The sequence below is a fragment of the Sporosarcina sp. AD_1 genome, from assembly GCF_057373025.1.
The window spans coordinates 173,015-230,685 of the sequence record NZ_JBPVIR010000002.1; the positions used below are offsets into that span (position 1 = coordinate 173,015).

Consider the following 57,671-nt stretch of genomic DNA (forward strand, 5'->3'; position numbering starts at 1 on the left):
AGGTATTTTGGATGAATGTCTTCTGAATCAGTACAATGATGCTTGGCCTGCCCACTGTCGAGTATAAATCTTCTACCAATGGATAGATGAACGAAAAGTCTACGGCCGCATCTAGTTTACTGATCAGTTGGTTCTGCGGCACCAATTGTTAAATGGTTAGCATTTCTAGCTGTCCACGCTCGTTAATTTGATTTTTTGTCATCATATCCATCACCTCATCTATTTTACCGGAGAATCTGTTGATTGGAGCGGAGCTGGCGACTCCAGCGGGAACAGCACGAGCTGAAGACCCTGGACGGAGCGCAGCGAAGGAAGCGGCTGAAGCCGAGCCCGCGGAAAGCGTCCAGCGCAGCGGAAATCAACATTTTCTTATAGTCTTTTTATAGTAAATGTAAAAAGACTGTAAGCAAACTCCTAAATTTCTCGAAGTTTGTCTACAGTCTGAGATGTTAAATGACATCATTTACCGTGCTCAACTAGTTGAAAGTTGCATATATGATGCCGCCGTGATATGATGAATCAGTGCCTAGTAGCACAAACCGTTCCTTGGCAAATCGAATCACCAACGATTGCTCGGGATTTGGGGATATTCTTTATTAATTAGGAGGTGAAAAGGATGGCAATTACACAAGAACGTAAACATGAATTGATCAACGAATACAAAGTTCATGAAAACGATACAGGATCTGCTGAAGTACAGATCGCTATCCTTACAGAAGAGATCAACAACTTGAACAGCCATTTGCGTACGCATAAAAAGGATCACCACTCTCGTCGTGGCCTTTACAAAATGGTCGGTACACGCCGTAGACTTCTTAAGTATCTGCGCGAAACTGATGTTCAACGGTACCGTGATCTTATTGCAAAACTCGGCCTTCGCCGTTAATAAGACAAATACGAAAAGCGGGCCTTGCCCGCTTTTTTCTATGAAAAATAAACTTCCATGGAGGCGGACAGATTGTGATACCCGTTATCCAGTCTGCATCCCCCTGCTTTTACAATATTATTTTAAATACTTCGCATAACGTTTCCTTTTTTGATACACTACTACTTAATACATACTACGTATGAACTTTTATTGTTACATTAGAAAGGGGTTCCATTCATGACAGAACAGAAAAAGGTATACACCCTCGATTGGGCGGGAAGACCGCTCACAATCGAAACCGGCCAGCTTGCAAAGCAGGCGAATGGTGCAGTGCTCGTCAGATACGGTGAAACAACTGTACTTTCGACAGCAACAGCATCGAAAAATCCAAAAGCACTTGATTTCTTCCCATTGACTGTCAATTATGAAGAACGTTTATATGCGGTCGGTAAAATTCCAGGAGGCTTTATCAAGCGGGAAGGACGCCCGTCCGAAAAAGCGGTTTTGACAAGCCGTCTGATTGACCGTCCGATTCGTCCATTATTTGCGGATGGATTCCGTAACGATGTACAAGTCATCTCCCTTGTCATGTCAGTCGATCAAAATTGCTCCTCTGAAATGGCAGCGATGCTAGGCTCCTCGCTCGCATTGTCCATTTCGGACATTCCGTTTGAAGGTCCGATCGCCGGTGTCCATATTGGACGCCTCAATGGGGAATTCATTATCAACCCGACGCCTGAACAACTGGAAGCGAGTGAGCTCGATCTAGTTGTTGCCGGGACAAAAGATGCCATTAACATGGTAGAAGCCGGAGCGAAAGAAGTCTCGGAAGATATTATCTTAGAAGCAATCATGTTCGGCCACGAAGAAATCAAGAAATTGATCGAATTCCAAGAAAAAATTGTCGCTGAAGTCGGCAAGCAAAAGATGGAGATCGAACTTTTTGAGCTAGACGAGCAATTGATGGCTGTCGTTAAGGAAAAATGCGAAAAAGATCTGATCAGCGCGATCCAAACGGAAGAGAAACACGCTAGAGAAGATGCCATTAACGAAGTGAAAGCTCGTGTCATTGACGAGTATACGGAAAATGAAGCGGACGATGAGACACTAAAACAAGTGAAAAATATTTTGGAAAAGCTCATCAAGGACGAAGTACGCCGTCTCATTACAGACGAAAAAATCCGTCCGGACGGCCGGAAACTGGATGAAATCCGTCCATTGTCTTCAGAAGTCGGCATTCTTCAAAGAACGCATGGCTCTGGGCTATTCACACGCGGACAGACACAGGCATTGAGTGTTTGTACACTTGGCGCACTTGGCGAAGTTCAGATTATAGACGGGCTTGGCCTGGAAGAATCCAAGCGTTTCATGCACCATTACAACTTCCCTAATTTCAGCGTAGGGGAAACGGGACCAATCCGCGGACCGGGCCGCCGGGAAATCGGACACGGAGCGCTGGGTGAACGGGCATTAGAAGCAGTTATTCCAGACGAAAAAGAATTCCCTTATACCATCCGTTTGGTTGCGGAAGTCCTTGAATCGAATGGTTCCTCTTCTCAGGCATCCATTTGTGCATCGACAATGGCCATGATGGATGCAGGCATTCCAATTAAAGCGCCAGTTGCGGGTATTGCCATGGGATTGGTTAAGAAGGATGACAACTACTCGATACTATCCGACATCCAAGGGATGGAAGACCATCTTGGAGATATGGACTTTAAAGTGGCAGGAACCGAAAAAGGAATTACTGCATTGCAGATGGACATTAAAATTGAAGGCCTTTCCAAACAGATTTTGGAGGAAGCATTGGCACAAGCCAAAATTGGCCGTAATGCGATTTTAAATCATATGCTATCGACGATTTCTGTACCGCGTGGCGAGCTTTCCAAATATGCGCCGAAAATCATTATGATCCGCATTAATCCGGATAAAATCCGTGATGTTATCGGACCTGGCGGTAAAGTCATCAACAAAATCATTGAAGAGACTCACGTCAAGATTGATACGGAACAGGATGGAACTATCTATATTTCTTCGCCTGATTCAGAAATGAATGAGAAAGCGAAGAAAATGATCGAGGATATCGTCAGAGAAGCGAAAGTCGGAGAATATTACATGGGTAAAGTGAAACGGATTGAAAAGTTCGGTGCTTTCCTAGAAATCTTCCCTGGCAAAGACGGCTTGCTGCACATCTCAGAGATTCAGGAAGAGAGAACAAAAGCAGTTGAGGACGTTCTGAAGCTTGGCGATGAATTGCTCGTGAAAGTAATTGAAATTGACAACCAAGGCAGGGTCAATCTGTCCCGCAAAGTCGTTTTGAAAGAAGAGAAAGAGCGGGAAGCTGCACAAAACCCTACAACTGAATCATAATAATACAATACGGAAAGCCCCATCCTGCATAGTGTGAGATGGCGGCTTTTTGTTCTGTCACAGGAGGAACTTATGCTTGAAAAATATACTTGCCCGAACGGGGTTCGCATCGTTTACGAAAAGCTTCCGCATGTCCGTTCTGCTGCAATTGGTATCTGGGTGAAGGCTGGATCCATGCATGAAGATGAATCAGAAGCGGGATTGGCGCATTTTATTGAACATATGCTGTTTAAAGGAACTGCGCAGCGCAGTGCTCGGGACATCGCGGAACAATTTGATTTGATGGGTGGGGACATTAATGCCTTCACATCGAAAGAGATGACTTGCTATTTTACAACTGTTTTAGGACATCACGCCGAAAAGGCAGTTACAGTCCTTGCAGATATGTTTTTCAATTCCTCCTTTGATCCGGAAGAAATCGAGAAGGAGAAAATGGTCATTTACGAGGAAATCGCTTCAGTCGAAGACACGCCTGAAGAGGATGTCGACGAACTATTATGGTCCGATATGTTTGCCGGGCATCCTATCGGCCGGACTGTCGGCGGGAAGGAAGAGACGATCCGGAAGTTTACGAGGGAGAAAATCCAAAAGTTCTTGAATGCTCATTACGTACCCGAGAATATTGTCATCTCAATAGCAGGAAATTATGATGATGGCTTGCTGCAGACGGTTATTGAACTTTTCGGGTCCTATACAAGTAAGCAGAGCACATTTGTGCCTGCCATGACGGAAACACCGCTCTTTCAATCCGCTGCCAGAAAGAAAGTGAAAGATATTGAACAAGCGCATTTTTGCATCGGTTTTCCCGGTTTGACGATCCGGGACCCACAGCTTCATGATCTCATTTTGCTGGACAGTATCATTGGTGGGACGATGTCATCTAGGCTATTTCAAGAAATCAGGGAAGAGAGAGGGTTGGCGTACTCGGTTTATTCCTATTATTCCGCTTACGAATCAACAGGCGCTTTTGTCGTATACGGTGGAACCTCGCCAGAACGCCTGGAAGAAGCGATGGAGACAGTCGAAGATATCCTCTGCGACATCGCTGACAATGGAATCTCCGAGCGGGAGCTGCTGAATGCGAAAGAGCAGTTGAAGGGGAGCTTTTTGCTTGGCCTGGAGAGTACCGAGGCAATTATGCATCGGAATGGGAAGCAGGAACTGATTCTGGAGGACCATAAATCGATTGATGAAGTCGTCAGGTTAATTGACGAGGTGACAGTGGGAAAGGTGAATGCTATGGCACAGAAGCTGCTTAAGGGTGAAAGAGCCGTATCCATTCTGGGACCGCAAATGATTTTAGAAAGTCGATAATTTTATAGAAAATCCCTTTTCCCGGCAGTTTTTTCTGGGTGGACTCATATGATAGAGGGAATATGCGGAAAGGGGAGAGAAAATGTTACTGTCAGAGCTCGCCCAGAAAGAATTGATCCAGGTGGAAGAAGGAATTCGTTACGGCTTTTTAGCTGAGACTGATATGATTTTCAATAAAAAGACAGGAGAAATCCTTGGTTTTGAAATTAGGAAGAAATTTGGCCGGAATCCCTTCAAGAATCGGGATCAACAACCGGCTGAATTCATTCCTTGGAGTGAAATCGTGTTAATTGGCGAAAATCGTATTCTTTTTGGAAAAACGCATCATCTGGGGGATTTCGATATTGAAGACTATGCATAAAGAGAAGTGGCTGTTTATTGGCAGTGACCGCAGATTGGAAATTTGCAGCAAGCTTTTCGAAGGGATGGGCATTCCATCCGCCTATTTCAATTCGAATGCATATAGCGAAGAATTAGGCCAGCTGATCGCGTCGTTTCAGCCGGGACATATCGTTTTTCCAATATTAGAGATGCAAGGGAACATACCGCCGGAATTGTTGGAGACCGGGACAAAGCTATATGTTGGCGTGGCTTCGGACCGATGGGTCGACAATTATCAATCGAGTGGTTACCAGGTCGTCAGATATTTGCAGGAAGAGCTGTTCATTTGGGAAAATGCGATTCTCACTGCTGAAGGGTTTCTTCGTGAGTATTACAACGACTCAAATCGTTGCATCAATGGAAAGCGCTTTTATGTCACAGGGTTTGGCAAAGTCGGAAAGATGACAGCCAAAGCGATCCAAGCCTTAGGAGGAAAAGTGACTGTCGTTGCAAGGTCCGAAGCGCAATTGAGCGAAGCCGTCTCGTTAGGGTATTCCATTCAATCCATCCAGAAAGACTTTAGTGAAGAGGATACAGTTCTTGTGAACACCATTCCCGCACAATGGCTATTCCTGCAAAACCATTCACCGCTCCGTGTCTATGACTTAGCGTCCGCACCGGGGTGCCTAAAGCCCGGTTCTTTTGCTGAATACTATACAATACACCTTGGGTTGCCCGGGAAACATTTCCCGGATGATGCCGCGCAAGTATTGGCAGAAGCACTCCTAAGGATGGAATAGCGGACGAAAGGGGAATTGGATGCTGGAAGGTAAAAGGATCGGTTTAGGGATTACCGCTTCGCACTGCACCTATGATCAAATCCTGCCGGTCATAAAGGAACTGCAAGATGCTGGAGCGACAGTCGTTCCGGTGATCACTCACTCGGTATTGACTGCCGCCACCCGGTTTGGAACGGGTGAGGAATGGATTCAGCGAATTGAAGAGGCAACCGGTGAGAAAGTGATTTCGACAATAGTGGGAGCTGAACCATTCGGTCCCTCGTCACCGGTCGACTGCATGATTATTGCTCCGATGACTGGAAACTCAATTAGCAAGCTTGCGAATGCTGCGACAGACTCACCAGTTTTAATGGCAGCCAAAGCTACATTGCGCAATGGATCTCCCGTATTGCTAGGAATTTCAACGAATGATGCGCTCGGATTGAATGGAATGAATATCATGAAGCTGCTGAATACAAAAAATATCTATTTTATCCCGTTCGGACAGGATGACCCGCATAAGAAACCGAACTCGTTAATCTCCGATTTCACTCTCATGGTTCCCGCCACAGCCGCAGCACTTGAAAAAAGACAGCTGCAGCCATTATTAATTATTCACGAGAAAAAATAAAAATTCACTACCGAAATATTTTAAATATGATATAATTCCTCCAATGAATTGATAAGGATGAATGGATGAAAGCGGGTGCGTGCCTTCCTATTGGTTATTTCTGTATATAGGATGCATGCAACTCTGATCCCAATCCTTTTTTCGAAAGGGAGATAGAGATGACAAAGAAGAATATTGCAATAGTCGGAGCAACGGGAGCAGTTGGAACAAAAATTCTTGAAAAGCTGGTGGAACGGAATTTTCCTATGCAATCCGTTAAGCTATTGGCTTCAGCAAGATCAGCAGGTACTGAGATCAAAGTGGGAGACCAAATATATATCGTAAAGGAAACTGTACCGGAGTCCTTCGAGTCAGTGGACATCGCGTTTTTCAGTGCAGGTGGATCTGTTTCGCAAAAATTCGCCAAAGAAGCGGTTGCCCGCGGGGCGGTCGTTATCGATAATACGAGTGCGTTCCGTATGGATCCTGAAACGCCACTTGTCGTTCCAGAAGTAAACCCGCAGACATTGCATCATCATCAAGGTATCATTGCTAATCCGAACTGCTCAACGATCCAAATGGTCGCTGCACTTCAGCCGATTCGGGAAAAGTTCGGATTAAAGCGGATTATTGTCTCGACATACCAGGCGGTTTCCGGTGCAGGTGCGGAAGCGATCGATGAGTTACAGGAACAAAGTCTTCAATTTAACGATAGAAAAAACATTGAAGCGGCCATATTGCCATCTGCATCAGCAGAGAAGCATTATCCGATCGCGTTTAATGCCATTCCACAAATCGATATGTTCGGCGATGCTGGGTATACGCTGGAAGAATGGAAAATGATGAACGAAACGAAAAAGATCTTCGGTGACGATTCCATTGCAGTGTCTGCCACTTGCGTCCGGCTTCCGGTAGTCTCTGGCCACTCCGAATCAGTTTATATCGAAGTTGATAAAGAAGGGGTCACTGTAGAAGATCTTCACCAGGCAATGGCTGGCGCTCCTGGAGTTACCTTGCAGGATGACCCGTCCACTCAGCTTTATCCGATGCCTCTCTTTGCGGAGGATGCGGATGATGTATTCGTCGGGCGAGTTAGAAAAGATCCGAACGAGGCAAAAGGTTTTCATATGTGGATTGTCTCTGATAACTTGCTGAAGGGCGCGGCATTAAATTCTGTGCAAATCGCCGAAAAGTTATTGGAGCGCTAAGCAATCAGTTTTCCATTATCTGCAGCCTATTCGTAACAAGATGGATAACCAGGGTATTACGAATAAAGGGATGGTCAGAATGGAACTTGGACAAATTGGAACAGCGATGGTCACTCCTTTTTCACAAGCAGGGGACATCGATTACGAAAGAACTGAAAAATTGATCGAGCATTTGATCCAGAGCGGCACAGATTCCCTCGTCGTTTGTGGGACAACGGGTGAATCGCCTACATTAACACATGGAGAAAAGGCAGATCTGCTGAAATTTTCGATTGATATTGTGAAAAAGCGGATTCCTGTCATAGCAGGAACGGGAACGTTTAATACCGCGGAAACTGTGTATCTGACGAAACAAGCGGAACGATTGGGGGCGGATGGCATCATGCTCGTCGCCCCTTACTATAATAAACCTGATCAAAAAGGAATGTTCGCACACTTTTCCTATATTGCAACCGAAACATCCCTACCGATCATGCTGTATAATATTCCGGGACGGTCTGCTGTCAATATGCATGCCGCCACGGTTATTGAGTTATCAAAAATAAAAAATATCCGTGCTGTCAAAGAGGCAAGCGGGAGTCTTGATCAAATGGCCGAGATCATTTCCGGGACAGATGCAGGCTTCTCCGTTTATAGCGGTGATGATGCTCTGACGCTGCCGGTTCTTGCGATTGGCGGGAAAGGGATCATATCAGTCGCCTCCCATGTAGTGGGTCCTGAGATGCAAATGATGATCAACTCATTCAAGCAAGGAAATCAGGACCAGGCGGGGGCGATGCATCGTGCGCTCGTTCCGCTTTTCTCAGCCTTGTTTTCTGCCCCAAATCCGGTGCCTGTGAAGTATGCATTGCAAAAAATAGGCATTGAAACTGGAGGCGTCCGGCTGCCGCTTATGGAGTTTGGTGAAGATGCCAGACAATTCGACATTATCTGGGATGAGTTTAAGCAAAGTCAGAAACTATTCGTTTAACGAAGTGGCTTAGCTGTTTTAATAAGCCATGTGGTGAAATCTCATAAGAGCCGAATCAGAGCCGGTCTTTGCAACCGGCTTTTTTTGTTTGTGCTTAAGGGGTTTCGTCACGTATAATGAAACATAGTCGTAATGGACGGGAATTTATAATAGGAGGAAACATTGTGACAAAGACAAAAAATGAATTGATTAGAATCATCCCGCTCGGTGGAGTCGGTGAGATAGGGAAAGCGATGTATGTTGTAGAAATAGATGACGAGTTATTCATCGTCGATGCAGGACTGATGTTTCCGGAAGGTGAGATGCTCGGCATTGATATCGTCATTCCTGATATGTCATACATTGAGGAAAACAAAGAACGGGTCAAAGGTATTTTCCTGACACACGGGCATGAAGATGCAATCGGTTCTATTGCCTATCTCCTTCAAAAAGTACAAGCGCCAGTCTACGGCTCGAAGCTCACGTTAGCGCTTGCCAAAGAACATCTAAAAGAAATGCCGGCTCCTGCGCCTGTCAAATTTTTCGAAGTGACAAATAAAAGCCGGATGAATTTTAAACGGACACATGTGACATTCTTCCATACAACACACAGCATACCTGATTCGCTAGGAATCGTCTTTCATACAAGTGAAGGCGCAATCGTGCATACAGGAGAGTTCAAATTCGACCAGTCTGCCAAAGGTAAATATCGCCCAGACCTTTCACGCATGGCGAACCTTGGCGAGGACGGCGTTTTCATTTTGATGTCTGATTCCAATGAAGCGGAGCGTCCTGGCTACACGACTTCCGAATCGGTCATTGAAGAACAGCTCTCTAGCACTTTCTACGCCGCAGAAGGAAGATTGCTTGTTGCACTTTATGCATCAAACTTCATCCGGATTCAGCAAGTCTTCGACAAAGCAGCGGAAACCGGAAAAAAAGTAGCGGTTGTTGGCAAGAGTTTGGAAAGCTATTTCGAAGTAGGTATGCGCTTAGGTTACTTGCAGGTGGACGAAGAGATGGTCATTCCGATTAAAGAAATCGGCAAGTATGAAGATAAGGATATCGTCATTATCGTGACCGGCAATAAAGGAGAGCCGCTCGACGCGCTTGAAAAAATCGTACGCAATCATCACCGTGAAATTAAAATGAAGAGTTCTGATACAGTACTTATCACATTCACGCCATCACCTGGCATGGAAATTTCAATGTTCCAAATGATGAACGAAATTTCGAAAGCCGGAGCTAATGTTCTTACATCAACAAAAAAAGTCCATGTTTCTGGACATGGAAGCCAAGAAGACTTAAAGATGATGATCAACTTGATGAGACCGAAGTATTTCATTCCAATCCAAGGCGAATATAAAATGCTGATCGCCCATTCCAAGCTGGCGCAGCAGGTCGGTCTTGCAAAATCCCAAATATTCATAGCGGATAAAGGGGATATTGTAGAATATAAAAATAATAAGATGCGAATGAGCGGCCGTGTACAAGCAGGCAACGTACTCATTGACGGAATCGGTGTGGGAGATGTAGGCAATATCGTATTGCGTGACCGCAAGTTGCTGTCCCAAGATGGTATTTTCACTGTTGTCATTACATTGAGCCGGAAGCAGAAAAGGATTGCGGCAGGACCTGAAATCGTTTCGAGAGGTTTCGTCTATGTCCGCGAATCAGAGGAATTACTGGAAGAGTCCAAGAAGCTCGTCAGAGGCATTGTCGAGAAATATGTGAATAAAGATACGTTTGAATGGACAAACATAAAACAAGAGATTCGCGATACGCTAAGTTCCTATTTGTTCCAACAAACGAAGAGACGCCCGATGATTATCCCAATTATTATGGAATATTAATTTTTGCCGGCGAAAACCGAACAGAACAGTCATAGCGACTGATGATATGCTGAAAAGGATTTCCGTGCCGACCCGAGCGGCGGGAAATCCTTTTTTGAAAGGAGGAGGAACATGTCCAAGAAAACGAAGAAGAAAAAGAAAGGCGCGTCTTCTAAAAAGAAAAAAGAGGACGGACTGCACCCGCTGATATATGAAGTTTCGGGCTTGACGATGATTGGACTGGCTATCATTATCATTTTCGAATTCGGCATTGTGGGCAGAGGGCTGGCATCATTTGCAAGATTCCTCTTCGGAAATTGGCATAGTGCTGTTCCTTTCTTATTAATTGTCCAAGCGCTGCTATTCATGATCAAAAGAAAGGCAGGCGGCTGGAAAAACCGGATCGTTGCAGGCAGCCTATTCGTTCTGGCTAGTTTGCTGCTGTTCAGTCATATTCACTTATTTAAGGAACTGCACAATAGCCATAAACTGCTGTCAAACTCAGCCTTAAAAGAAACTTGGAAGGTATTAATCACTAATGAAGGGATTCAATCAAGAACAGGGGCATTAGGCGGCGGCATGGCGGGGGCCATCCTTTTCGCTATGTTCCACTCATTGTTCGATTCGGCAGGTGCTACGGTTGCAGGTATCCTCTTACTATTGATCGGTATCGTGCTGCTCACAGGCAAAGCGCTCGTTCCGATATTAGTGGAGGCCTATCCGAAAGCATGGGCCTCCGTGCGCGAGCGATTAGCTAAGAAACCAAAGCCTGTCCCTACCGGTAAGAAGAATGCGGATACTCGAATGTCAAGGTCCAAAAAACAAATCAGCGAGAGTATTGAAAAGCAGCCGGAGGAAACACTGGCCACGTTTGAAGCAGAAGAGGTTGTTTCGCAGCCGATTATCTCCGCATTCAACGAACGCAGGACGGAAATGCCTGAAGAAGAAAGCCGGCCGGTTTCGCAGCAGGAACCGCAAGAAAAACCTGCTGCTGAGGAACGAAAAGACGAGCCTGCGAACCCTTACGACGGAGTTGCCGGAGAAGAGGAGAATACTTCATATATATTGCCGTCCTCTGGGCTCCTAAAGGAAACTCCCGAGAACGACCAATCAGGGGAATTGAATTCCATTCAAGCCAATGCCCAGAAACTGGAGCGGACGTTTTTAAGTTTTGGCGTCAAGGCGAGAGTGACACAAGTCCATCTTGGGCCGGCCGTAACAAAATACGAAGTGCTTCCGGATACAGGCGTAAAAGTTAGCCGGATCGTCAGCCTGTCGGATGATATTGCGCTAGCGCTGGCAGCTAGGGATATTCGGATTGAAGCGCCGATCCCAGGTAAATCCGCTGTAGGCATTGAAGTTCCGAATAATGCAGTGGCTGTCGTCAGTCTCCGGGAAGTAATTGAGGCAAAGGAAAACAACCGGCCTGATTCCAAGCTAATGATTGCGCTCGGAAGAGATGTCACCGGCCAAGCGATGCTGGCAGAGCTGAATAAAATGCCGCATGTTCTCGTTGCCGGATCAACAGGCAGCGGGAAGAGTGTTTGCATCAATGGAATCATCATCAGTATTTTATTGCGCGCTAAACCGCATGAAGTAAAAATGATGATGATTGATCCGAAAATGGTTGAATTAAATGTCTATAATGGAATTCCACATTTATTGGCACCTGTAGTAACTGATCCGAGAAAGGCTTCCCAGGCATTGAAAAAAGTCGTATCGGAAATGGAGCGCCGTTACGAACTGTTCTCCCATACTGGCACTCGTAATATTGAAGGCTATAATGAGCATATTGAGCAATGGAATGAAGAGAACGAGGAGAAACATCCGAAGATGCCTTATATCGTCGTCATTGTCGATGAATTGGCAGATTTGATGATGGTCGCCTCCAATGATGTGGAGGATTCCATTACGAGGCTCGCCCAAATGGCCAGAGCCGCAGGCATCCATCTGATCATTGCGACCCAGCGGCCAAGCGTGGACGTCATTACAGGAATTATTAAAGCAAATATCCCATCCAGAATTGCGTTTGCCGTTTCTTCGGCAGTCGATTCAAGAACCATCTTGGATGGAGTCGGCGCAGAAAAGCTTTTGGGACGCGGAGATATGCTATTCCTTCCGGCGGGTGCCTCGAAGCCTGTAAGGATCCAAGGTGCTTTCGTTTCCGATCAAGAGGTCGAGGCGGTCGTTGATTTTGTCATCGAACAGCAGAAGGCGCAGTATCAGGAGGATATGATTCCGACGGAGATTGAAGAAATCTCCCCGCACGAAGAGACGGATGAACTTTATGACGAAGCCGTGAACTTGATTTTGGAAATGCAGACAGCTTCTGTTTCCATGCTTCAACGAAGATTCCGAATCGGCTATTCAAGAGCCGCGAGAATCATTGATCAGATGGAAATGCGTGGTGTTGTTGGGCCTTCCGAAGGCAGTAAACCCCGTCAAGTCCTAATAGATAGAAGCGAAGCCGATATTCATTCATAAATGGAAATGGTTATCAGTCTTTTCTTTTTCTTCTGCTTTCAAAATCGGGTGTTTATTTTGTATGGTGAAAATGATATAGTATGGATGATTAGTCACGATGTCACACATCAGAGGTCTAACCTCTTCTGGAGGGAGGAATGCAGTGATGATAAAAGCGGATCCAAGACATTTATATGTTCAAGTGATTGAGCGGCTAAAACAGGATATCGAGGATGGAATCTTCAAAGAGAATGAAAAATTCCCTTCTGAATTTGAACTCTCCCGATCCCTTGGCGTTAGTAGAGCTACGCTTCGAGAAGCGCTGCGTGTCCTGGAAGAAGAGAAAATCATTGTCAGGAAGCACGGGGTTGGTACATTCGTCAACTCCAAGCCGTTATTCACATCAGGCATCGAACAATTATCCAGCGTATCTTCTATGATATCAGATGCTGGCATGGAGCCTGGGACGATATTCAAAGAAGTGGATACCGTGCTGCCAAATGACGAAATGATGAACAAGTTTGACTGTGGCGCAGGAGACAATCTCGTCACAATCAAACGGGTACGCACCGCTGATGGAGATCCAGTCGTATATTGCATCGATCATGTCTTGGCCAAACATCTGCCGAATGGACAAGATGTACTTGCCAATGAATCCATTTTTGATGCGATCGAGCAATCAGGTGACATACGGATTGTCCAAGCAATAGCGAATATTGAACCAGTCGGCTATGATGACGAAGCTTCTAGCATCTTACGCTGCGGTGTCGATGTGCCATTGCTCGTTCTGCTGCAACATCATTACAGCGAGGAAGGTGAAATGGTCCTGTTCTCGAAAAACTATTTCAGGGCGGATAAATTCAGCTTTCATGTTGTAAGGAAACGGGTATAAGGTGGGATCCGGATATTAGCCGGATACACTTTGCAAGACGTTTAGCACGTCGCATAAATACCAAATTATAAAAAACAGGGAGGTCCACACAGTGAGCAAACGTAAATACGGTCTTGCGTTATCATTGGTTCTTGCTGCCGGTACGATCTTAGGGGCTTGCGGAACGGACAAAGACAAAGAGAAAGAGAAAAACACATCTTCAAGCGGTGAAAATCAATCCGAATTCTCCGTAGCCATGGTTACTGACGTAGGCGGAATTGACGACAAATCGTTCAACCAATCCGCTTGGGAAGGAATCAAAAAGTTTGGTGAAGATAACAAAATGAGCGAAGGTGACGGCGGTTACGCTTATCTTCAATCGAAAGACGAGTCTGACTATACGTCCAATTTGAACGCGCTTACTCGCCGTGATTTTAATCTAGTTTTCGGTGTAGGTTTCTTAATGGAAGATGCTATTGATACAATTGCTTCTCAACAAACTGAAACAAACTTCGCCATCATTGACGGTGTAGTTGATCAACCAAACGTGGCAAGCGTTCTGTTCAAAGAGCAAGAAGGCGCTTTCTTGGCTGGGGTTGCTGCTGCATTGATGACTAAGTCTGATAAAATCGGATTTGTCGGCGGAATGGAAATTCCGGTTATCGAGCGTTTCCAAGCTGGCTTTGAAGCTGGTGTCGCTGCTGTAAAACCTGACATCAAGGTTGATGTTCAATACACAGGTGCATTTGACAAAGCGGAACTTGGTAAAGCAGCTGCAGGCCGTATGTATTCTTCTGGCGTAGATATCATTTTCCACGCTGCAGGCGGTTCTGGTAACGGTGTATTCACGGAAGCAAAAGAACGTAAAAAAGCAGACAAAGATGCTTATGTTTGGGTAATCGGTGTTGACTCCGACCAGTATGAAGAAGGTAAAGTCGGTGACGACAACGTTACATTGACTTCTATGTTGAAGCGTGTTGACGTAGCAGTTCAAGACATTTCTAACTTGGCTAAAGAAGGAAAATTCCCAGGCGGAGAAACAAAAGTTTACGGTTTGCATGATGATGGTGTAACCCTTGCGGACTCCCGTGGCGCAATTCCTGAAGATGTCTTGAAGCAAGTTGACGAGTATGCAAAGAAAATTGCTGATGGTGAAATCGAAGTTCCTGAATTCACAAAGTAATTTGATGTACGAATGGTATGGGCCGGTTAAGTCCGGCCTTTATCATTTGGGTATAGAACGGAATTGATAGAGTAAAAGATTTTTGCTTAAAAATCTTTTATTGTGTCAATTAACTGAAACAACCTTAAATAAATCACATGAGGAAGTGAAACGATTGGAATACGTCATTGAAATGCTGAATATTTCAAAGCAGTTCGGTAATTTCTTCGCGAATGACAACATCACTCTTCAATTGAGGCAAGGAGAAATTCATGCACTCTTAGGAGAGAACGGTGCGGGCAAGTCAACGTTAATGAACGTGCTCTTTGGCTTGTATCAGCCTGAGGAAGGTGAGATCCGGGTCAAGGGCAAGAAGGTGAATATTTCGAATCCTAATATTGCGAATGACCTTGGGATTGGGATGGTTCACCAACACTTTATGCTCGTTGAAAATCTAACGGTTACTGAAAACATTATTCTAGGCAGTGAGCCAACGAAAATGGGAACCGTCAATATTAAAGATGCGGCTAAAAAGGTTGCCGAGATTTCGAAATTATACGGTTTGAATGTGGATCCAAATGCGAAGATTGAGGATATTTCCGTTGGTATGCAGCAACGTGTGGAAATTCTGAAAACGCTTTACCGAGGTGCGGAAATCCTTATTTTTGATGAACCGACCGCTTCCTTGACACCACAGGAAATCGAAGAACTGATCGCCATCATGAAGAAACTGATTGCTGAAGGCAAATCCATTATCCTGATTACACATAAGCTGCAGGAAATCATGGATGTTTCCGATCGCGTCACAGTTATCCGAAAAGGGAAAGGGATTGGCACCGTCATTACCGCTGAGACGAATCCTGAAGAGCTTGCCACATTGATGGTCGGCCGTCAAGTGACTTTCAAAACCGAAAAAGGGCCTTCCCATCCAAAAGAAGAAGTGTTGCATGTGGAAAACCTTGTTGTAACGGATAACCGGGGCATTGAAAAGGTTAAAGGCTTAAACTTGTCGATCCGAGCTGGCGAAATTGTCGGGCTTGCCGGGATTGACGGGAACGGACAGTCGGAGCTTATAGAAGCGATTACCGGTCTGCGCAAGGTGAAGAGCGGTAAGATTAGCATTAATGGAAAGAATATCACTGGGAAAAAGCCTCGTGAAATTACCGAATCAGGTGTAGGGCATATTCCGCAGGACCGTCATAAGCACGGCTTGGTTCTTGACTTTTCAGTCGGATACAACGCCGCTTTGCAAGAGTACTACCATGAGCCATATTCCAAAAATGGCATTATGAACTATAAAGTGATCTCTTCGCATGCGAAACAAATTATTGAAGAATTTGACGTCCGGACACAGGGCGAGCACGAGCTGGCACGCGCCTTGTCAGGAGGGAACCAGCAGAAGCTGATCATTGGCAGGGAAGTGAAGCGGAATCCGGATCTTCTCATTGCAGCATTGCCGACGCGCGGCTTGGATGTTGGGGCAATTGAATTCATTCATAAACGGTTAATCGAGCAAAGAGATAATGGGAAAGCAGTCTTCCTTATCTCGTTTGAATTGGATGAAGTCATGAATGTTTCAGACCGGATTGCAGTAATCTACGATGGTCAAATAATTGATACGGTCACACCGGCCGAAACGTCTGAGCAGGAGCTTGGTTTGCTCATGGCGGGCCATTCAAGGGACAATATCGTGACAGACGGGGAAAATGCCGTTGTGAAAGAAGGTGACGACGATGTCAAATAGGGTTGTCAATATACTCGTTCCTGTCATTTCCATCATCTTAGGCCTCATTGTTGGGGCCATCGTCATGCTTGTGAGCGGCTATGACCCAGTAGCTGGTTATATTGCTTTATGGAACGGTATCTTCGGTGATGCATATGCAATCGGTGAAACGATTCGTCAAATCAGTCCATATATATTAGCTGGACTTGCTGTGGCGTTCGCTTTCCGGACAGGCTTGTTCAACATCGGGGTAGAAGGCCAATTAATGGTCGGCTGGTTCGCTGCCGCATATGTCGGTTCTACATTTGAACTGCCGATGATCATTCATTTGCCATTGTCATTGCTCGCAGCAGCTGTCGCAGGTGCACTATGGGGTCTCATTCCAGGGCTATTAAAAGCGACTTTGCGCGTGCATGAAGTTATTGTAACGATCATGATGAACTACATAGCTCTCCATACAGTCAACGCCTTAATTAAAGCGGTGTCCGGCGGAGGCTACAAAACTGAAAAGATTCAACCGACCGCTTCTTTGCGTTCGGACTTCTTATCCCAGTTAACTGACTTCTCAACATTGCATTATGGAATTTTCGTTGCCCTGGCGATGGTCATTGTAACGTGGTTCATTCTTGAGAAAACAAAGACGGGCTACGAGCTGAAGTCTGTTGGTTTTAACGATCATGCGTCTCAATATGCAGGTATGAACGTCAATAAAAACATCATTCTTGCGATGGTAATATCAGGTGCATTCGCAGGTCTTGGCGGAGCAATGGAAGCTCTCGGAACTTTCGGGAACATGACTTCCCGTGGAGGCTTCACCGGAATCGGTTTTGACGGAATTGCCGTTGCCTTGCTAGGTGCTAACTCACCGCTTGGCGTTATCTTTGGCGCATCTTTATTCGGCTCCTTGAAATACGGTGCGAATAATATGCCGAATGCGGCGAATATTCCTTTGGAGATTGTTTCGATTGTCATAGCACTCATCATTTTCTTCGTAGCCTCGGGTTACATCATCCGTGTTGGTTTACAACGGTTGGCAAAGAAAAAGGAGGCGAAATGATATGAGCTTCTTGGAAGTTCTCTATTTCATCATTCCAACGACCATCGCATATGCGGCTCCATTGATCTTTACGGCTATCGGAGGGGTATTCTCCGAACGTTCCGGTGTTGTTAACATCGGTTTGGAAGGTCTCATGGTCATGGGTGCGTTTATCGGTATCGTGTTCAATCTATTTTTTGTCGATACCTTTGGAAGCTGGACACCTTGGGTCGCCTTGCTCGTAGCAATGGTTGTATCGGCGCTATTCTCCGTCATGCACGCTGTAGCATCGATCTCCTTCCGCGCGGATCAGGTAGTATCCGGGGTAGCGATCAACATGCTGGGGATCGCGATTGCTTTGTTTACAGTAAAAATGATTTTTGACAAGGGACAGACGGATTTTATCCAAGAAAAGATTCCGCGTATTAATATCCCGTTATTACAGGATATCCCGGTTCTCGGTCCTATGTTCTTCAAATCGGTTTACGGGTCTTCCATCCTTGCGATTGCAGTAGCGATTCTCGCTTGGTTTGTCATCTATAAGACGCCATTCGGCCTGCGTCTCCGCTCTGTCGGGGAACATCCGATGGCTGCTGATACGATGGGGATCAATGTAGCGAAAATCCGTTACATCGCTGTTATTATCTCAGGTGGATTAGCTGGTATCGGTGGGGCGGTTTATTCGCAAACGATGACTGGCGATTTCGGCCACGCGACGATCAATGGACAAGGGTTCATGGCGTTAGCGGCAATGATCTTTGGTAAATGGCATCCGATTGGTGCAATGGCTGCGGCATTATTCTTCGGTTTTGCCCAAGCACTTGCGATCAGTGCGGGTTCGATCGACGTGGAATTCATTCAAAAGATTCCATCCGTCGTCTTCCTGATCCTGCCGTATGCTCTTACTATTTTGGCATTGGCTGGCTTCATCGGAAAAGCGAACGCACCGAAAGCGAGCGGTACTCCATATATTAAAGGCAGCAGATAATAAAAATGCATAGGTTGTCTGAGTAATGAGCCTTTCATAAAAAGCTTCGGCATTATACTGCTAAATAGAAAACCGTCTGGAAAGATTCTACTTCATCCAGACGGTTTTTCTATTGTATTTCGGATACACTAACATTATGCAATCAAGATGCGTTTACTTTGCAACGCAGGAACATAAGAATGTATAGTGAAATAGGGTACTTGGAATATTAGGAAAACAAGAGGTGTTCATATGTTTAGGAAAACAGTTCTGCAAGAAGGCGTTACACTGTATGTCCGAAATACAAAGCAGTTCAAAACAATCAATTTATCAATTAAGTTCAAATCCGATTTGAATGTGGATAAAAACGCCAACCGTGCAGTCTTGGCTAATGTCATGCAGGACTCGAATGCGGTGTACAGGTCTCAAAGCGAATTCCAAAGGGCGCTCGATACGCTTTATGGAACCGTCTATTATACGGATGTATCGAAGCGGGGAGACGTACATATCCTGTCGGTCAACACGGAATGCGTCAACGATGAATATTTGAAGGAACAGGGTGTGTTCGAAGAGGTTCTTAATTTGATGCGCGTTGTCCTGTTCGAGCCTAATTTTGAAAATGATTCATTCGCTGAAGACGTGGTGCAACGGGAGAAACGTGTTGTCAAAGAAAGAATTCGCTCTGTCTATGACGATAAGACGAGGTATGCACAAAAACGCATGCTGGAATTGATGAGGCCGGATCAGCCTGCCTCGATTTCTGCTTATGGTACTGAATCGGCTGTTGATCAAATTTCAGCGAAGTCACTTACAGCTGCTTACAACGATATGCTTGCGTCTGATGAAGTCGATATCTATGTAGTAGGGGATATTAATGAAGATGAGCTAATTCAAAAAATCTCTACTTTGATTGGGTTAAACGGCCGTACAATTAACCGGAAAGTCACGGAAACCACTGCTCCTGAAGTGAAAGAAGTAAGACATATCCGTGAAAAGCAAGAAATGAAGCAAGGGAAATTACAAGTCGGCTATCAGACACCGATTACTTTTACTCATCCCGACTTTATTAAGATGCAAGTTGCCAACGGGGTGCTTGGTGGCTTTGCACACAGCAAGTTATTCATGAACGTCCGCGAAAAGGAAAGCATGGCTTATTACGTCAACAGTGCATACGCCTCACATTATGGGCTGATTTATGTGATTGCTGGAATCGATGCGGAGCTGGAAGAAAAAGCGGTTTCGTTAATTCAAGAGCAGCTGGAAGCCATGCGCAATGGTGACATTTCCGATTTGGAAATCACTCAAACAGTTGCGCTGCTCTCCAATAGTATCCGCAGCTCTTTCGATTCCGCTAAGGGACAAATTGAAGTGTTTGATCAGTATAAGCAATTAGACGAGCATTTTAATGCCGATAAATTAATTTCCAAATGGGCAACTGTCACTAAAGAAGATGTCACAAAAATGGCTTCCAATATTAAGATGGAAATGGTTTACTTGTTATCGGGAAGAGAGGCGACTGAATGATGGAAAAAATTACGTTTGAAAACTTGCAGGAAACTCTCTACCATGAGAAGTTGGAAAATGGATTGGATGTCTATGTTCTGCCTAAAAGAGGCTTCTCCAAGTCGTATGTAACGTTTACGACGAAATACGGTTCGATTGACAGTGTATTCGTGCCTCGAGGTAAAGAGGAAATGGTACGGGTGCCTGATGGAATCGCACATTTCCTGGAGCATAAGATGTTTGAAAAGGAAGAGGGGGACGTTTTCCAGAAGTTCGGGGAAAATGGAGCTTCCGCCAATGCATTTACATCCTACACTCGCACATCTTATCTGTTTTCAACGACTGAAAAATTGTACGACAATACAAAAGTCTTGTTAGACTTTGTTCAGCAGCCTTATTTTACAGAACAGACAGTTGAAAAAGAGAAAGGAATCATTGGCCAGGAGATTACGATGTACGAGGATAATCCGGACTGGCGCCTCTATTTAGGGACGATTCAAAACCTGTATAAGCAGCATCCGATCCATATTGACATTCTTGGAACGTATGATTCGATCGATAAAATCACAGCAGATCACCTATATGAATGCTACGAAACATTTTATCATCCGTCCAATATGGTCTTTTTTGCGATCGGAGCGGTAGATCCGGAAGAGATGATCGAATTCGTCAAAAAAGATCAATCGTCTAAAACATTTTCTGAGCCAGAAGAAGTGGTGCGGGACAAACATGAGGAACAATCCGAGACGGGCATTCCAAGTAAATCGATCAGCATGGACGTCACGAAGCCGAAGTTCAGCTACGGCATGAAATGTAACCGGACGGATCTGACTGGCGACGAATTGCTCCGCCAAGAGCTGGCAGTCAGTTTAGCAATGGATATTCTTTTCGGCAGATCATCAGACTTTTATTCGAAAGCATATGCAGAGGGATTAATCGATGAATCGTATGGGTATGAATTCAACTTAGAAAAAAGCTACGGCTTTGCGGTCATTAATTCGGACACAGAGCACATGGATGAGCTGGAGCAATTAATCAAAACGACAATTTCGTCCACTGCAGGAAATTGGTCCATCAGCGACGAAGATTTGGAAAGAGCGCGCAAGAAACGGATTGGACAATATATGCGCTCCTTGAACTCAATTGAATTTATCGCCAACCAGTTTACACATTATCTTTTTAATGACATGAATTTATTTGATATCCTGCCGGTACTTGAACAGCTGGATGGAAACGATCTGAAAGAGGCATTTGGAACGATTGCAGATCCGAAAAGCCATACTGTTTTCAAAATTACCCCTGCTGGCCAAGCGAAATGACGCAATGAAACATGCGGTCATTTTAGGTGCTTCGGGAGGCATCGGCAGGGCGATCAGCCGGAAGCTCGCATCTTCCGGCTGGTCGCTGTTTCTGCATTATCATACAGGCAAAATGGCAGCCGTTTCTCTTCAAAGGGAACTCGGGGCCGATTATCCCGATAGTGAATTTATTCTGGTGCATGCAGACCTTTCCCAAAATGACGGAGCGGAGATCCTGTCGCATCAGATCGGTCATGTGCAAGCCGTTATCGTTTCCAGCGGCCAGACCGTCATGAAATTATTGACTGACACCACCTTGTCTGAAATGGATGCACTGTGGAATGTTCATGTCAAAAATCCCGCAGCGTTGATCAGCCTGCTGTCTCCTCAGCTAAGGAGTTTTGATCATTCTTATGTTGTTTTCATTGGATCCATCTGGGGAAATACTGGAGCAGCAGGAGAGGTAATGTATTCTGCTGTGAAGGGAGCTCAGCACGCCTTTGTCAAAGCTTATGCCAAAGAAGCCGCCTATTCAGGCATCACGGTCAATGCCATTGCTCCTGGATGGATTGAAACGGACATGAATATCGTCCTTTCAGACGAGGAGAAGCAGATGGTAATTGATCAGATTCCGTTAAGGCAAACAGGAACGCCCGAGCAAGTGGCTGATCTGGCAGATTTTCTGATAAGCGGCAAAGCGGATTATATGACAGGGGAAATCTTGAAATTAAATGGCGGTTGGTACATATAAAGTTAGAAAGAGGCCGGATGCGTCCACTTTTCATTTTTGCTTTAATTCATGTTGGGAATCCGCTATGATAGAACTATGTTGCATCTAATGCGTCCTATTTAAGGCTGCTATGAAGGATGGAGGGAAGTTGAATGGGTGAATGGTATGTGGAATACGAAATTCAAGTTAACCGGCCAGGACTTCTAGGCGATATCGCTTCCCTATTAGGGATGTTGCGCGTCAATATCATAACGATCAACGGAGTGGATGGCGGGCACCGTGGAATGCTCGTTCGAACTGAAAACGATGATCAAATCAAACGTTTTGAATTGATTGCATCCACAATGGAAACGATCCAAGTGAAAAAAATACGCGAACCGAAGCTGCGTGACATTTTAGCTGTGAGACACGGCAGGTATATCCAGCGGGATGTGGATGACCGGAAGACGTTCCGTTTCCTTCGAAGTGAACTCGGCGTTCTCGTTGATTTCATGGCTGAATTATTCAAGCAGGAAGGCCATAAGCTAATCGGAATCCGAGGAATGCCGCGCGTTGGCAAAACGGAATCTGTAGTGGCGGCCAGTGTTTGTGCGAATAAAAAATGGATATTTTTATCGTCTACTATGATCAAACAGACGGTACGCAGCAATTTGGCCGGGGATGAGTTTTCCAAAGACAATATTTTCATCCTAGACGGTATTGTAACCCGAAAATCCGGTGATGAACGACATATGCAGCTAGTCCGTGAGATGATGCGGATGCCTTCCATCAAGGTTGTTGAACATCCTGACATGTTCGTACAGCATTCGGAGTACGACATGGAGGATTTTGACTACATCATCGAATTACGAACAGATCCAGATCAAGAAATTACATATGAAATGATGGAAAAGAACCATATGATGTCCGACAGCGGACCGATGGGCGGATTTGGAATGTTTAATTTCTAATGTTTAGGTAGGTGATATGAGTGACCGGATTAGGTGATCGTCTCAAAGAGGCGAGAACAGCTAAGGGATATTCATTGGATGACTTGCAATCATTAACTAAAATTCAGAAACGGTACCTTTCCGGTATTGAGAATGAAGATTACAGCATGATGCCAGGATCTTTTTATGTCCGTGCTTTCATTAAGCAATATGCTGAAGCAGTCGGATTAGATGCGGATGAAATGCTGGCGCTTTACAAAGATTCTGCTCCACATGTGAAGCCGGAAGACGAGGGACAAGTCGCTTCTCCCCCTATGTCGAGAAAGCGAAGTTTCCGTACGAGCAACCGGTTTAATGAAATGGCTCCGAAAATTATTGTGGCGTTATTCATTCTTGTTATTATCGTCGTCATCTGGACTCTCTACCAAAAGAGACCGGAGAAACCGTTCGTGGAACCGGACTCAGGAGCAGGCGTCACGATGGAGAGCAAACCGCCTGTAGAGGATAGCTCTAAGCCTGGCAAAGCGGATGGAGATGCAGAAAAAGGCAATGACAGCACTTCTGAAGAGGATGGAGCGGCGAACGAAGAACCGCCCGCTGAAGAAACGGTGGTACAGGAACTCGCCTTTGTGAATACGGCAGGTGAGACCTCAACCTATACCTTGACGAATGCTGAACAGTTCAACCTCGAAATTAGGACAAGCGGCGATTCCTGGATTGGCGTCACGGATAGTGCCCAACAGGAACGGACACCGAAGGCGGATGTTAGAAAAGCGGGCGAAGTATTGGAAGTAGATGTTTCCGATACAGAATCTGTGCGCATCCGGGTTGGAAGGACTTTCAATACCGAGATCTATGTAAATGGCGAACTTCTCAAATATCCTTCGGATCGTGTGACGCAAAACATCATCATTGAATACAAGAAATAAAAATAGTCATCTTTGCGGATGACTATTTTCTTTCAATACATAAATGTTGTAAAGGACAGGTGAGAGCTGTGAATTTACCTAATAAGATTACTGTTGCGCGAATCGTGCTTATCCCGATTTTTATGATATTCATGCTGGTCGATTTCGGCATGGGAAATGTGGCAGTAGGCGGAACCGAGCTGTCTGTTGAACAATTGATCGGTGCTCTTATCTTTATTATCGCTGCGGCAACCGACTGGTTTGACGGGCATCTGGCCCGCAAGCATAATTTGGTCACCAATATGGGGAAATTTCTTGACCCTCTGGCGGACAAGCTGCTTGTTTCAGCGGCTTTGATTATTCTTGTCGAAATGGGCTTGGCTCCCTCTTGGGTTGTCATCATCATTATTAGCCGTGAATTCGCTGTGACCGGATTGCGTTTAGTCCTGGCAGGCGGCGGTGAAGTGGTTGCGGCAAACCAGCTTGGAAAAATAAAAACGGCTACTCAGCTTGTAGGTATCGCATCCCTCTTGCTGAACAACATCTTCTTTGAGGCCATCAACGTTCCATTTGGAACGATCATGCTCTATATCGCCCTTATTTTCACCATTTGGTCAGGTGCTGACTATTTCTATAAAAATAGACGGGTCCTCCTGGATTCGATGTAAATGGGAGCGGATGAGTCATGAAAGCTGAAATTATTGCAGTCGGATCTGAATTGCTCTTAGGTCAAATTACAAATACAAACGGGGCATTTATTTCACAAAAGCTAGCAGAAATTGGCGTCGACATCCATTATCACACGGTCGTCGGCGACAATCCAAAGCGACTGGATGAGGCGATCGCTATTGCTCAGCAACGTGCAAATACGATCATCTTCACCGGGGGACTTGGCCCGACAAAGGATGACTTAACGAAGGAAACAATCGCTGCCAGATTAGGTGTACCCCTCGTTAGCAATGAGGAAGCTCTTACTGAAATTCAAGCGTATTTCAAACGCACGGGCCGCCATATGACGGAAAACAATAAAAAGCAGGCGCTCGTGCTGGCTGGGTCTCATGTGTTGCCGAACAGGCATGGCATGGCGCCTGGCATGGCAATGGAAAAGGACAGTATTCGTTACATATTGCTGCCAGGTCCGCCGCATGAGATGAAACCTATGTTTGAAAAGGAAGCAATCCCTTTTCTGCTTGGCGCGCTGGGAACGAATGACGTAATCGCATCCAGAGTATTAAAGTTTTATGGTATCGGCGAAGCGGAACTGGAAGACCGGGTTCAGACGATCCTCGACAAACAGACAAATCCGACTGTTGCGCCGCTTGCCTCTCCTCATGCTGTTACATTGAGACTGACGGCTAAGGCAGCGTCCCGCGATGCAGCGGAACAGCTGATGGATCCTGTAGAAGCGGAAATACGTGCGATTGTTGGAGACTTTATTTACGGGATGAATGAGGATACATTGTCCTCAAAGGCCGCTGAATTGCTGTTAAACCACGGACTGACCATTTCTGCGGCTGAAAGCCTGACTGCCGGATTGTTTCTGGCTGAGCTTGCGGGAGAAGCAGGCATCAGTGCTACCTTAAAAGGCGGCGTGATCGTTTACAATGAACAGGCTAAAGTAGAACAGCTTGAAATTTCTCCCTCCTTGTTCAATGAATTCGGTGTCGTAAGCAAGGAATGCGCCGCTGCCTTGGCTATGCATGTGAAAAGAAAATTCAATTCAGACATAGGCGTCGGTTTGACGGGCGTCGCGGGACCTGATCCGCACGATAACGAACCTGTAGGTACTGTATGGATCGGAATCGCTCTTCCAGATGGCACGGTTGAAACTTATAATCTTTCATTATCGGGTTCAAGAAATGCCAATCGCCGGAGAGCTGCCCACTACGCCTTATACTATTTAATTAAGCATCTTCAGTAATTGAATATCTCTGATTTTGAAACGGGCCAAACTTGTTATTTCGGGCCCGTTTCTCAATTAAAACTAGGATTTATCCCTTTTTCTCAATTAAAATCTGGTTTTGAAGAAAAAAATCGAATATCCGTTCGTTTTTTATTTGAGTATTTCTCAAAAAAGGAGTATAGTAGAGACAGGAAGAAAAAGAACAACACCTTTTAGGGGAGGAATCATTTTGAGCGATCGTAAAGCTGCGTTAGACCAAGCTTTGAAACAAATTGAAAAACAATTCGGCAAAGGTTCAGTCATGAAACTGGGGGAACAGACTGATCGTCAAATTTCCACATCATCATCAGGATCATTGGCACTGGATGCCGCACTAGGAGTAGGCGGATATCCACGTGGCCGTGTCATCGAAATATACGGCCCTGAAAGTTCGGGTAAGACAACTGTTGCACTTCATGCGATTGCGGAAGTCCAAGCATCAGGAGGACAAGCTGCCTTTATCGACGCAGAGCATGCGCTGGATCCAGTCTATGCCCAAAAACTAGGCGTCAACATCGATGAATTGCTCTTATCCCAGCCGGACACGGGCGAGCAGGCGCTTGAAATCGCAGAGGCGCTAGTGCGCAGTGGAGCGATTGACATCATCGTTATCGACTCTGTCGCTGCCCTCGTGCCGAAAGCGGAAATTGAAGGGGAAATGGGTGACTCGCATGTCGGTTTGCAAGCGCGTCTCATGTCCCAGGCGCTCCGTAAGTTGTCAGGTGCTATTAACAAATCGAAGACAATCGCAGTCTTCATTAACCAAATCCGTGAAAAAGTCGGTGTCATGTTCGGGAATCCCGAAGTTACGCCAGGTGGCCGTGCACTAAAATTCTATTCCTCCGTGCGTCTTGAAGTACGCAGAGGGGAAGCGATCAAGTCCGGAAACGATATTAACGGTAACAAAACGCGTATCCGTGTAGTGAAAAACAAAGTGGCACCGCCATTCCGGACAGCTGAAGTCGATATTATGTACGGTGAAGGGATTTCCAAAGAAGGCGAGATCGTGGACCTTGGAGCTGAATTGGAAGTGGTCCAAAAGAGCGGGGCTTGGTATTCCTATGAAGGCGAGCGTCTTGGACAAGGCCGTGAAAATGCGAAGCAGTTCCTGAAGGAAAATCCGGATATCCGTGCTGAAATTGCGAATAAAATCCGTGATTCGTATGGATTGGCAAGCGCAAATTATGTAATTGCCGGCCATGATGAAGAGGAAGAAGAGGAATTGGAACTCTTCCTTGAAAAAGAAGAATAAGAAATAATAGCAGCCGATCTTCCATTTCGTGAAGGTCGGTTTTATTTCAATCTGGTTGCAAGTTAAGAAAGGGATTCAATAGTAAGAACGCTATTTTGATATTTTATTTCTAAAATTCACTCACAATCCACATGGAAGTGAGCTGACATGAAAAACAAGCCGTTAAATTATGGTGAGTTAGGCTCGTGAATCCTTGACATGTCAAATTTACATGGATACAATTAGAATTGTATAATTTCACACCAATGAAATGATTATGGCAGTATGTTGCGTTTTGATATACGTGCCGACTGAAAACGAAAAGAATAAGCAGGAGGAGGTGACCTAGATGTTTGAAATAATCATCTCCGCTTTGCTCGGTCTGATCGTCGGTGCAGTTGTTATCTACTCAGTTATGAAAAAAGTGAATGATTCAAAAGTGACGGGTGCCAAAAACTCAGCTGAAATGATCGTCGAAGAGGCGAAAAGGGAAGCGGAGGCTTTGAAAAAAGAGGCACTGTTAGAAGCGAAAGATGAAAATCACAAATTGAGAATTGAAGCGGAAACGGAAATCCGTGAAAGAAGAGCGGAACTGCAGAAGCAGGAAAATCGCCTTTTGCAACGGGAAGAAAATCTTGACCGCAAGGATGATGCTCTCAACAAAAGAGAAGCGGGACTGGAGCGCAAGGATGAAGCGCTTTCAGGAAGACAACAGCATATTGAACAGATGGAACGCAAGGCGGAAGAACTCGTTACCGTTCAGCAAGTAGAACTGGAGAGGATTTCGGCTCTGACCCGGGATGAAGCGAAACGAATTATCCTGGATGAGGTCGAGAACGAGCTTTCCACAGATATTGCGGTAATGACGAAGGAGTCGGAACAGCGTGCTAAGGAAGAGTCCGAAAAGAAAGCACGTGAAATCCTATCACTCGCATTACAACGATTTGCTGCTGACCATGTAGCTGAAACGACTGTCTCGGTAGTCAATTTGCCAAATGACGAGATGAAAGGTCGAATCATCGGTCGGGAAGGACGCAATATCCGTACACTTGAAACGTTGACGGGAATCGATTTGATTATTGATGATACGCCAGAAGCGGTAATTCTATCAGGCTTTGATCCGGTCCGCCGGGAAATTGCCCGTCTTGCACTCGAGAAGCTTGTACAAGACGGCAGGATTCACCCAGCCCGGATTGAGGAAATGGTGGATAAGGCGAGACGTGAAGTTGACGAACTGATCAGGGAAAAAGGGGAACAGACCACATTCGATATCGGTGTGCATAATCTCCATCCAGATTTGATCAAAATTCTCGGACGGCTTCATTTCCGGACAAGCTATGGACAAAACGTCTTGAAACACTCGACGGAAGTCGCATATTTAGCCGGATTATTGGCTGCAGAAGTTGGCGAGGACGTCACGCTGGCAAGACGTGCCGGATTGCTTCATGACATCGGAAAAGCAATCGACCATGAAGTGGAAGGCAGCCACGTCCAAATTGGCGTGGAACTCGCTACGAAGTACAAAGAACACCCGGTCGTCATTAACAGTATCGCTTCGCACCATGGCGATGAAGAGGCGACTTCGGTCATCGCAGTGCTTGTCGCTGCAGCGGATGCGTTATCTGCGGCCCGTCCTGGCGCACGTAGTGAAACACTGGAAAATTACATCCGCAGGCTACAAAAACTTGAAGAGATTTCAGAGTCGTATGATGGTGTTGAGAAATCATTTGCCATCCAGGCCGGCAGGGAAGTGCGCATCATCGTGCGTCCTGACCAAATCGATGACATTACGGCTCATCGATTGGCACGCGATATTCGAAAGAGAATCGAGGAAGAGCTCGATTATCCGGGTCACATCAAAGTGACCGTTATCCGTGAGACACGGGCTGTGGAATACGCAAAATAATGTTGGAATCAGGCTTCCTGTACTTCGGTTAGGAAGTCTTTTTCTTTTGATGGAGGACTATAGATGAAAGTATTATTTATTGGAGATATTGTGGGGTCTCCTGGCCGGGATATGGTATTTGATTATTTGCCGCGCTTAAAGAGGAAATATGAGCCGGATGTCATCATCGCAAATGGCGAAAATGCAGCATCCGGAAGAGGTATAACCAAAGCCATTTTCGATGACCTGCTCCGTGCAGGCGTGGATGTTGTCACGATGGGCAATCATACATGGGATCACAAAGAGATTTTTGATTTCATCGATGACACGGATTATTTGATACGTCCAGCAAATTTTTCCAAAGAAGCACCTGGTAAAGGAATGACAACGGTAACGCGTAACGGTGTCACATTATCCGTCATTAACTTGCATGGGCGGACATTCCTGCCACCACATGAGGATCCATTTGAAGCCGCCGATGAATTGTTGAATGAAGCCAAACAAATTTCTCCTCTCGTTTTCGTTGATTTCCATGCGGAGGCAACGAGCGAGAAAATCGCAATGGGCTGGCATGTAGATGGAAGAGCATCAGTCGTCGTCGGCACCCATACCCATGTTCAAACCGCCGATGAACGAATCTTGCCACAAGGTACCGCATACATTACGGATGTCGGCATGACAGGTCCGTATGATGAAATTCTCGGCATGAAAAAAGAGGATGTACTCTACCGGTTCCGTACCAATCTGCCAGTCCGGTTTGAAGTGCCGAAAAAAGGCCGGACTCAGCTTAATGCCATTTTTGCCGAATTGGATGACAACTCAGGTAAAGCGAAATTAATAAGCCGAATTTCCATTAATGAAGACCGCCCATTCATCGTCTAAAAGGCGCGTCTAAAAAGCCCTCCGTTTTCATAGGATGGTCTATGGATAATTTCATTCCATAGACATCGCAAAATAAGGAGGAAACATGGTGAGTCCGTTAAAAGTATCATCCCGCTCGAATCCGAACTCAGTTGCCGGAGCACTCGTAGCGGTCATCCGGGACCAAGGCTACGCCGAAATGCAAGCAGTAGGAGCCGGTGCTCTGAACCAGGCAATCAAAGCAGTTGCCATTGCCCGGGGCTTTGTCGCTCCGAGTGGCGGAGATCTTGTCTGTGCTCCAGCATTCACTGATATTGAAATTAACGGTGAAGGGCGCACCGCGCTGAAGCTGCTAGTCGAAAAACGTCTCCGTCAATAGTAAGGTGACGGCAGTCCTAATAACGTAAATAGAAATGGCGAAGAAAAACAGAGAGTTTTCCTCGCCGTTTTTCTTTTTTATTTGAGATCAAATAGAGAGCAAAATGGGTGGAGCCGGAAAAGGAGAAGGATCTCCGATTGTGGTTTTATTGTGACAAACATCCAACAATCCATCCACTCCTTGTAAAGCGAGGGGCTCTTTCGATATAATGGTGTCAGTATGGAGTAAATTTCCCGATGCTTGCAGGAAAGGGGACGACTAATTTGAATGAAGAACAACGCCTGGAAAACGGGCTTTTGAAACCAGGAATTACAAAACCTGTCCATAAAGAAGAAAAGGATTATAGCCAATATTTCCAATCTGTCTATAAACCGCCTTCGTTGAAAGACGCTAAAAAGCGGGGCAAAGAGGATATCGAATACCATCATGATTTCTCCATTGAAGAACAGTTTCGTGGAATGGGACAAGGCAAGAAGTTCTACATCCGCACATATGGCTGTCAAATGAACGAGCATGATACAGAAGTGATGGCAGGCATTTTCATGGAGCTTGGATATGAACCGACAGATTCAGTTAATACGGCTGATGTCATTTTGCTGAACACCTGCGCGATCAGGGAAAATGCGGAAAATAAAGTGTTTGGAGAGCTTGGCCATCTAAAGCCTCTTAAACTGGAAAATCCAAATTTGCTCATTGGGGTCTGCGGCTGTATGTCGCAGGAGGAATCGGTTGTTAAGAAAATATTAAAAACCTATGATCAGGTCGATATGATATTCGGGACGCACAATATCCACCGTCTTCCTAATATTTTGAATGAAGCCTATCTATCAAAAGAAATGGTAGTAGAAGTTTGGTCCAAAGAAGGGGATATCATTGAGAACCTTCCAAAAGTGAGGCACGGCAACATCAAGGCTTGGGTTAACATCATGTACGGCTGTGACAAGTTCTGCACTTATTGCATCGTACCGTACACTCGAGGCAAAGAGCGAAGCAGACGGCCGGAGGATATTATCCAAGAAGTTCGCCATTTGGCGTCCCAGGGCTATAAGGAGATCATGCTTCTAGGTCAAAACGTCAATGCATACGGCAAAGATTTCGAAGATCTTGACTACCGCCTCGGTGATTTGATGGATGACCTGCGGAAAATCGATATTCCAAGAATTCGGTTTACAACAAGCCATCCGCGTGATTTCGACGATCACTTGATCGAAGTGCTGGCGAAAGGTGGAAACCTTCTCGACCATATCCACTTGCCGGTCCAGTCTGGTTCAAGTGATGTATTGAAAATCATGGCACGAAAATATTCGCGTGAGCAATATCTGGAACTCGTCGGAAAAATTAAAGCCGCCATCCCTAATGTAACGCTCACAACGGATATCATTGTCGGGTTCCCAAATGAAACGGATGAGCAGTTCGAAGAAACTCTATCGTTATACAAAGAAGTCGGTTTTGAAATGGCCTATACGTATATCTATTCGCCACGGGAAGGCACGCCGGCTGCAAAGATGAAAGACAACGTACCGATGGAAGTGAAACGGGACAGGCTCCAGCGCTTGAATAAGCTCGTCAATGAGATGTCAGCAGAAGCGATGAAACCATATAAAGGAAAAACCGTGAAAGTCCTCGTAGAAGGAGAAAGCAAGAAAAATCCAGATGTGCTTTCCGGCTATACCGAGAAAAACAAACTCGTCAACTTCAGAGCCCCTCGCTCGGTGATCGGTGAAATTGTCGAAGTGAAAATTACAGATGCAAAAACATGGTCGCTCGACGGTGAATTCATCGGCGTAGTGAAACAGGAAAAGGTGACAGTGTAATGGAAAAAATGTATACAAAAGATGAAATCATCGCAAAAGCACGCGAGATTGCGCATATGATTGCCAATACAGAAGAAGTGGAATTCTTCAAACGGGCAGAGGCGCAAATCAATGAGAATCAGAAAGTCCGCGAAAAAATTGCCAGCTTGAAATCCCTTCAAACACAGGCAGTTAATTTTCAACATTATGAAAAGGAACGGGCTTTGCAAATAATTGAAGGCAAAATCGAAACGATTCAGCAAGAAATTGATGAGGTTCCAATTGTCCAAGAATTTAAGCAATCTCAAATGGAAGTGAATACATTACTTCAATTGGTCTCCAATACGATTGCCAATAATGTAACGAATGAAATTATCGAATCCACTGGCGGCGATTTATTGCGCGGCGAAACAGGATCGTATGTAGAAAACACAAAGCATAAACCGCTAGCCTAACACATAGAATCGGTGAGGATAAAATCCTTGCCGATTTTTTTCACTTTCTGGGCGTTTGTTGCATAGGATGAATAGAAGTCAACGAAGGAGGAAAAGAGCTGAAAAATTTACGGCAGATTGTTACAAAGGCAGTTATCGCAAAGGGGAAGAAACGGACCGAATCCGAGGTCTCATTAAAGCCGACGAATCGTCCGTCAAGCATACTCGGCTGCTGGGTGATCAATCATACGCACCAAGCGAAAAAAGCTGGCCGGTATGTGGAAGTAAGCGGAAAGTTCGATGTGAATGTCTGGTACTCCCACCACGACCATTCCAAGACATCCGTTTACACAGAAAGCATTTCCTACAAGGATCGTATTCGGCTCAATTATCGGGATGAACCGACTTCAGGACAGGAAGAAGTAATCGTCAACGTAGTTCAGCATCCAAATTGCACCGAAGCGGTCATCTCAGATTGCGGAGAGAAATTTGTCATCAAAGTGGAGCGCGAATTGGTAGCCGAGGTCGTCGGAGAAACAAAAGTATGCATCACCGTCCACCCGCACCAATTTGAAGAAGAATGGGCACTCCAAGACGAATCCTCCTCTCACGCAAGCGGAGCGGAAAATGCAGAAGCCAAAGGAAGCGAATCTTCACGCTAAAGCCGGTTCAAGCAGCCGGCTTTTTTTGTTGCTTGCAGATACTGCGTTAGTTTTGATTACTGGCGTTCATTTTGATAATCTGGCGTTCAGCTTGTTTTACTGGCGTTCATTTTGATAATCTGGCGTTCAGCTTGATATACTGGCGTTCATTTTGATAATCTGGCGTTCAGCTTGATATACTGGCGTTCATTTTGATAATCTGGCGTTCAGCTTGATATACTGGCGTTCATTTTGATAATCTGGCGTTCAACTTGATATACTGGCGTTCGTTTTGTTAATCTGGCGTTCAGCTTGATATACTGGCGTTCGTTTCATTAATCTGGCGTTCAGCCAGTTAATTGGCCATTGACCGATCTTCTACCGCTCACGCCGGCTCCATCCCACCGGTCCGCAGCAAGCATCCAGAAGATATCCGAATGAAAGGAACACATGCTATTTTCCGCGTATTGTCATTCTGCGTGGAAATTAATAGCCGAACCACTCGCGGCTTTTTCACTTCTGGTATACTACTACATATAAGAAATATAAATGCGAGGTTACAGAATGAGTACATATACACCGATGATCCAACAATATTTACAAGTGAAGGCGCAGCATCAGGATGCGTTCCTTTTTTTCCGCCTTGGCGATTTTTATGAAATGTTTTTTCAGGATGCCATTAATGCGTCCAATATATTGGAGATAACGCTAACGAGCCGGGACGGCGGAGCGGCAGATAAAATTCCGATGTGCGGCATCCCGTACCATTCGGCGGAAGGTTATATTGAGACGCTTGTCCAAAACGGGCACAAGGTAGCGATTTGCGAGCAGACAGAAGATCCGCGGAATGCGAAGGGCATTGTAAAGCGGGAAGTTGTCAAAATCATAACGCCCGGGACGATAACGGAAGGAAAGACAATTGATTCGCATACTAATCATTTTATCGGTGCGGCCGAATACTTAGGGGATCAGCAATATGGTTTTGCGTATTTGGACTTGGCGACAGGAGAAGGAAAGGCAGAGATCATATACGGTGATGAACGGTCCTTTATTGCAGAGGTGGAAGCGCTGAGCATAAAAGAGATCGTTGTCGGTGAACGCCTGCACATTGCGCTCAATGACAGCATGGCCAAGCGGAACATCGTGTTATCGATGGAAACCGGAAGGACGGATGCTGTTCCTGAAGAATTATCTATACATCTCCCAGAAACGTTAAAAGAGACATGTCATATGTTGTATGCCTATTTACGCAACATGCAGAAGACGTCCCTTTCCCACTTGAAGCCTTTTGAATTCATTAAGAAAAATACAAAGCTCTCTATCGATGCCAACTCCATGCGCAATTTGGAATTGATCCAATCCATTCGGACAGGCACGAAAGAGGGCACCTTATTCTGGCTATTGGATGAAACGGTAACGGCCATGGGTGCAAGGAAGCTGAAAATGTGGATCCGCCAGCCTTTAGCGGACGAGCAAGCGATTACGGAGAGGCAGAATATCGTTGCGTCCTTCTTAGAAGACTTCTTTTTACGTGAAGACCTTTCCAATGCGCTTCGAAATGTCTACGACCTCGAAAGACTGGCAGGACGTATTTCGATGGGAAGTGCGTCTGGAAGGGATTTGGCGCAGCTAAGGAATTCATTGCGAAATGTGCCGGAAATTAAGAGCTATCTTGCGAATTCCTCCCATGCAGCATTACGTCAATTCGCGGAACGAATCAATCCATGCAGCGAGGCTTGCAGTTTGCTCGAAGCATCTATTGCCGAACAGCCCCCTTTATCAGTAAAAGAAGGCGGGATCATTAAAGATGGCTATGATGAAAAGCTGGATCAATACAGAGATGCTTCGAAGAACGGAAAAGCGTGGCTTGCCGATCTCGAACGGCTTGAAAGGGAACGGACGGGTGTCAAATCATTAAAAATCGGCTACAACCGGATATTTGGGTACTTCATAGAAATTACGAAATCCAATATTCAATATGCGGATCTGACCCGATATGAAAGAAAGCAGACACTGGCCAATGCAGAAAGATATATTACGCCTGAGCTGAAGGAAAAGGAAGAATTGATTCTGAATGCGGAAGCGGATGGACAAGAACTTGAATATCAGTTGTTCTCGAGTATTCGGGATACGATGAAGGATTATATTCAACCAATCCAACAATTGGCAAGTGTATTGGCGGAGCTGGATGTTCTCCTCTCGTTCTCGGTTGTGGCGGAAAAACATAAATATACAAAACCGGCCTTCCATTCAGGCACCGGCTTGGAAATCAAAAACGGGAGACATCCAGTCGTCGAAAAGATGATGGACCACTCCCTTTACATCCCGAACAGCTGCACGCTGACCGAGGAATCGAACATGCTGCTCATCACAGGGCCGAATATGTCCGGTAAAAGTACGTACATGCGGCAAGTGGCATTAATTGTCGTCATGGCACAGATCGGCAGCTACGTCCCATGTGAATCGGCAACATTGCCAATCACCGATCAGATTTTCACCCGCATTGGGGCGGCGGACGATCTGGCATCAGGGCAAAGTACGTTCATGATGGAAATGATGGAATCGCAAAATGCGATCATGAATGCGACAGAAAGAAGTCTGCTCCTTTTCGATGAAATCGGAAGAGGGACGTCGACTTACGACGGGATGTCGTTGGCACAGGCGATGATGGAGCATATTCATAATAAAATCGGTGCTAATACTTTATTCTCGACTCACTATCACGAATTGACCAATTTGGATGAGCATTTGGAACGGCTTGTGAATGTCCATGTAGCTGCGATGGAGCAAGATGGAAAAGTAGTTTTCCTTCATAAGGTTATGCCAGGAGCAGCGGATAAAAGCTATGGGATCCATGTAGCGGAGCTTGCCGGTCTGCCAGAGGATATTTTGGAACGGGCGAAAAATCTGTTGAGAGAATTTGAAAGCGCCGCAACTACCGAAGTTGCTCATGCGGTATCGGAGCAAATATCATTTTTTGATTTGCAGACAGACTCCAATCAGATTACTGCGGAGGAGCGTGCCCTTTTGGATGCGTTCAGCCAATTGGATGTTCTTCAATTAACACCGATGCAAGCGCTGCAAACATTATATGATTGGAAAATCGGCAAGTCACAACAGAAATAAAGACTTTACGGAAAGGATGAGGCTGAGTGGATATCATTACGGTAATGGATGATGCGTTATCGAACAAGATCGCGGCAGGCGAAGTGGTTGAACGGCCTGCATCGATCGTAAAGGAATTAGTGGAAAATGCTATAGATGCGGGCAGTACGACGATTGAAATTGCTTTGGAGGAAGCGGGGCTCACTTCCATCCGTGTGACCGATAACGGGAAAGGCATGTCACGAAGAGACGCAGTGCTTGCCTTCGAGAGACATGCCACGAGTAAAATTAGCAATGAGCATGACTTATTCAGAATCCGGACACTCGGCTTTCGCGGAGAGGCACTTGCGAGTATCGCGTCCGTGGCGAAAATTCAGCTGTGGACATCTGATGGCGAATCGGAAGGCACTGAAGTGCAGTTGGAAGGCGGCCGGGTGATCAAACATGATAATGCTGCCTTTCGAAAAGGGACCGATATTATCGTCAGCCAATTATTTTTCAATACGCCGGCCCGGTTGAAATATATGAAAACGATTCAAACCGAACTGGGACATACGATCGATTTGGTAAACCGTCTCGCTCTGAGCCATCCTCATATCGCGTTTCAGCTGATGCATGAGAACCATAAAATTCTGCAGACGGCGGGCAATGGGGATCAGCGAAGAGTTTTGGCTGAAATATATAGCGTAGATGTCGCTCGCAAGATGATTTCGTTCAAAGGCGACAATGCCGACTATACAATTCACGGGTATATCACCTTGCCGGAAATGACAAGAGCCTCAAAAAATTACATGACACTTATCGTCAACGGCAGGTGGGTCAAAAGTTACGCTGTCAACCAGGCGATATTGGACGGCATGCACACGTATTTGCCCATTGGACGTTATCCGATCGCAGTTATCAATGTAGAGGCAGATCCCTATTTGACAGACGTCAATGTTCACCCTTCCAAGCAACAGATCCGTGTCAGCAAAGAAGGGGAATTGCTGGCGCTCATCAAAACATCCATTCATGAAGCAATCCGAAACCATATTATTATTCCGGATGCAATCAAAAAAGAGCCGGCAATCAAACGGCCATCCGAGCAAACGACCATATGGAATATGCAAGCTCAGACAATCGCTCAGGAACCGGTATCGTCTGAATTGATTCACACACCTACCGGGCAGCAAAAGGAGCGGTTTCAATCCTCTGCACCGAACACGTATATTCAACCGGAGCGACGGAATAATGAGACCGTGATGGAAGCAATGGCCGAGCAGCCAGCTCCTCCGGTGACAGAAGAAGCGGTAGAAGAAAATAGGGTGGACGAGGAAACGCAACTGGAATCTATATCGTCATTTGAAAATAAATCACATCTGGAAAACGAGACAGAACAGGCAGATGAAGCTAAGCCGGAAAAACGTTTTCCTTCTCTCGTCCCGGTTGGGCAAGTGCATGGTACGTACATCATCGCGCAAAACGAAGATGGCTTTTATATGATTGACCAACATGCCGCACAGGAACGGATAAAATATGAATACTTCAGAGATAAAGTTGCGAAAGTTGATCATGAGGAACGTCAGCTGCTGCTCATGCCGCTGATATTTCATTATTCCGGCAGTGATAAGACTACGATTGAGGAGCATATGGAGATGCTGCACGCCGTCGGAATCTTTTTAGAAGAGTTCGGCCCTTCGTCTTATACAGTAAGGGAATATCCTTCCTGGTTTCCAGCAGGAGAAGAGACAGCCATTATCGAAGATATTATCGAGCAAGTGTTGACGAATAAACAGATCAACATCGGCAAGCTGCGTGAGGAATCGGCCATCATGATGAGCTGCAAAAAGTCGATTAAGGCCAATCATTATTTGACATTCTCGGATATGGAGAGATTGCTGTCCGATTTATCGAAAGCCGAAAATCCATATACTTGTCCGCACGGCCGGCCGGTCCTTATTCATTTTTCAACGTATGAAATTGAAAAGATGTTTAAACGGGTAATGTGAATCAAGGGAGTGATGGTGAATGGGGAAATTTATATTAGCGATCGACCAGGGCACAACAAGCACAAGAGCGATTTTATTTAACAAGCAAGGGGAAATTGCCCATGTCTCTCAACGGGAGTTCAAACAATTCTACCCTCAGCCTGGCTGGGTAGAACATAATGCGAACGAGATTTGGGGTTCAGTCTTATCAGTGATCGCATCCGTATTGACGGAAAGCGGGAGCCGGCCCGAGGACATTGCGGGAATCGGGATTACGAATCAGCGGGAGACGACAGTCATCTGGGATAAGCAGACAGGGCAGCCTATTTACCATGCCGTTGTATGGCAATCCAGACAAACGCAGAGCATTATTGATGAATGGAAGCGAGAAGGATGGGAAGCGGAAATCAGAAATAAAACCGGACTCCAACTGGATCCTTATTTCTCTGCTTCCAAAGTAAAATGGATATTGGATCATGTGCAAGGAGCGAGAGAGCGGGCAGAACAAGGGGAGCTGCTCTTTGGCACGATGGAAACGTTTTTAATTTGGAAGCTTTCCGGAGGAGCTGTGCATGTTACCGACTATTCCAATGCATCCAGGACAATGCTTTTCAATCTCGAAACACTTGCTTGGGATGAGGAACTCTGTAAAAAGTTCGAAGTGCCTATGCAGTTGTTGCCTGAAATCAGACCATCCTCCGAAGTCTATGCACACACAGATCCAGCTGAATTTTTCGGCGCAAGGATACCGATTGCCGGCGCGGCGGGAGATCAGCAATGTGCGTTGTTCGGCCAGGCCTGTTTCCATGAAGGCATGGCGAAAAATACGTATGGCACAGGCTGCTTCATGCTTTTAAATACTGGAGATAAAATGGTTCGCTCTGAAAATGGGCTGCTGACGACTGTCGCATGGGGACTTGGAGGAAAAGTGACCTATGCCCTGGAAGGCAGTGTGTTTGTTGCTGGATCTGCCATCCAATGGCTGCGGGATGGATTGCGGATGTTCCAAAAAGCATCTGATTCAGAGGCTTATGCTGCGCGTGTCGCCTCTTCTGATGGAGTCTACGTCGTTCCTGCTTTCGTTGGGCTAGGCACCCCATATTGGGACTCGGACGCAAGAGGGGCCGTTTTCGGGCTGACAAGAGGGACAACTAAGGAGCATTTCGTGCGCGCAACTATTGAGGCACTTGCATATCAGTCCAAAGATGTCCTGTTGACGATGGAGAAAGACTCCGGTACGGGGCTGAATGTCTTGCGAGTCGACGGCGGAGCGGTCTCCAATGAATTCTTAATGCAGTTTCAGAGTGACCTGTTGCAAATTGAAGTGGAGCGTTCCAAATATTTGGAGACGACTGCGCTGGGAGCAGCTTATTTAGCCGGACTGGCAACTGGATTTTACAGTTCTTTGGAAGAGCTGGAGAAGTTATGGTCGAAGGAAAGAACTTATGCACCAAAGATGGATGTAAGTGAAAGAGATCGTTTGTATACGGGTTGGAAGAAAGCTGTGGAAGCGACAAGAGTCTTTAAACCGTAAAAGGAGTGAGACGTATGCTATCAGCAATGGAAAGGCCTAAATTCAAACAGTTTTTGCAGGAATATCATTTCGATCTTCTCGTCGTAGGAGGTGGGATTACAGGGGCGGGCATAGCGCTTGATGCCGTGACCAGAGGACTCTCCGTTGCTCTCGTCGAAATGCAGGATTACGCAGCAGGCACATCCAGCCGTTCTACGAAACTAGTTCATGGCGGATTGCGTTATTTAAAACAATTGGATATTAAAATCGTTGCGGAAACAGGAAAAGAGCGGGAAATCGTCTATAACAATGCACTGCATGTCACAGAGCCGGAACGAATGCTTCTCCCGTTTCATAAAGGAGGCACTTTTGGCCGATTTACTACTTCAGCCGGCCTCTTCGCGTACGATAAGCTGGCAGGAGTTCGGAAAGAAGAACGCCGGGAGATGCTGGCTTCAGACGAAGTCATCCAAATGGAGCCTTTAGTGAGAAAGGAAGGCTTGCTTGGCGGAGGGCACTATGTAGAGTATCGAACAGACGATGCCAGATTGACGATGGAGACGTTGAAAAAAGCGGCTGAAAAAGGCGCGGTCTGCTTGAACTACATGAAAGTCGAACATTTCAACTATGAGGAGGACGGCAAATTATCCGGTGCCGCCCTGTGGGATATGCTGGACGGCGACTATTTTTCAGTGAATGCATCCGTTATCGTCAATGCGACGGGACCTTGGGTGGACGAAGTTCGAAAGAAGGACGCCATATCCAATGACAAACGGTTGCGACTGACCAAAGGGATTCATATTGTCATCGACCAATCGGTTTTCCCTTTACGGCAAGCGATTTATTTTGATGCTCCGGACGGCCGCATGATATTTGCCATTCCGCGTGGCAGGAAAGCGTATATCGGCACGACGGACACATTTTTTGACGATGACCGCTCCAATCCGGCTGCCACGGAAGAAGACGTGGCATATTTGCTCGAGGCTGTTCATTATATGTTTCCCTCTGTGGCTGTTGATCGGCAGCATGTGGAGTCCACGTGGGCAGGTGTTCGTCCTCTCATCTACGAAGAAGGAAAAAAAGCCTCTGAAATATCTCGGAAAGATGAAATATGGGAGTCGGAGACGGGTTTGATCACTATTGCGGGCGGCAAGCTGACAGGCTACCGGAAGATGGCGGAAACCGTTGTGGACCGAGTGGTCAAAAAGTTTCCGAAAAAAGAATTTAGCCCTTGTATAACGGAGCACCTGCGTTTATCAGGGGGCGAATTTGAAAATGAAGAACAATTTAAGGCGTTCCGGGAAAGCAAAGCAAATGAGGCTGTATTATTCGGCATTTCAGAAGAAGAAGGTATGCGCCTTGCTTCCACTTATGGCACGAATGTGGACATTGTGTTTAACTACGCACATGCGATGACTGCGGAGAATAGCGTTCTGCCGGCTGTCTTGAAAGCGGAGATCTTATATGCCGTCCATTACGAGATGGCGATGACACCATCTGATTTCTTCATCCGCCGCACAGGCGATTTGTATTTTCATATCGCAAAGGTGAAAGAATACAAAGAGGATGTGACAGACTATATGTCACATTTGCTGGCGTATTCGGCTGAGGAGAAAACAAGGTACTTGCGAGAATTGGAGCAGCAGATTGAACTGGCGCAAGTGAAGGGGGACAGTCATGCACTTTCGAACAATTGAGATGGAAGATGGAACGAGTATTCATGCCTGTATGATCCAGCCGTCGATACAACCGATTGGCCATATTCATATTTTGCATGGGATGTCCGAGCATATCGGCCGTTACGAAGAATTTATGACTTTCCTCGCTGCACATGGGTATGTCGTTTCAGGGCACGACCATCGAGGCCACGGAAAAACAGCCTTGTTAAATGGTTTTCTCGGCCACTTCGGGGATGACGTAACATTTGACCGTATTGTACAAGACGCCCATGAAGTGATTTCATTGTTTCGCAGGGAGCTGCCTGTCGAGAATTTTATCTTGTTTGGGCATAGTATGGGATCATTTATTGCCAAAAGATATGTACAGTGCCATCAAAATATAGACCGGCTTATCTTGTCGGGAACTGGTGGTGATCCAGGCATAGGCGGCGCAGCTGGAATCGGCCTTGCCCGGATTTCTGGTCGGCTGGGTCGATTTGACACGCGCGATCCTTTGTTGAATAAACTTGTCTTCGGTGCTTTCTCGAAATCCGTTCCTCAAGCGATGACTCCATTTGATTGGTTGTCCACCAATTCTGAGTCGGTACGGGAATATATCGACGATCCGCTTTGCGGTGCTGTGCCAACGACAAAATTTTTCCTGGAGTTATTTACAGGACTGAAAAAAGCGAACAATATACAGCTCCATAAAACAATTAATGAACAACTGCCAATTCTTTTTCTTTCAGGAAGTGAAGATCCGGTCGGGAGGAAAGGAAAAGGGGTTTGGGAAGCTGCCCGGCAATACGAAGAAGCTGGAATAAAGCAGATTACTGTGATGTTGTATGACGAAGGCCGTCACGAAATGCTGCAAGAACAAAATCGGCAGGAAGTATTTCATTTCATCGTGGATTGGATAGAGGAAAAATGAATCAGAAAAAAACAGTAATCGCTATCGTAGGACCGACTGCGTCGGGGAAGACAGCGTTAAGTGTCGAATTGGCTTCACATCTGGATGGCGAAATTATTAATGGAGATTCCATGCAAGTCTACCAAGGACTTGATATTGGAACTGCAAAAATTACAAAAGACGAGATGGGTGGAATTCCACACCATCTTTTTGATACGAAAAAACCGACGGAAGATTATTCGGTTGCGGATTATCAGAATGATGTCAGAAGCTGCATCGAAGAGATTTCCTCAAGAGGAAAACAACCGATCATCGTTGGGGGCACTGGATTGTACATACAAGCGGTCCTCTTTGATTTTCGTTTTACCGAACAGGCGGGGGATCCGGCTGTCCGTAACAAACTGGAACAGGATGCCGCTGAACAAGGGAGTCAAGCGCTTTATGACAGACTGAAGCAGCTCGATCCAGATAGTGCGGAGAAAATCCATCCGAACAATACGAGGCGAGTGATCCGGGCATTGGAAATCATTGAGGTGACCGGGAAATCAAAGATGGATCATGAGCAGGGGAAAGGCGATAAGGTGCTCTATCCTCATCTGCTGATTGGACTGGATCTTCCAAGGGATCTTCTTTATGAGCGGATTGACCGCCGTGTGGACGCCATGGTCGAACAAGGTCTCGTGGATGAGGTGAGAACTCTTTGGGAGCAGGGGATCCGGGGAACTCAGGCTGTTCAGGCGATTGGTTACAAAGAGTTGTATCTCTATTTAGACGGGTTTCTTTCTCTCGAAGAAGCAGTCGAGCTCGTAAAGAAAAACACAAGAAACTATGCCAAACGTCAATTGACCTATTTGAGGAATAAAATGAAAATATCCTGGTTCGATGCGACAGAGGATCGACAAGAAATGATTGATGGAATTTTGACATTATTGAAGGATTTTCAAGCAGAGGAGCCGAATAGTTAAAAAGAGAGTTAGAAAAATAGAACTGGAGGATGGGCAAATGTCACAGGGAAATATGCAAGAAGTATTTTTAAATTCACTGCGAAAAAACAATACCTTCGTTACCGTGTTCCTATTGAACGGGTTTCAATTGAAAGGGCTCGTCAAATCGTATGATAATTATACGGTTTTACTGGAGTCAGACGGGAAACAACAATTAATTTACAAACATGCCATTTCCACATATGTTCCTTCAAAACCTGTCATACTAAAAGAAGAAGAATAAACTGAAGCGACTGTAGAAGAATCGATAGATGAACTTCTACAGTCTTTTTTTAATTATGTTGTGCCTAATCCAATGTTAATGATGATAGTTGCCATGCGGAAGCCTCCAATGAAACAAGTAGGACAGAATTCGAAGCCCTGCCGTAATGACCAGTAGGGCATAGAGTGCCATGTCATAATGGTAGGCGCCAAGGCCGACGATGATGCCGGCGACAGCTGCCCAGACGGCATAAATATCCTTTTTAAAAACGAGCGGCCTTCTCCCGGCAAGAACATCCCGTATAACCCCTCCGCCAGCGCCAGTAAGAACGGCAGCGACGGCAACCGCAAACAAGGTCATATCCAAACGGACAGCAAGCATAGCCCCTTGTATAGCAAAGGCAGCGAGCCCGATTGCATCAAAATAAGTGCCCCATCGATTCCAATGGTGCAGGATGTACTTTAAATAGAAAAATACGATTAAGATTAGTACAGTTGCGACAATAAATAAGAAATGTTGATCCCATAGCACCGAAATCGGAACGCCAATTAATAGATTCCGAACCGCGCCTCCTCCAAAAGCAGTGACCATTCCTAATATATAGACACCAAATAGATCATAATCCTCTTCCATTGCGACCAGAGCGCCGGAAATGGCGAATGCTGCTGTGCCGATCAAGCTGAAAACTTCCCACGCCATTCTTTCTCCTCCTCTATAAATAAACAGGCCCTTACGTATTATGCCGTTTCTATTTGACGTGCGCAACTAGACTGTTAAGATAATGTAGTGAATACTAATGGAATGAGGAACAAAAATGACGACCTATGATGAAACAACCTTACTGCAGCGTGCCGAAGAAGTGGAGGGCATGATTGCGCCATACGTCAAAGATGTGGAGCAGAACGCTTTTATTAATCAGAAAAAAGTGCTGGCAGCTTTCCGCGCCAATGCGGTCAGCGATTTCCATCTTACCGGTTCAACGGGCTATGGCTACGACGATACGGGCAGGGATGTACTGGAACGAGTATACGCGGATGTATTTGGAGCGGAAGCATGCCTAGTCCGCAATCAAATCATATCAGGAACGCATGCCATCTCCATCAGTCTATTCGGCGTCCTCCGTCCAGGCGACGAGCTCTTATATATTACAGGCAAACCATACGATACACTGGATTCGATTGTATCGGGCAAAGGAAAAGATACCGGATCTCTTGCGGATTTTGGCATTACATATAAGCATGTTGACTTAAAGAGCGATGGAACAGTGGATTTCGACGAGATTGCAAGACAGATCGGACCGAAAACGAAAATGATTGGAATCCAGCGCTCGAAAGGGTACTCCAGCCGCCCTTCATACAGAATCGACGAGATCGAAACGATGATTTCTTTCGTCAAATCGATCAATAACGAGCTGATCGTGTTTGTCGACAACTGCTACGGTGAATTTGTAGAAACGAAAGAGCCGACGGAAATCGGTGCAGACCTGATGGCAGGTTCACTCATAAAAAATCCTGGGGGCGGACTTGCCCGGACAGGCGGTTACATCGCAGGCCGAGCGGATCTAATTGAGAAATGTGCGTACCGTATGACTTCACCGGGACTCGGAGCAGAAGCAGGCGCATCCCTCGATACGTTATTAGAGATGTACCAAGGTTTCTTCCTGGCTCCTCACGTAGTGAGCCAAGCGGTCAAGGGAGCTCTGTTCACGTCGGCATTTTTGGAGAGCTACGGATTTGACACAACTCCGCATTATGAGGTGAAGCGCACTGATTTAATCCAATCAGTCAACTTTAAGACGCCAGAACAAATGATCGCTTTCTGTAAAACAATTCAAGAGAACTCGCCGATCAATGCCCACTATTCACCAGAACCATCTTACATGCCTGGATATGAAGACGACGTCATTATGGCGGCGGGAACATTCATACAAGGCTCCAGCATCGAACTGACTGCCGATGGCCCAATTCGTCCCCCATACACGGCATACGTGCAAGGAGGATTGACATACGAACATGTAAAAGCGGCAATTATCGCGTCCGTTGCTAAACTGGCTGAAGCAGGATTAATCCGATAAGAAAAAGCTGTTCCCGTATTTGCAACGGGAACAGCTTTTTTAATGAATCAGCCGATAGACGCCGATTACCTTGCCCAGTATGGACACGGAATTGACGATAATCGGTTCCATAGATGAATTTTCTGGTTGCAGGCGGAAATAATCTTTTTCTTTATAGAACCGCTTAACAGTCGCTTCATCCTCTTCTGTCATTGCTACGACGATTTCGCCATTATTGGCAGTATGCTGCTGTTTCACGACAACATAGTCACCATTCAGAATGCCGGCTTCAATCATACTGTCACCGACAATTTCCAGCATGAATAATTGGTCATCTGAAGTACCGTACGTCTCCGGAAGTGGAAAGTACTCTTCTATATTTTCAATTGCCGTAATAGGTTGTCCTGCTGTAACCTTACCGACTAATGGAACGTGGAGAACACCAGGCTTTAATGCATCAAGCCCCTCCGGATCCAATATTTCAATTGCTCTTGGCTTTGTCGGATCCCGTCTGATGAACCCTTTGCTCTCTAGCCTGGCCAAGTGGCCATGAACGGTTGAACTGGAAGCAAGGCCGACCGCTTCTCCGATTTCCCGTACGGATGGCGGGTACCCTTTTAACCGAACTTCTTCTTTAATAAATGTCAAAATGTCCTGCTGTCTCTTAGAAATTTTCTTCAAACGTCTCACCCCTCTAATCTAGTCATACTCGAAAGATTGCTAACGCACATGACCGAATGATTCCTTACCGATAGTATAACAGGTGTTCGGTTAAATGGCAAACAGAGGTTCGAAAATAGGTTGACAAGGGAAATTTCCTATCCTATAATGAGAACAAACATTCCGAACAGACATTCTAGGAGGGCGTTCTAATGAGATTCTTACAAAAATACATATTTCTGATTTTAATCATGGCGACAAGCATTTCATTCACATGGATCGGAACTTACAAACATAAGGAACCAGCAGTATTTACAGAAATAACAGTATCGGAAGGCGACACGCTATGGCAGCTGGCCACCGTGCTGTCTGACGGCAAGAGAATTGATAAGTGGATCGATGATGTGATGGCTATGAATGATTTGGATTCATCTTTCATTCGAACGGGTGATCGGTTGAAAGTGCCTCAAGTTAAAACGGCTCCTGTCGAAATGGATCATTTCGAGCTGGCTGGAGAAGGAAAATAATGAGGGGCCGGATGAGGTGCGTTTTATATACTCGTGTGAGTACGGAAAAAAATGAGCAGGAAATTTCCCTTGTAAGGCAACAAGAAGAGCTGGCAGCACTTGCCGCAGAGATGGGCTATGAGCTGGTACAAACCTTCTCTGATAAGCATAGCGGCTATGATATTGACAGGGAAGGTTTGCTCAGCCTTCTTGAATTTGTAAAGCGGGAAGGCATTGAAGCTGTTCTGATTCAGGACGAGACACGGCTGGGAAGAGGGAATGCCAGAGTCGCTATTTTACATTTGCTTGCGAAGACAAATACGACTGTCATTACAAATCATGACAGTGGCCCGCTGCAATTGAATGAGATGGATACAATGTTATTAGAAATATTATCTATAGTGGAAGAATACCAGCGGAAAATTCATAACGCGAAAATTAGACGTGGAATGAAAAGAGCAGTTATACAAGGATACCGGCCGGAGAAGAACTTGAAGAACAAAGGGAACAGCGAAGGCCGTGAGCGCTTGGACGTTCCGACGGAAGAAATTGTTTCACTGCGAAAAAAAGGACTGACTTTCGAAGAGATTACAGGTATTTTGAAAGGGCTTGGCCACTCCATCAGCAAAGCGACAGTCCACCGAAGATATAAAGAATATGAAGAACAGCAGGAAGGCTGAATGGTTGCACTTCCTGCTGTTTTTGTATACTTTTTATGATAGCGGTATATTCGATTTTTTAGGAGGACCACAGAAATGCTATCAGAAGACAAAATTAAACGAATCAACGAGCTTTCAAACAAATCAAAGACAACAGGGTTATCGATAGAAGAGGCAAAGGAACAAACAGCCTTGCGGAAGGAGTACTTGCAATCATTGCGGACTTCCATGCGAAATACGATTGAGAGTGTGAAAGTGATCGATCCGGAAGGGAACGACGTGACACCTCAAAAGGTGAAAGATGCCCGCAATAAAAAGTATCCGAATTGATAAGATGAAAAACGAAGGCAGGTTGAATTGAGATAAAGTGATAGAAATTGAGTTTTACGGCAAGCCGGTCAAACTCGATTTGTATTTCTCCTTCATTTTGACTACACTAGAGTGGGAATACTTTAATTAGATCTACTAGAGATGGAAACAGGAAGGATGACAGACATGACCGAACAAATCGATCAACTAGCCATTAATACCATTCGCACATTATCTATTGATGCGATTGAAAAAGCGAATTCAGGACACCCTGGATTGCCGATGGGAGCTGCTCCGATGGCATACACTCTTTGGACCAAACATATGAAACATAACCCATCGAATCCAGAATGGTTCAACCGAGATCGTTTTGTCCTCTCTGCAGGGCATGGCTCAATGCTGCTTTACAGCTTGCTCCATCTTAGCGGATACGGACTTTCGATGGATGAAATTAAGAACTTCAGACAATGGGGCTCCAAGACGCCAGGACATCCTGAGTATGGGCATACAGCAGGCGTCGAAGCGACAACTGGCCCACTCGGTCAAGGGATCGGAATGGCGGTCGGCATGGCGATGGCTGAAAAGCATTTGGCTGCCACATACAACAAACCAGGCTACGACGTAATTGACCATTATACGTATGCTCTTTGTGGCGACGGAGACCTAATGGAAGGGGTAGCAGCCGAATCAATCTCATTGGCTGGCCACCTCCAGTTGGATAAACTCATCGTTCTCTATGACAGCAATGACATTTCTTTGGATGGCGAGCTCGATATGTCCTTCACTGAAAATATTCAAAAACGTTTTGAATCATACGGCTGGAATTACATCCGGGTCGAAGACGGCAACAATATCGGTTTAGTCTCCAAAGCAATTGAACAGGCGAAGTCGAACTCAGGCGGACCGACGATTATTGAAGTAAAAACTGTCATCGGCTACGGCTCTCCGAATAAATCAGGCAAAGCGGATGTCCATGGTGCGCCGCTTGGCGAAGATGAAATGAAGCTGACAAAAGAATACTACAAATGGACTTACGAGGAAGACTTCCACGTTCCGGATGGCGTTTATGAAACGTTTAAAGAAGCGACCGACCGTCTTGGCGTGCTGGAAGAACAACGCTGGAATGACCTTTTTGCTCAATACGAAGCAGAACACGGAGAACTTGCACAGCAATTGAAACGTGCGATCCAAAATGAAATTCCAAGCGAAGTCACAGAAGCATTGCCTTCTTATGAAACAGGCAAATCGGTTGCGACCCGTTCCGCTTCAGGCGATGCCATCAATGCAATTGCTAAGAAGCTTCCATCCTTCTTTGGCGGAAGTGCCGATTTGGCCGGTTCTAACAAAACTTCAATGAAAGGGGAAGGCGACTTCCTGCCAGGAAATTATGCTGGCCGAAATATCTGGTTTGGTGTTCGTGAGTTCGGAATGGGTGCGGCACTTAATGGTATGGCGCTGCATGGCGGTTTGAATGTATTTGGCGGTACGTTCTTTGTCTTTAGTGATTACGTCCGACCTGCTATTAGACTTTCAGCGCTAATGGGCTTGCCGGTCACATACGTCTTCACTCATGACAGCATCGCTGTAGGGGAAGATGGACCGACACATGAGCCTGTAGAGCACTTGGCTTCCTACCGTGCGATGCCAGGACTGAACGTCATTCGTCCAGCAGACGGCAACGAAACTTCAGCTGCCTGGAATATTGCGGTCACATCACAAGACACACCGACATTACTCGTACTTTCCCGTCAAAACTTGCCGGTTCTCGAAAAGTCCGGTGAATTGGCGATGGAACAAGTGAAAAAAGGTGCATATGTCGTTTCGCCAGCAGGCAAAGAAACCGCAGATGCCATTTTGATCGCAACGGGTTCTGAAGTAGGATTGGCAGTCAAAGCACAAGAAAGCTTAAAGAAGGAAGGAATCGAGGTATCTGTCGTTTCCATGCCTTCCTGGAATCTGTTTGACCAGCAAGATGAAGCGTATAAGGAAACCGTATTGCCTAAATCCATTACGAAGCGTCTGGCTATCGAGATGGGATCTTCGCTCGGCTGGCACAAGTATACAGGGACTGAAGGGGATGTCCTCGGCATCGATACATTTGGCGCAAGTGCCCCTGGAGACACAGTAATTGAGCAATATGGCTTTACGGTAGAGAATGTTGTTAATAAAGTTAAAAAGCTGATTGGTTAATAATCGCAGGGGAGCGTTGGGAATAGTTGATCCCAACGCTTCTTTGTTATTAGCGTTTACGAAATTATGCTGAATCGTTTGAAATAATAGGAACAGGGTATGGAATATTATATCAACAAACATTAAATAGATTGAATTGTCATACTCATACGACAATAATAGTGAAATTATTTAACACAAACTGACAAGTTTTTCATATGACATTGTGTAGGATAGAGCAAAGGGGGTGATGGTTGTGAGATCTTACGAAATTTACAAAGTGAAAAATGAATATCTATCATTTATCATTGGGCGGGAACGTTTGCTCTATGATCTGTTAAAAGAAGAATCAAATCATCAGCAACCAGCTCAAGAGATCCAATACTTATGCGATCATATTGAAGAATTGACAATTGACCAGGCCATCATGGATCATTTAGGCAAAAACTTTTCTTCTGTCGAGGCAGAAGAAGGAACCTATCGATTAACGCATCCAATGAAAGGTTCTATCTATATTTCGGTGTCCCCTTATTCTGTACAAGCCTATTGCGATGGCTCAAGAATGCTCGATTTGGATCTGTTTGTCGCATTATCCGGTTCACATGACCGGTACTTTGCGGTAATGGAAGGTGTTGGTGAATGGGGATGGCTGAAGCCTGTCAAACATGCCAATCACTTAGTATCCGAAAAGATGATTTCTTTTTAGTAATAAATGAACCGCGTAAAAAGGGCCGTCCCTGAAATGCACCCCATTCATAAGGTGCCATTCAGGAACGGCCTTTGTACATGTGGGGATAAAAAAAGTAGATGAAAGGAAAATAACGATTTTGCATGGAGTCATTGCCATATTGCATCCCGATGTTGTATAATCCATCATGGTGGAGTAAACTTGATTTTGGTAAGTGAAGGAGGTAAAAGCGGATGGGCACAGTTTGGTGGATCCTAATTGTCGTCGTCGCATTAATTGCTGGTGTGGCCCTTGGATTTTTCATGGCACGTCAATACATGATGAAATATCTGAAAGAAAACCCGCCAATCAATGAGCAAATGCTGCGCATGATGATGATGCAAATGGGACAAAAACCTTCACAAAAGAAGATTAATCAGATGATGGCACAAATGAACAAGTTGAATGATAAGAAATGATTGTAAATCGTTAGGAGTAACGATTGTATCAAATCAAACTTCGGCCATGTTCGTGTTCATAAAATGGATATATCTTTCTTGGCATAATTCAATTAATTGGGACAAGTCATCTTTCTTATCGTGAAAATTGATAAGGAAGATGGCTTTTTACTTGTCCAAATTGTTCATGAAAAACCCCGTCCTTGTGATCAGGACGGGGGCAATCAATTCATCAAATGGTATTCGGTTAGAAAACCTTCAATCGTCTCTTCGTACGCCTCCGAGTTTTCGTTAAACGATTTTGCATGCGCCCCTTTTTCAAAAAGCTTCATCCGTTTCTGGTCTGGCTTTAATTCGAATAATTCCTTTGTCATCTCAGGCAAAATAAAGTCATCCTCCAGGCTATGAATGAATAGCATGGGCTTCGAAACATTTCCGATCACTTCACGAGGCGAAACCAATGTGGTTGTATAGCCATCACGAATTCTTAGAAATAAATTGGCAATACGCAGTGTCATTCTTGAACGAAGCGGTGTGTTAATTCGGAGGATATGAAGAATTTGTTCCGAGAAATCGGAAAACGGACAATCTACAATATAAAAGTCGGCTTCTTCTTCAAATTCACCGCCATACAAAATGGTAGTGGCGGCGCCCATGGATTCACCATGGATACCTAAAATCGCCTCGCTGCCGATTTGTTTGCGGACAGCATGGACAATTGCTTGCAGGTCCTGCTTTTCATAATACCCGAAGCTCGTTGTTTTACCTCCTGAGTCGCCATGCCGGCGATGGTCATAGACGACAGAATTAAAACCGAGCCTTTCAAACAGCCGGGCATACTTCATTGAATTGATTTTATTTTCCGTGACGCCGTGGCAAATGATGACAGTCTTCTTGGTGTCAAGAGGTTTCAGAAAGACGGCTCGCAGCGGATACCCATTTGGGGAATCAACCCATAGGTCTTCTTTCCGGACAGTTTCATACCAATGCTCATCAAACCGTTTCGCGCCAACTTCCCGCTTCAAAATGACATCGCTGTCTTTCAATTTCATATACATCAGGCGATTCGTGGCGACGAAACCCAGAATGGAAAGCAGGGCAGTGGTTACACTGCCGATCAACCCGGTGATATATACGATACGCCTCTTCAATCCCTCAGCTCCTTTTACAACTGGCCGTTCTTATACAATCTATACATTCCTGAATCGATCGGTCTTGAAACATGCGGAGCAATAAGATCGACCGCTTCACAGACTTTTTTTACACTTACTCCTGTCGGAATGCCTAATGTATCGAGCATATGCACAACATCTTCGGTTGCTACATTGCCAGTGGCTCCAGGAGCGAACGGACAGCCGCCTAATCCGCCTGCGGAAGTATCGAAACGGTCAATTCCCGCTTGAAGGGATGCAAAAATGTTGGCGAGTGCCATTTTCCTCGTATCATGAAAATGAGCAGTCAATAAAACGTCGGAAAATGTCTCCTTCAATAACGTGAACAATTCGTAGCATTCCACTGGATTTGCTCTGCCAACCGTATCGGCGACACTTAATTCGTCGACTCCCATGGAAACGAAGGAGTCACATAACGATTGAACATCCTTGCTATTGATTTTACCCTCGTACGGACAATAAAATGCGGTGGAAATGCATGCTCTGACAAAGATATTTTGCAGTTTCAAGTTTTTAATGACGGGCTCAAGTGCCAAAACAGCATCTTTCGTTGGACGGTTAATATTTTTTTGATTGAATGAATCACTTACCCCGACAAAGACAGCAATACTTTTGGCTCCCGCTTCAAGTGCCAGCTGTGCCCCTTTTTCATTCGGTGCCAGCACAAATTGCCGGCCGACTTGATTTGTTTGAGCAACAATCTCCTTGGCGTCCGACATTTGCGGCACCCATTTCGGCGATACAAATGAAGTGAGTTCCATTTCGTCAATGCCAGCCTGCTGCAGATGGTCGATGAAGGCCAACTTGTCATCGGTATCCACCTGTCTTTTTTCATTTTGCAGGCCATCCCGAGGTCCAACCTCGATAATCGTCACTTTCTTTGGTAAAATGAACATAACTTCCCCTCCCGCTTTCATTGTACTTGACGTCGAAAGGGGACGGCAATTAGGAAGGTCTTGGAAAGCAGGACAGGGGAAAAGTGAAAGAGAATGAGGGGGATTTTCATGACGAAAGAGGTAGTAATTGTTAGTGCGGTTCGTACAGCAATCGGGTCTTTTCTAGGATCATTGAAAGACGTTTCGGCTGCAGAGCTCGGATCCATTGTGATTAAGGAGGCAGTCGAGCGGGCAAACATCAAGCCTGAGCATGTCGATGAGGTCATTATGGGGAATGTGCTTCAAGCTGGAAATGGCCAAAATCCGGCAAGGCAAGCTGCGGTGAAAGCCGGTCTGCCCGAAACCGTGCCTGCCATGACGATCAATAAAGTATGCGGTTCCGGCCTGAAAGCAGTCCATCTGGCGAGACAAGCCATCGTGTCAGGCGATGCGGATATTATTGTAGCAGGCGGCATGGAAAATATGAGCCAAGCACCCTTCTTAATGAAAAATGCAAGAGAAGGATTCAAAATGGGAGATCAAAAACTAGTAGATAGTATGATAGCGGATGGACTTTGGTGCGCTTTCAATGATTACCATATGGGAATGACAGCCGAAAATCTATGCGACCGTTACACCATCTCACGCGAAGAGCAGGATGCATTCGCGGCGGACTCACAGGCGAAAGCAGCAGCGGCAATAGAAAGCGGTCGGTTTAAAGAAGAAATCGTTCCTGTTCATATTCCACAGCGGAAAGGTGATCCGATCATCTTTGAGACGGACGAATATGTCAAAGTAGGAACAACGGCTGAGAAATTATCAAAGCTACGCCCTGCTTTCAAAAAAGAGGGAAGCGTGACGGCAGGCAATGCTTCGGGAATCAATGACGGTGCAGCCGCCTTTGTCATCATGTCGAAAGAAAAGGCAGAGGAACTCGGTATTGAACCGCTTGCTGTTATTACAGCAAATGCGAATGCAGGCGTAGACCCTTCCATCATGGGAATTGGTCCTGTCCAAGCAGTAAGGAATGTACTGGATCGGGCGGGGATCGGGTTAGATGAAATTGACTTGATCGAAGCCAATGAGGCATTTGCGGCTCAATCCTTGGCAGTTGACCGAGAGTTGTCATTCAATAAAGAAAAACTAAATGTCAATGGCGGCGCAATTGCCCTCGGTCATCCGATTGGTGCGAGCGGTGCGCGCATACTCGTGACATTGCTTCACGAGATGAAACGCCGTGACGCGAAAACGGGACTTGCCACGTTATGCATTGGTGGCGGACAAGGCGTTGCTACGATTGTCCAGCGTCCTTAATAGAGAAAGGGACATGAACGGATATGGCAAAAAAGAGACAGAAACAAACTCAATCACACGCACCAAAAAAAGAAAAAGAAGAAAAACTGACGCTGTCAGACGCGTTAAATGAGGACATATTAGCGAAGTTAAAAGCGACAAAGATGGAACTGTCTGCTAAAGAAAAAGCGGAAGAGGAAAAAAGACAAGAACAATTAAAGCGGGAACGGCGGGAAAAAGAGAAGAATAAAAGTTTTGCCGAACTACTTGATGAGTATGGCGACGCAGGATCTAAATTTTAATAATAGACATAGAATGACTGTCCAGAAATCAGTGTAAACTGAATCGCTGGACAGTCTTTTTTGATGGACGCTATGACTCCCGTGCTAATCAAATGCGGTATCCCAGGTAAGTGAATCAGTACGTTCACACGGGGCATGTATTATGCAGATGGTAGTTTGAGAATACTAAGGGGGAATGAGGAAAGTTTGGCGTTGAAAATGGATGAGGGGAGTGGGAGATGCGAGCGGTTGTGGGGAGGAAACGAGCAGTTAGGGTGCTATGCGAGAGGTTGGCTGGGGGATACGAGCACTCATAATAATATTCGAGTCGCGCCACGGGACAGTAAAATGACTGAACTGGAAAGGCTGTTGAACGCAAGATTAGGAGGGCGGAAGGAAGCCAACTACAAATAAGCCGAGCAGATTCGCTAATGACCGAGTTTTGTAAGAAATCAGCCAAGCCGAGTAGCAATTTTTACATTAGATTACCTGGTGAAAGAGAAGCACCGACTAAACTTTCTATAGATCATGGAGAAACACCCGAATTGTTAGCTAAGTAATGACTGATGAGATTTTTTGTTAATAAACATGTGGAGAGGTTGTAATAATGTATGTATCGGAGGTAATACCCCTCGAGTCGGTGGTAACACCTCTCAAGTCGGTGGTAAAGCCCCAAGAGTCGGTGGTAATACCCCTCAAGTCGGTGGTAAAGCCCCAAGAGTCGGTGGTAATACCCCTCAAGTCGGTGGTAAAGCCTCGAGGAACGGTGGTAACCCACTTCAAGTCAGTGGAAAAGCGGTCGCCCAGATAATACGAGTACTCCCGGCAAACATACAAGCGGTTCCCAAGCATACACGAGCACTAACAGTAACATACTAGAACTTCCCATGCACATACGAACGGTCCTGTCAATAACTGGGTAATCTCATTTATTCGAGCAATCTGCCGTAAAATAATGCAGTTGTGGTCTAATCCACTCACCTATTGTCATGTCACACACCGAAAGTACGAAAAAAACAATATAATTGTGACGAATTTGTGAACATGTAATAAAAAGTATGCAAACTGATCAAAATCCGACATTCTTTTTAAATTTAATGAAGTACGATAGGACAAGTGTGAAAAAAACAAAGTATGGAGGAAGCGGGTCGTGAAGGACAATTTGCAAAAAGAGTTGTTGTCATTACAAATTCAGATGAAGCGGATCATGATGTACAAAATGGCGAAGCGGAATGGATTTACACACCCAGATGTCATAGCATGCAGTCAAGATTTAGACAAGCTTTTAAACCGTTATCAAAAAATTGCCTAGAAACATACATTCGGAAGATGTTAAGCCGAAGAAAAAAAGACGTCGATTCCAAAAATGGAGTGGACGTCTTTTTTATGATCATGCCAGTTTCGCATATTCCTGTACGATTTTTTGCACCCAGTTGAAAGGGTCTTCTTCTTTGCCGGTTTGGATATTAGTAAGCGTATTGTATAGTTTCATGGAAAGGTCGCCTGTTTTTCCATTATTAACGATCATTTTATAGCCATCCCAATTTAATTCACCTACAGGGGAGATGACAGCAGCGGTACCTGTACCGAACACTTCCTCCAAAATTCCCTTTTCGTACGCGTCCCGAATCTCTTCCATCGAAATTTTTCTTTCAGAGACCGGAATCTCCCAATGGCGAAGCAAATCAAGAATGGATTTTCGTGTTATCCCTTCTAAAATGCTGCCATTAATGGCGGGTGTGACGATTTCTCCGTTAATTTTAAAGAAGATGTTCATGCTTCCTACTTCTTCAACATATTTTCGTTCCACTCCATCGAGCCAAAGGACTTGGGAATAGCCTTGCTGATCCGCCACTTCTTGAGCCTTCAGTCCGGCAGCGTAATTTCCAGCTGTTTTGGCGCCGCCGGTCCCCCCTTTAACTGCACGGACAAATTCATTTTCCACGAGGATCTTGACAGGGTGGATCCCTTCTTTGTAATAAGAGCCGACAGGGGAAAGGATAATGATGAACTGATACTTTCTTGCCGGTGCAACTCCGAGAAACGCTTCTGTCGCAATGACGAACGGTCGGATATACAATGATGTGCCTTCCATTGTCGGAATCCAGTCTTTCTCAATCCGTAAAAGTTCGGTCAACCCGTGCAATGCAGATTGCTCATCAATTTTAGGCATGCATAGACGGTCTAAGGAAAGGTTTAACCGTTTCATATTTTCCTCTGGCCTGAAGAGCCGAATCACACCTTCTCCATTTCGATATGCTTTCATGCCTTCAAAAACGGTCTGTCCGTAGTGGAACACAATTGAGGCGGGATCTAAGGAAATCGGTTCGTACGGGACAATTCGGTGGCTATGCCAACCTTTTCCTTCTTCAAAATCCGCAACGAACATATGATCCGTGAACGTTCTACCGAATACAAGCGTCTCCGCATTCGGTTTCTCTTTTTTAGTTTCTGCTAGTTTTACTTGGATGGGCGTTCTCGTCATAATCATCAAATCTCCTTAACATAATCTAATAGTTTTCCAGCCGAATGCCAATCACCATAATGGTTCGTGTCTCGTAATTATCGAATAGAATCATTATACTGCTTTTTTTGAAAAAAGAAAGAGCTGAATAGTAAAATTATTTATTTAATTTTGAAAGCGTTTTCAAAAAGCTGGTTTGTAATTCGCTTGAAACGCAAGTACAATAAAGAAAAGCGTAAAATGGGTGGTTGAATGGATCAAATTGTTATTATCGGAGGAGGCATTCTCGGTGCTTCCGCGGCCTATCATTTGAGCGGACAAGGAAGGGATGTCATGCTCATAGATCGAAAGGATTCCGGCCAGGCGACAGATGCCGCTGCCGGAATCATTTGTCCCTGGTTGTCCCAGCGCAGAAATAAAGCGTGGTATTTGCTGGCAAAGGCAGGCGCAGCCTATTACCATGAACTTATTCCAATGCTTGAATCAAAAGGCTTGGAGACGGGTTACAGAAAAGTAGGGGCAATCAGTATTCATACCGATCCTGAGAAACTGGCAAAGATGGAGGAGCGTGCACTTTGGCGCAGGGAGGAAGCTCCTGAAATCGGTGATTTGCGACAGTTGGATGAAAAGGAAACGGTATCGTTATTTCCGTATCTCTCCAACCGATTTTCTTCTTTGTATGTGAGTGGCGCAGCGCGTGTTGATGGCCGGATGTTGCGTGATGCTTTGCTACAAGGAG

The 57,671-nt window shown here is 45.4% G+C and carries 54 protein-coding genes and 1 pseudogene (2 of these 55 running past the window's edge); 49 read left to right on the forward strand and 6 right to left on the reverse strand.

Features of this window, described 5'->3' with window-relative positions:
* Positions 1–145: pseudogene (locus tag ACSW3C_RS04090) on the reverse strand (transposase) (its annotated part extends 50 nt beyond the left edge of the window); the annotation flags it as partial.
* A 471-nt stretch (positions 146–616) separates the two neighbouring features.
* Between ACSW3C_RS04090 and rpsO the strand changes: the two are divergent.
* From rpsO to hfq, 37 genes are all read left to right on the forward strand, one after another.
* Positions 617–886: a 30S ribosomal protein S15 gene (gene rpsO, locus ACSW3C_RS04095; protein WP_207961988.1), complete on the forward strand. Its 270-nt coding sequence runs from the start codon at positions 617–619 to the stop codon at positions 884–886.
* A gap of 219 nt (positions 887–1,105) precedes the next feature.
* Entirely contained in the window at positions 1,106–3,238 is a 2,133-nt protein-coding gene (gene pnp / locus ACSW3C_RS04100) for a polyribonucleotide nucleotidyltransferase (protein ID WP_486561042.1), read from the forward strand.
* Between the two features lie 72 nt (positions 3,239–3,310).
* Positions 3,311–4,552 (forward strand): M16 family metallopeptidase, encoded by a 1,242-nt coding sequence (locus ACSW3C_RS04105; protein ID WP_486561043.1) that lies wholly within the window; start codon positions 3,311–3,313, stop codon positions 4,550–4,552.
* Between the two features lie 82 nt (positions 4,553–4,634).
* Entirely contained in the window at positions 4,635–4,913 is a 279-nt protein-coding gene (locus ACSW3C_RS04110) for a YlmC/YmxH family sporulation protein (RefSeq protein ID WP_248511205.1), read from the forward strand.
* Positions 4,906–5,673: an NAD(P)-dependent oxidoreductase gene (locus tag ACSW3C_RS04115; RefSeq protein WP_486561497.1), complete on the forward strand. Its 768-nt coding sequence runs from the start codon at positions 4,906–4,908 to the stop codon at positions 5,671–5,673. Before ACSW3C_RS04110 ends, ACSW3C_RS04115 begins: the two co-directional genes overlap by 8 nt.
* Positions 5,674–5,692: 19 nt before the next feature.
* On the forward strand, positions 5,693–6,283 hold the full coding sequence (locus tag ACSW3C_RS04120) for a dipicolinate synthase subunit B (RefSeq protein WP_486561044.1): 591 nt from the start codon (positions 5,693–5,695) through the stop codon (positions 6,281–6,283).
* Between the two features lie 158 nt (positions 6,284–6,441).
* Entirely contained in the window at positions 6,442–7,470 is a 1,029-nt protein-coding gene (locus ACSW3C_RS04125; RefSeq protein ID WP_486561045.1) for an aspartate-semialdehyde dehydrogenase, read from the forward strand.
* Positions 7,471–7,549: 79 nt separating this feature from the next.
* Positions 7,550–8,440: a 4-hydroxy-tetrahydrodipicolinate synthase gene (gene dapA / locus ACSW3C_RS04130; protein ID WP_486561046.1), complete on the forward strand. Its 891-nt coding sequence runs from the start codon at positions 7,550–7,552 to the stop codon at positions 8,438–8,440.
* A 164-nt stretch (positions 8,441–8,604) separates the two neighbouring features.
* On the forward strand, positions 8,605–10,272 hold the full coding sequence (locus tag ACSW3C_RS04135) for a ribonuclease J (RefSeq protein ID WP_486561047.1): 1,668 nt from the start codon (positions 8,605–8,607) through the stop codon (positions 10,270–10,272).
* A gap of 111 nt (positions 10,273–10,383) precedes the next feature.
* Entirely contained in the window at positions 10,384–12,735 is a 2,352-nt protein-coding gene (locus ACSW3C_RS04140) for a DNA translocase FtsK (protein WP_486561048.1), read from the forward strand.
* A gap of 142 nt (positions 12,736–12,877) precedes the next feature.
* The gene (locus ACSW3C_RS04145; RefSeq protein WP_486561049.1) at positions 12,878–13,606 is read left to right on the forward strand and encodes a GntR family transcriptional regulator; all 729 of its coding nucleotides are present in this window, start codon (positions 12,878–12,880) and stop codon (positions 13,604–13,606) included.
* Between the two features lie 91 nt (positions 13,607–13,697).
* Complete coding sequence (locus tag ACSW3C_RS04150; RefSeq protein ID WP_486561050.1) at positions 13,698–14,768, forward strand: BMP family lipoprotein; 1,071 nt, start codon at positions 13,698–13,700, stop codon at positions 14,766–14,768.
* A 154-nt stretch (positions 14,769–14,922) separates the two neighbouring features.
* Positions 14,923–16,491, forward strand: coding sequence for an ABC transporter ATP-binding protein (locus ACSW3C_RS04155; protein WP_486561051.1), 1,569 nt, complete (start codon positions 14,923–14,925; stop codon positions 16,489–16,491).
* A complete protein-coding gene (locus ACSW3C_RS04160) occupies positions 16,481–17,527 on the forward strand; it encodes an ABC transporter permease (protein WP_486561052.1) in 1,047 nt (348 codons plus the stop codon). Before ACSW3C_RS04155 ends, ACSW3C_RS04160 begins: the two co-directional genes overlap by 11 nt.
* Before the next feature lies 1 nt (position 17,528).
* Complete coding sequence (locus ACSW3C_RS04165) at positions 17,529–18,494, forward strand: ABC transporter permease (protein WP_486561053.1); 966 nt, start codon at positions 17,529–17,531, stop codon at positions 18,492–18,494.
* Between the two features lie 231 nt (positions 18,495–18,725).
* Positions 18,726–19,997, forward strand: a complete 1,272-nt coding sequence (yfmF, locus tag ACSW3C_RS04170) for an EF-P 5-aminopentanol modification-associated protein YfmF (protein WP_486561054.1) — start codon at positions 18,726–18,728, stop codon at positions 19,995–19,997.
* Positions 19,997–21,295: an EF-P 5-aminopentanol modification-associated protein YfmH gene (gene yfmH, locus ACSW3C_RS04175; protein WP_486561499.1), complete on the forward strand. Its 1,299-nt coding sequence runs from the start codon at positions 19,997–19,999 to the stop codon at positions 21,293–21,295. The genes yfmF and yfmH overlap by 1 nt, the downstream gene beginning before the upstream one ends.
* A 4-nt stretch (positions 21,296–21,299) precedes the next feature.
* The gene (gene ymfI / locus ACSW3C_RS04180) at positions 21,300–22,025 is read left to right on the forward strand and encodes an elongation factor P 5-aminopentanone reductase (RefSeq protein WP_486561501.1); all 726 of its coding nucleotides are present in this window, start codon (positions 21,300–21,302) and stop codon (positions 22,023–22,025) included.
* Between the two features lie 131 nt (positions 22,026–22,156).
* Positions 22,157–22,954 (forward strand): YmfK family protein, encoded by a 798-nt coding sequence (locus ACSW3C_RS04185; protein WP_238083942.1) that lies wholly within the window; start codon positions 22,157–22,159, stop codon positions 22,952–22,954.
* A gap of 20 nt (positions 22,955–22,974) precedes the next feature.
* A complete protein-coding gene (locus ACSW3C_RS04190; protein ID WP_486561055.1) occupies positions 22,975–23,862 on the forward strand; it encodes a RodZ domain-containing protein in 888 nt (295 codons plus the stop codon).
* A gap of 68 nt (positions 23,863–23,930) precedes the next feature.
* Positions 23,931–24,509, forward strand: a complete 579-nt coding sequence (gene pgsA, locus ACSW3C_RS04195; RefSeq protein ID WP_486561056.1) for a CDP-diacylglycerol--glycerol-3-phosphate 3-phosphatidyltransferase — start codon at positions 23,931–23,933, stop codon at positions 24,507–24,509.
* A gap of 17 nt (positions 24,510–24,526) precedes the next feature.
* Entirely contained in the window at positions 24,527–25,762 is a 1,236-nt protein-coding gene (locus ACSW3C_RS04200; protein ID WP_486561057.1) for a competence/damage-inducible protein A, read from the forward strand.
* Positions 25,763–25,973: 211 nt separating this feature from the next.
* On the forward strand, positions 25,974–27,035 hold the full coding sequence (gene recA / locus ACSW3C_RS04205) for a recombinase RecA (protein WP_269136064.1): 1,062 nt from the start codon (positions 25,974–25,976) through the stop codon (positions 27,033–27,035).
* Positions 27,036–27,363: 328 nt separating this feature from the next.
* Complete coding sequence (rny, locus tag ACSW3C_RS04210) at positions 27,364–28,920, forward strand: ribonuclease Y (RefSeq protein WP_238083933.1); 1,557 nt, start codon at positions 27,364–27,366, stop codon at positions 28,918–28,920.
* Positions 28,921–28,983: 63 nt separating this feature from the next.
* Complete coding sequence (locus ACSW3C_RS04215) at positions 28,984–29,781, forward strand: TIGR00282 family metallophosphoesterase (protein WP_486561058.1); 798 nt, start codon at positions 28,984–28,986, stop codon at positions 29,779–29,781.
* 88 nt (positions 29,782–29,869) lie between these two features.
* Positions 29,870–30,139 (forward strand): stage V sporulation protein S, encoded by a 270-nt coding sequence (locus ACSW3C_RS04220; protein ID WP_248511168.1) that lies wholly within the window; start codon positions 29,870–29,872, stop codon positions 30,137–30,139.
* 263 nt (positions 30,140–30,402) lie between these two features.
* Positions 30,403–31,953 (forward strand): tRNA (N6-isopentenyl adenosine(37)-C2)-methylthiotransferase MiaB, encoded by a 1,551-nt coding sequence (miaB, locus tag ACSW3C_RS04225; RefSeq protein WP_486561059.1) that lies wholly within the window; start codon positions 30,403–30,405, stop codon positions 31,951–31,953.
* On the forward strand, positions 31,953–32,387 hold the full coding sequence (locus ACSW3C_RS04230; protein WP_238083929.1) for a YlbF/YmcA family competence regulator: 435 nt from the start codon (positions 31,953–31,955) through the stop codon (positions 32,385–32,387). Before miaB ends, ACSW3C_RS04230 begins: the two co-directional genes overlap by 1 nt.
* 116 nt (positions 32,388–32,503) lie before the next feature.
* A complete protein-coding gene (gene cotE / locus ACSW3C_RS04235; protein ID WP_486561502.1) occupies positions 32,504–33,028 on the forward strand; it encodes an outer spore coat protein CotE in 525 nt (174 codons plus the stop codon).
* A complete protein-coding gene (locus tag ACSW3C_RS04240) occupies positions 32,994–33,143 on the forward strand; it encodes a hypothetical protein (protein ID WP_486561060.1) in 150 nt (49 codons plus the stop codon). The genes cotE and ACSW3C_RS04240 overlap by 35 nt, the downstream gene beginning before the upstream one ends.
* A gap of 428 nt (positions 33,144–33,571) precedes the next feature.
* The gene (gene mutS, locus ACSW3C_RS04245; protein WP_486561061.1) at positions 33,572–36,133 is read left to right on the forward strand and encodes a DNA mismatch repair protein MutS; all 2,562 of its coding nucleotides are present in this window, start codon (positions 33,572–33,574) and stop codon (positions 36,131–36,133) included.
* Between the two features lie 26 nt (positions 36,134–36,159).
* On the forward strand, positions 36,160–38,100 hold the full coding sequence (gene mutL, locus ACSW3C_RS04250; protein ID WP_486561062.1) for a DNA mismatch repair endonuclease MutL: 1,941 nt from the start codon (positions 36,160–36,162) through the stop codon (positions 38,098–38,100).
* A 19-nt stretch (positions 38,101–38,119) separates the two neighbouring features.
* Positions 38,120–39,613 (forward strand): glycerol kinase GlpK, encoded by a 1,494-nt coding sequence (gene glpK / locus ACSW3C_RS04255; RefSeq protein WP_486561063.1) that lies wholly within the window; start codon positions 38,120–38,122, stop codon positions 39,611–39,613.
* Positions 39,614–39,627: 14 nt separating this feature from the next.
* Positions 39,628–41,289: a glycerol-3-phosphate dehydrogenase/oxidase gene (locus ACSW3C_RS04260; RefSeq protein WP_486561064.1), complete on the forward strand. Its 1,662-nt coding sequence runs from the start codon at positions 39,628–39,630 to the stop codon at positions 41,287–41,289.
* Positions 41,270–42,181, forward strand: coding sequence for an alpha/beta fold hydrolase (locus ACSW3C_RS04265; protein ID WP_486561065.1), 912 nt, complete (start codon positions 41,270–41,272; stop codon positions 42,179–42,181). Before ACSW3C_RS04260 ends, ACSW3C_RS04265 begins: the two co-directional genes overlap by 20 nt.
* Positions 42,178–43,125, forward strand: a complete 948-nt coding sequence (gene miaA, locus ACSW3C_RS04270; RefSeq protein WP_486561066.1) for a tRNA (adenosine(37)-N6)-dimethylallyltransferase MiaA — start codon at positions 42,178–42,180, stop codon at positions 43,123–43,125. Before ACSW3C_RS04265 ends, miaA begins: the two co-directional genes overlap by 4 nt.
* A gap of 37 nt (positions 43,126–43,162) precedes the next feature.
* Entirely contained in the window at positions 43,163–43,387 is a 225-nt protein-coding gene (gene hfq, locus ACSW3C_RS04275; protein WP_238083915.1) for an RNA chaperone Hfq, read from the forward strand.
* Positions 43,388–43,462: 75 nt separating this feature from the next.
* Here hfq and ACSW3C_RS04280 read toward each other — a convergent pair whose 3' ends face one another.
* Entirely contained in the window at positions 43,463–44,065 is a 603-nt protein-coding gene (locus ACSW3C_RS04280) for a trimeric intracellular cation channel family protein (RefSeq protein WP_486561067.1), read from the reverse strand.
* A 115-nt stretch (positions 44,066–44,180) separates the two neighbouring features.
* Here ACSW3C_RS04280 and ACSW3C_RS04285 point away from each other — a divergent pair, with 115 nt between their 5' ends.
* Positions 44,181–45,440: a methionine gamma-lyase family protein gene (locus ACSW3C_RS04285; RefSeq protein WP_486561068.1), complete on the forward strand. Its 1,260-nt coding sequence runs from the start codon at positions 44,181–44,183 to the stop codon at positions 45,438–45,440.
* A 39-nt stretch (positions 45,441–45,479) separates the two neighbouring features.
* Here ACSW3C_RS04285 and lexA read toward each other — a convergent pair whose 3' ends face one another.
* Positions 45,480–46,100, reverse strand: coding sequence for a transcriptional repressor LexA (gene lexA / locus ACSW3C_RS04290; protein WP_207961941.1), 621 nt, complete (start codon positions 46,098–46,100; stop codon positions 45,480–45,482).
* A gap of 191 nt (positions 46,101–46,291) precedes the next feature.
* Here lexA and yneA point away from each other — a divergent pair, with 191 nt between their 5' ends.
* The 6 genes from yneA (at position 46,292) to ACSW3C_RS04320 (ending at position 50,868) form a co-directional block, all read left to right on the forward strand.
* The gene (yneA, locus tag ACSW3C_RS04295; protein ID WP_486561069.1) at positions 46,292–46,606 is read left to right on the forward strand and encodes a cell division suppressor protein YneA; all 315 of its coding nucleotides are present in this window, start codon (positions 46,292–46,294) and stop codon (positions 46,604–46,606) included.
* Positions 46,606–47,265, forward strand: coding sequence for a YneB family resolvase-like protein (locus ACSW3C_RS04300; protein WP_486561070.1), 660 nt, complete (start codon positions 46,606–46,608; stop codon positions 47,263–47,265). The genes yneA and ACSW3C_RS04300 overlap by 1 nt, the downstream gene beginning before the upstream one ends.
* Before the next feature lie 75 nt (positions 47,266–47,340).
* Positions 47,341–47,574, forward strand: a complete 234-nt coding sequence (locus ACSW3C_RS04305) for a DUF896 domain-containing protein (protein WP_486561071.1) — start codon at positions 47,341–47,343, stop codon at positions 47,572–47,574.
* A gap of 165 nt (positions 47,575–47,739) precedes the next feature.
* Positions 47,740–49,743, forward strand: coding sequence for a transketolase (gene tkt / locus ACSW3C_RS04310; RefSeq protein ID WP_486561072.1), 2,004 nt, complete (start codon positions 47,740–47,742; stop codon positions 49,741–49,743).
* A 235-nt stretch (positions 49,744–49,978) separates the two neighbouring features.
* Positions 49,979–50,428 carry a sporulation inhibitor of replication protein SirA gene (sirA, locus tag ACSW3C_RS04315; RefSeq protein ID WP_486561073.1) on the forward strand — a complete coding sequence of 150 codons (450 nt, stop codon included), beginning with the start codon at positions 49,979–49,981 and terminating at the stop codon, positions 50,426–50,428.
* Between the two features lie 215 nt (positions 50,429–50,643).
* Positions 50,644–50,868, forward strand: coding sequence for a YneF family protein (locus ACSW3C_RS04320; protein ID WP_486561074.1), 225 nt, complete (start codon positions 50,644–50,646; stop codon positions 50,866–50,868).
* Positions 50,869–51,071: 203 nt separating this feature from the next.
* Here the strand turns inward: ACSW3C_RS04320 and ACSW3C_RS04325 are convergent, their stop codons facing one another.
* Positions 51,072–51,998 (reverse strand): alpha/beta hydrolase, encoded by a 927-nt coding sequence (locus ACSW3C_RS04325; RefSeq protein ID WP_486561075.1) that lies wholly within the window; start codon positions 51,996–51,998, stop codon positions 51,072–51,074.
* A gap of 14 nt (positions 51,999–52,012) precedes the next feature.
* Positions 52,013–52,915, reverse strand: coding sequence for a hydroxymethylglutaryl-CoA lyase (locus ACSW3C_RS04330; protein ID WP_486561076.1), 903 nt, complete (start codon positions 52,913–52,915; stop codon positions 52,013–52,015).
* Positions 52,916–53,023: 108 nt separating this feature from the next.
* Here ACSW3C_RS04330 and ACSW3C_RS04335 point away from each other — a divergent pair, with 108 nt between their 5' ends.
* From ACSW3C_RS04335 to ACSW3C_RS04350, 4 genes are all read left to right on the forward strand, one after another.
* Positions 53,024–54,208 (forward strand): acetyl-CoA C-acetyltransferase, encoded by a 1,185-nt coding sequence (locus ACSW3C_RS04335; RefSeq protein WP_486561077.1) that lies wholly within the window; start codon positions 53,024–53,026, stop codon positions 54,206–54,208.
* 23 nt (positions 54,209–54,231) lie between these two features.
* Positions 54,232–54,489 (forward strand): YqkE family protein, encoded by a 258-nt coding sequence (locus ACSW3C_RS04340; RefSeq protein ID WP_486561078.1) that lies wholly within the window; start codon positions 54,232–54,234, stop codon positions 54,487–54,489.
* 186 nt (positions 54,490–54,675) lie between these two features.
* A complete protein-coding gene (locus tag ACSW3C_RS04345) occupies positions 54,676–54,882 on the forward strand; it encodes a hypothetical protein (protein ID WP_486561079.1) in 207 nt (68 codons plus the stop codon).
* 736 nt (positions 54,883–55,618) lie between these two features.
* A complete protein-coding gene (locus tag ACSW3C_RS04350) occupies positions 55,619–55,780 on the forward strand; it encodes an aspartyl-phosphate phosphatase Spo0E family protein (protein ID WP_238083883.1) in 162 nt (53 codons plus the stop codon).
* A 78-nt stretch (positions 55,781–55,858) separates the two neighbouring features.
* On the opposite strand, the gene ACSW3C_RS04355 is transcribed toward ACSW3C_RS04350, so the two are convergent.
* A complete protein-coding gene (locus ACSW3C_RS04355) occupies positions 55,859–56,953 on the reverse strand; it encodes a branched-chain amino acid aminotransferase (RefSeq protein WP_486561504.1) in 1,095 nt (364 codons plus the stop codon).
* A 231-nt stretch (positions 56,954–57,184) separates the two neighbouring features.
* On the opposite strand from ACSW3C_RS04355, the gene ACSW3C_RS04360 reads away from it, so the two are divergent.
* Positions 57,185–57,671, forward strand: the 5' end (the start) of a protein-coding gene (locus ACSW3C_RS04360) for an NAD(P)/FAD-dependent oxidoreductase (RefSeq protein WP_486561080.1). 626 nt of this gene lie beyond the right edge of the window; only the first 487 of its 1,113 coding nucleotides appear in the window; the start codon lies at positions 57,185–57,187; its stop codon lies beyond the right edge, outside the window.

Coding starts and splice junctions, on each gene's coding strand:
- ACSW3C_RS04120 (WP_486561044.1), top strand. CDS start 5,693: ATGCTGGAAGGTAAAAGGATCGGTTTAGGGATTACCGCTTCGCACTGC.
- ACSW3C_RS04320 (WP_486561074.1), top strand. CDS start 50,644: ATGGGCACAGTTTGGTGGATCCTAATTGTCGTCGTCGCATTAATTGCT.
- glpK (WP_486561063.1), top strand. CDS start 38,120: ATGGGGAAATTTATATTAGCGATCGACCAGGGCACAACAAGCACAAGA.
- hfq (WP_238083915.1), top strand. CDS start 43,163: ATGTCACAGGGAAATATGCAAGAAGTATTTTTAAATTCACTGCGAAAA.
- ACSW3C_RS04340 (WP_486561078.1), top strand. CDS start 54,232: ATGGCAAAAAAGAGACAGAAACAAACTCAATCACACGCACCAAAAAAA.
- ACSW3C_RS04165 (WP_486561053.1), top strand. CDS start 17,529: ATGAGCTTCTTGGAAGTTCTCTATTTCATCATTCCAACGACCATCGCA.
- ACSW3C_RS04305 (WP_486561071.1), top strand. CDS start 47,341: ATGCTATCAGAAGACAAAATTAAACGAATCAACGAGCTTTCAAACAAA.
- ACSW3C_RS04355 (WP_486561504.1), bottom strand. CDS start 56,953: ATGACGAGAACGCCCATCCAAGTAAAACTAGCAGAAACTAAAAAAGAG.
- rny (WP_238083933.1), top strand. CDS start 27,364: ATGTTTGAAATAATCATCTCCGCTTTGCTCGGTCTGATCGTCGGTGCA.
- ACSW3C_RS04105 (WP_486561043.1), top strand. CDS start 3,311: ATGCTTGAAAAATATACTTGCCCGAACGGGGTTCGCATCGTTTACGAA.
- ACSW3C_RS04125 (WP_486561045.1), top strand. CDS start 6,442: ATGACAAAGAAGAATATTGCAATAGTCGGAGCAACGGGAGCAGTTGGA.
- ACSW3C_RS04160 (WP_486561052.1), top strand. CDS start 16,481: ATGTCAAATAGGGTTGTCAATATACTCGTTCCTGTCATTTCCATCATC.
- ACSW3C_RS04240 (WP_486561060.1), top strand. CDS start 32,994: ATGCAGAAGCCAAAGGAAGCGAATCTTCACGCTAAAGCCGGTTCAAGC.
- ACSW3C_RS04200 (WP_486561057.1), top strand. CDS start 24,527: ATGAAAGCTGAAATTATTGCAGTCGGATCTGAATTGCTCTTAGGTCAA.
- yneA (WP_486561069.1), top strand. CDS start 46,292: ATGAGATTCTTACAAAAATACATATTTCTGATTTTAATCATGGCGACA.
- ACSW3C_RS04215 (WP_486561058.1), top strand. CDS start 28,984: ATGAAAGTATTATTTATTGGAGATATTGTGGGGTCTCCTGGCCGGGAT.
- ymfI (WP_486561501.1), top strand. CDS start 21,300: ATGAAACATGCGGTCATTTTAGGTGCTTCGGGAGGCATCGGCAGGGCG.
- yfmF (WP_486561054.1), top strand. CDS start 18,726: ATGTTTAGGAAAACAGTTCTGCAAGAAGGCGTTACACTGTATGTCCGA.
- ACSW3C_RS04115 (WP_486561497.1), top strand. CDS start 4,906: ATGCATAAAGAGAAGTGGCTGTTTATTGGCAGTGACCGCAGATTGGAA.
- ACSW3C_RS04260 (WP_486561064.1), top strand. CDS start 39,628: ATGCTATCAGCAATGGAAAGGCCTAAATTCAAACAGTTTTTGCAGGAA.
- ACSW3C_RS04265 (WP_486561065.1), top strand. CDS start 41,270: ATGCACTTTCGAACAATTGAGATGGAAGATGGAACGAGTATTCATGCC.
- ACSW3C_RS04185 (WP_238083942.1), top strand. CDS start 22,157: ATGGGTGAATGGTATGTGGAATACGAAATTCAAGTTAACCGGCCAGGA.
- pnp (WP_486561042.1), top strand. CDS start 1,106: ATGACAGAACAGAAAAAGGTATACACCCTCGATTGGGCGGGAAGACCG.
- ACSW3C_RS04140 (WP_486561048.1), top strand. CDS start 10,384: ATGTCCAAGAAAACGAAGAAGAAAAAGAAAGGCGCGTCTTCTAAAAAG.
- dapA (WP_486561046.1), top strand. CDS start 7,550: ATGGAACTTGGACAAATTGGAACAGCGATGGTCACTCCTTTTTCACAA.
- ACSW3C_RS04330 (WP_486561076.1), bottom strand. CDS start 52,915: ATGTTCATTTTACCAAAGAAAGTGACGATTATCGAGGTTGGACCTCGG.
- mutS (WP_486561061.1), top strand. CDS start 33,572: ATGAGTACATATACACCGATGATCCAACAATATTTACAAGTGAAGGCG.
- ACSW3C_RS04110 (WP_248511205.1), top strand. CDS start 4,635: ATGTTACTGTCAGAGCTCGCCCAGAAAGAATTGATCCAGGTGGAAGAA.
- ACSW3C_RS04285 (WP_486561068.1), top strand. CDS start 44,181: ATGACGACCTATGATGAAACAACCTTACTGCAGCGTGCCGAAGAAGTG.
- ACSW3C_RS04230 (WP_238083929.1), top strand. CDS start 31,953: ATGGAAAAAATGTATACAAAAGATGAAATCATCGCAAAAGCACGCGAG.
- rpsO (WP_207961988.1), top strand. CDS start 617: ATGGCAATTACACAAGAACGTAAACATGAATTGATCAACGAATACAAA.
- yfmH (WP_486561499.1), top strand. CDS start 19,997: ATGGAAAAAATTACGTTTGAAAACTTGCAGGAAACTCTCTACCATGAG.
- ACSW3C_RS04300 (WP_486561070.1), top strand. CDS start 46,606: ATGAGGGGCCGGATGAGGTGCGTTTTATATACTCGTGTGAGTACGGAA.
- ACSW3C_RS04280 (WP_486561067.1), bottom strand. CDS start 44,065: ATGGCGTGGGAAGTTTTCAGCTTGATCGGCACAGCAGCATTCGCCATT.
- ACSW3C_RS04335 (WP_486561077.1), top strand. CDS start 53,024: ATGACGAAAGAGGTAGTAATTGTTAGTGCGGTTCGTACAGCAATCGGG.
- miaA (WP_486561066.1), top strand. CDS start 42,178: ATGAATCAGAAAAAAACAGTAATCGCTATCGTAGGACCGACTGCGTCG.
- tkt (WP_486561072.1), top strand. CDS start 47,740: ATGACCGAACAAATCGATCAACTAGCCATTAATACCATTCGCACATTA.